Annotated in this window: 46 protein-coding genes and 6 tRNA genes (2 of these 52 cut by a window edge); 4 read left to right on the forward strand and 48 right to left on the reverse strand. The window is 58.8% G+C overall.

Going from position 1 to position 57,671, the window contains the following annotated elements; genetic code table 11:
- The 47 genes from PMW70_RS04230 to uvrA form a co-directional block, all read right to left on the reverse strand.
- Positions 1–121: the 5' end (the start) of an HD domain-containing protein gene (locus PMW70_RS04230; protein WP_271743986.1), read on the reverse strand. 461 nt of this gene lie to the left of the window's left edge; only the first 121 of its 582 coding nucleotides appear in the window; the start codon lies at positions 119–121; the stop codon falls past the left edge of the window.
- Between the two features lie 2 nt (positions 122–123).
- The gene (folE, locus tag PMW70_RS04235; protein WP_022094399.1) at positions 124–681 is read right to left on the reverse strand and encodes a GTP cyclohydrolase I FolE; all 558 of its coding nucleotides are present in this window, start codon (positions 679–681) and stop codon (positions 124–126) included.
- Between the two features lie 66 nt (positions 682–747).
- Positions 748–1,329, reverse strand: a complete 582-nt coding sequence (gene nrdG / locus PMW70_RS04240; RefSeq protein WP_117773763.1) for an anaerobic ribonucleoside-triphosphate reductase activating protein — start codon at positions 1,327–1,329, stop codon at positions 748–750.
- A gap of 426 nt (positions 1,330–1,755) precedes the next feature.
- Positions 1,756–3,978 (reverse strand): anaerobic ribonucleoside-triphosphate reductase, encoded by a 2,223-nt coding sequence (nrdD, locus tag PMW70_RS04245; protein WP_117779251.1) that lies wholly within the window; start codon positions 3,976–3,978, stop codon positions 1,756–1,758.
- 568 nt (positions 3,979–4,546) lie between these two features.
- Positions 4,547–5,014, reverse strand: a complete 468-nt coding sequence (locus PMW70_RS04250; protein WP_117583875.1) for a hypothetical protein — start codon at positions 5,012–5,014, stop codon at positions 4,547–4,549.
- A gap of 100 nt (positions 5,015–5,114) precedes the next feature.
- Complete coding sequence (locus PMW70_RS04255; RefSeq protein WP_117583874.1) at positions 5,115–6,314, reverse strand: MFS transporter; 1,200 nt, start codon at positions 6,312–6,314, stop codon at positions 5,115–5,117.
- Positions 6,315–6,388: 74 nt separating this feature from the next.
- Positions 6,389–7,501 (reverse strand): butyrate kinase, encoded by a 1,113-nt coding sequence (buk, locus tag PMW70_RS04260; protein ID WP_271743987.1) that lies wholly within the window; start codon positions 7,499–7,501, stop codon positions 6,389–6,391.
- A gap of 3 nt (positions 7,502–7,504) precedes the next feature.
- The gene (locus tag PMW70_RS04265) at positions 7,505–8,512 is read right to left on the reverse strand and encodes a phosphate acyltransferase (RefSeq protein ID WP_271743988.1); all 1,008 of its coding nucleotides are present in this window, start codon (positions 8,510–8,512) and stop codon (positions 7,505–7,507) included.
- 5 nt (positions 8,513–8,517) lie between these two features.
- Entirely contained in the window at positions 8,518–8,751 is a 234-nt protein-coding gene (locus PMW70_RS04270; protein WP_055251381.1) for an acyl carrier protein, read from the reverse strand.
- Between the two features lie 116 nt (positions 8,752–8,867).
- Entirely contained in the window at positions 8,868–9,290 is a 423-nt protein-coding gene (locus PMW70_RS04275) for a Zn-ribbon domain-containing OB-fold protein (RefSeq protein ID WP_117583871.1), read from the reverse strand.
- Between the two features lie 38 nt (positions 9,291–9,328).
- Positions 9,329–10,615: a thiolase family protein gene (locus tag PMW70_RS04280; protein WP_271743989.1), complete on the reverse strand. Its 1,287-nt coding sequence runs from the start codon at positions 10,613–10,615 to the stop codon at positions 9,329–9,331.
- A gap of 322 nt (positions 10,616–10,937) precedes the next feature.
- Complete coding sequence (locus tag PMW70_RS04285; RefSeq protein WP_117779246.1) at positions 10,938–11,555, reverse strand: TetR/AcrR family transcriptional regulator C-terminal domain-containing protein; 618 nt, start codon at positions 11,553–11,555, stop codon at positions 10,938–10,940.
- A 29-nt stretch (positions 11,556–11,584) separates the two neighbouring features.
- A complete protein-coding gene (locus tag PMW70_RS04290) occupies positions 11,585–12,073 on the reverse strand; it encodes a 4'-phosphopantetheinyl transferase family protein (RefSeq protein ID WP_271743990.1) in 489 nt (162 codons plus the stop codon).
- Positions 12,074–12,369: 296 nt separating this feature from the next.
- Positions 12,370–12,444 (reverse strand) — tRNA-Val (locus PMW70_RS04295).
- Positions 12,445–12,447: 3 nt separating this feature from the next.
- Positions 12,448–12,523, reverse strand: a tRNA-Gly gene (locus PMW70_RS04300).
- Positions 12,524–12,664: 141 nt separating this feature from the next.
- Complete coding sequence (locus PMW70_RS04305) at positions 12,665–14,398, reverse strand: glycoside hydrolase family 13 protein (protein WP_271743991.1); 1,734 nt, start codon at positions 14,396–14,398, stop codon at positions 12,665–12,667.
- Positions 14,399–14,921: 523 nt separating this feature from the next.
- Positions 14,922–14,997 (reverse strand) — tRNA-Gly (locus PMW70_RS04310).
- A 42-nt stretch (positions 14,998–15,039) separates the two neighbouring features.
- Positions 15,040–15,113, reverse strand: a tRNA-Cys gene (locus tag PMW70_RS04315).
- Positions 15,114–15,147: 34 nt separating this feature from the next.
- Positions 15,148–15,223: transfer RNA gene (locus tag PMW70_RS04320), tRNA-Gly, on the reverse strand.
- Between the two features lie 105 nt (positions 15,224–15,328).
- The gene (locus tag PMW70_RS04325; RefSeq protein ID WP_055286928.1) at positions 15,329–16,075 is read right to left on the reverse strand and encodes an anti-sigma factor antagonist; all 747 of its coding nucleotides are present in this window, start codon (positions 16,073–16,075) and stop codon (positions 15,329–15,331) included.
- 78 nt (positions 16,076–16,153) lie between these two features.
- Positions 16,154–18,499: a GAF domain-containing SpoIIE family protein phosphatase gene (locus PMW70_RS04330; RefSeq protein WP_117655656.1), complete on the reverse strand. Its 2,346-nt coding sequence runs from the start codon at positions 18,497–18,499 to the stop codon at positions 16,154–16,156.
- A 59-nt stretch (positions 18,500–18,558) separates the two neighbouring features.
- Positions 18,559–18,648 (reverse strand) — tRNA-Leu (locus PMW70_RS04335).
- 596 nt (positions 18,649–19,244) lie between these two features.
- A complete protein-coding gene (locus tag PMW70_RS04340; protein ID WP_006236139.1) occupies positions 19,245–20,273 on the reverse strand; it encodes an ABC transporter ATP-binding protein in 1,029 nt (342 codons plus the stop codon).
- Positions 20,274–21,365, reverse strand: a complete 1,092-nt coding sequence (locus PMW70_RS04345; RefSeq protein ID WP_117766059.1) for an ABC transporter ATP-binding protein — start codon at positions 21,363–21,365, stop codon at positions 20,274–20,276.
- A 2-nt stretch (positions 21,366–21,367) separates the two neighbouring features.
- Entirely contained in the window at positions 21,368–22,303 is a 936-nt protein-coding gene (locus tag PMW70_RS04350; RefSeq protein ID WP_117776113.1) for an ABC transporter permease, read from the reverse strand.
- Positions 22,304–22,317: 14 nt separating this feature from the next.
- Positions 22,318–23,355, reverse strand: coding sequence for an ABC transporter permease (locus PMW70_RS04355; RefSeq protein WP_117635931.1), 1,038 nt, complete (start codon positions 23,353–23,355; stop codon positions 22,318–22,320).
- Between the two features lie 157 nt (positions 23,356–23,512).
- Entirely contained in the window at positions 23,513–25,189 is a 1,677-nt protein-coding gene (locus PMW70_RS04360) for a peptide ABC transporter substrate-binding protein (RefSeq protein WP_117635932.1), read from the reverse strand.
- A gap of 290 nt (positions 25,190–25,479) precedes the next feature.
- Positions 25,480–25,734 carry a preprotein translocase subunit SecG gene (secG, locus tag PMW70_RS04365; RefSeq protein WP_006236144.1) on the reverse strand — a complete coding sequence of 85 codons (255 nt, stop codon included), beginning with the start codon at positions 25,732–25,734 and terminating at the stop codon, positions 25,480–25,482.
- Between the two features lie 164 nt (positions 25,735–25,898).
- The gene (gpmI, locus tag PMW70_RS04370; RefSeq protein WP_117735803.1) at positions 25,899–27,452 is read right to left on the reverse strand and encodes a 2,3-bisphosphoglycerate-independent phosphoglycerate mutase; all 1,554 of its coding nucleotides are present in this window, start codon (positions 27,450–27,452) and stop codon (positions 25,899–25,901) included.
- Between the two features lie 5 nt (positions 27,453–27,457).
- On the reverse strand, positions 27,458–28,225 hold the full coding sequence (gene tpiA, locus PMW70_RS04375) for a triose-phosphate isomerase (protein ID WP_022094882.1): 768 nt from the start codon (positions 28,223–28,225) through the stop codon (positions 27,458–27,460).
- Complete coding sequence (locus tag PMW70_RS04380) at positions 28,218–29,408, reverse strand: phosphoglycerate kinase (RefSeq protein WP_117564871.1); 1,191 nt, start codon at positions 29,406–29,408, stop codon at positions 28,218–28,220. Before PMW70_RS04380 ends, tpiA begins: the two co-directional genes overlap by 8 nt.
- A gap of 140 nt (positions 29,409–29,548) precedes the next feature.
- On the reverse strand, positions 29,549–30,574 hold the full coding sequence (gap, locus tag PMW70_RS04385) for a type I glyceraldehyde-3-phosphate dehydrogenase (RefSeq protein WP_099431436.1): 1,026 nt from the start codon (positions 30,572–30,574) through the stop codon (positions 29,549–29,551).
- Positions 30,575–30,767: 193 nt separating this feature from the next.
- Positions 30,768–31,697, reverse strand: coding sequence for a DNA-binding protein WhiA (whiA, locus tag PMW70_RS04390; protein ID WP_099431435.1), 930 nt, complete (start codon positions 31,695–31,697; stop codon positions 30,768–30,770).
- 6 nt (positions 31,698–31,703) lie between these two features.
- Entirely contained in the window at positions 31,704–32,624 is a 921-nt protein-coding gene (gene rapZ / locus PMW70_RS04395) for an RNase adapter RapZ (protein WP_022094878.1), read from the reverse strand.
- A gap of 101 nt (positions 32,625–32,725) precedes the next feature.
- The gene (locus PMW70_RS04400) at positions 32,726–33,412 is read right to left on the reverse strand and encodes an N-acetylmannosamine-6-phosphate 2-epimerase (RefSeq protein WP_271743992.1); all 687 of its coding nucleotides are present in this window, start codon (positions 33,410–33,412) and stop codon (positions 32,726–32,728) included.
- A gap of 70 nt (positions 33,413–33,482) precedes the next feature.
- Positions 33,483–34,448: an ROK family protein gene (locus PMW70_RS04405; protein ID WP_161116043.1), complete on the reverse strand. Its 966-nt coding sequence runs from the start codon at positions 34,446–34,448 to the stop codon at positions 33,483–33,485.
- A gap of 172 nt (positions 34,449–34,620) precedes the next feature.
- Entirely contained in the window at positions 34,621–35,541 is a 921-nt protein-coding gene (locus PMW70_RS04410) for a dihydrodipicolinate synthase family protein (protein WP_089573615.1), read from the reverse strand.
- 68 nt (positions 35,542–35,609) lie between these two features.
- Positions 35,610–36,461: an acetylxylan esterase gene (locus PMW70_RS04415; RefSeq protein WP_271743993.1), complete on the reverse strand. Its 852-nt coding sequence runs from the start codon at positions 36,459–36,461 to the stop codon at positions 35,610–35,612.
- The gene (locus PMW70_RS04420) at positions 36,454–37,431 is read right to left on the reverse strand and encodes an acetylxylan esterase (protein WP_117647499.1); all 978 of its coding nucleotides are present in this window, start codon (positions 37,429–37,431) and stop codon (positions 36,454–36,456) included. The genes PMW70_RS04415 and PMW70_RS04420 overlap by 8 nt, the downstream gene beginning before the upstream one ends.
- Before the next feature lie 80 nt (positions 37,432–37,511).
- Positions 37,512–38,339 carry an ABC transporter ATP-binding protein gene (locus PMW70_RS04425; RefSeq protein ID WP_089573612.1) on the reverse strand — a complete coding sequence of 276 codons (828 nt, stop codon included), beginning with the start codon at positions 38,337–38,339 and terminating at the stop codon, positions 37,512–37,514.
- Positions 38,340–40,355: a dipeptide/oligopeptide/nickel ABC transporter permease/ATP-binding protein gene (locus tag PMW70_RS04430; RefSeq protein WP_035138893.1), complete on the reverse strand. Its 2,016-nt coding sequence runs from the start codon at positions 40,353–40,355 to the stop codon at positions 38,340–38,342.
- A 3-nt stretch (positions 40,356–40,358) separates the two neighbouring features.
- On the reverse strand, positions 40,359–41,315 hold the full coding sequence (locus PMW70_RS04435) for an ABC transporter permease (protein ID WP_055251823.1): 957 nt from the start codon (positions 41,313–41,315) through the stop codon (positions 40,359–40,361).
- A 157-nt stretch (positions 41,316–41,472) separates the two neighbouring features.
- Positions 41,473–43,086, reverse strand: a complete 1,614-nt coding sequence (locus tag PMW70_RS04440; protein ID WP_117655648.1) for an ABC transporter substrate-binding protein — start codon at positions 43,084–43,086, stop codon at positions 41,473–41,475.
- A 365-nt stretch (positions 43,087–43,451) separates the two neighbouring features.
- Positions 43,452–45,392 (reverse strand): excinuclease ABC subunit UvrC, encoded by a 1,941-nt coding sequence (gene uvrC / locus PMW70_RS04445; protein ID WP_324249369.1) that lies wholly within the window; start codon positions 45,390–45,392, stop codon positions 43,452–43,454.
- Positions 45,393–45,398: 6 nt separating this feature from the next.
- Positions 45,399–46,979: a murein biosynthesis integral membrane protein MurJ gene (murJ, locus tag PMW70_RS04450; RefSeq protein ID WP_117862275.1), complete on the reverse strand. Its 1,581-nt coding sequence runs from the start codon at positions 46,977–46,979 to the stop codon at positions 45,399–45,401.
- Between the two features lie 105 nt (positions 46,980–47,084).
- Positions 47,085–47,585 (reverse strand): Cys-tRNA(Pro) deacylase, encoded by a 501-nt coding sequence (gene ybaK, locus PMW70_RS04455; protein ID WP_089573609.1) that lies wholly within the window; start codon positions 47,583–47,585, stop codon positions 47,085–47,087.
- Between the two features lie 132 nt (positions 47,586–47,717).
- Positions 47,718–50,597 (reverse strand): excinuclease ABC subunit UvrA, encoded by a 2,880-nt coding sequence (uvrA, locus tag PMW70_RS04460; RefSeq protein WP_117635941.1) that lies wholly within the window; start codon positions 50,595–50,597, stop codon positions 47,718–47,720.
- A 193-nt stretch (positions 50,598–50,790) separates the two neighbouring features.
- On the opposite strand from uvrA, the gene PMW70_RS04465 reads away from it, so the two are divergent.
- From PMW70_RS04465 to PMW70_RS04480, 4 genes are all read left to right on the forward strand, one after another.
- On the forward strand, positions 50,791–52,944 hold the full coding sequence (locus PMW70_RS04465; RefSeq protein ID WP_271743994.1) for an LTA synthase family protein: 2,154 nt from the start codon (positions 50,791–50,793) through the stop codon (positions 52,942–52,944).
- A gap of 145 nt (positions 52,945–53,089) precedes the next feature.
- Entirely contained in the window at positions 53,090–53,920 is an 831-nt protein-coding gene (locus tag PMW70_RS04470) for an Mrp/NBP35 family ATP-binding protein (RefSeq protein ID WP_022094864.1), read from the forward strand.
- Complete coding sequence (locus tag PMW70_RS04475) at positions 53,921–55,192, forward strand: NAD(P)/FAD-dependent oxidoreductase (RefSeq protein WP_271743995.1); 1,272 nt, start codon at positions 53,921–53,923, stop codon at positions 55,190–55,192.
- Positions 55,193–55,272: 80 nt separating this feature from the next.
- Positions 55,273–56,913, forward strand: coding sequence for an NAD(P)/FAD-dependent oxidoreductase (locus PMW70_RS04480; protein WP_271743996.1), 1,641 nt, complete (start codon positions 55,273–55,275; stop codon positions 56,911–56,913).
- A gap of 65 nt (positions 56,914–56,978) precedes the next feature.
- Here the strand turns inward: PMW70_RS04480 and uvrB are convergent, their stop codons facing one another.
- Positions 56,979–57,671, reverse strand: partial view of an excinuclease ABC subunit UvrB gene (gene uvrB, locus PMW70_RS04485; RefSeq protein ID WP_271743997.1) — the 3' portion only. 1,548 nt of this gene lie beyond the right edge of the window; the window shows 693 of its 2,241 coding nt (coding positions 1,549–2,241); its start codon lies beyond the right edge, outside the window — the gene reads right to left on this strand; it ends in the stop codon at positions 56,979–56,981.

Raw genomic sequence — 57,671 nt, forward strand, 5'->3', positions numbered from 1 at the left:
CGTTGGCACAAATGAAATCAATGCGAGGCATGGCACCAAAGGGGGCCAGGCCCGAAGCCATAAAGCCGCGACGCGACGTCCCCTCATCGGTCTTCGATGTAAAGTCGTTGACGACTCTCATGGTTAGCGGCCCAGCATCCTAAAGAAACGCTCCTCGAGCGCGGGATCGGTCTCAAAGACGCCGCGGCGAGCAAGCGTCACGGTCTTGGTGCCGGGCTTTTGCACGCCACGCATCGTCATGCACATATGCTCGGCCTCCATCAACACAATCGCTCCCTGGGGAGCGAGATAATCCATGAGGGCATCGGCAACCTGTGCGCACAGTTGCTCCTGCAGCTGAAGACGGCGGGCATAAACCTCAACCGTGCGGGCGAGCTTGGAAAGCCCAGCCACCCGACCGTTAGGGATATAACCAATGGCGGCCTTGCCGTAAAACGGCAGCAGATGATGTTCGCACAGCGAGTAGAACGTGATGTCGCGCTCGATAACCAAATCGTTCGAAGCGACGGCAAAGGTTTTGGACAGGTGCTCCTCGGCACTCTGGTCCATGCCGCCGGCGATCTCACCATACATACGGGCAACGCGCGCCGGGGTCTCCAGCAGGCCCTCACGAGTTGGGTCCTCGCCTATGCCCTCAAGCAACAGCTTAATGGCGGCCTCGACTTTTTCCTGATCGACCATCTGGGCCTCACTTTTCCGATTTCACGTTCACGCTATGGTACCACGCCCTCCGGCATCGACCACAAGCTACATAGTATGGGTCGAATAGACCGGATCATCACGCCAAAGTTCAACCGCATCACAAAGCGCAACGCCCTCGCGCTCAGCACGGGCGCGCGTGGCGTTCATATCGATCACGCGCTGGTTACTCGAGCCCCTAAAACGCAACGAGATATCGTACAGATCTTGAACAAACGGGCCGTCCACCAACATATCAAGACAGGTAAGGATACGGTCCGTGACCTCGGTATGGTGGCGTCCTCCCGGCATAAGCTCCTCGAGCACATCGCCGGTAAAACACCAAATGGTCTTTCCTGACCCCGCAGGATAAGCGGCACGAACACGCTCGACAAACTCAACGAGTCCCGCCTGATTCTCAGGTTCCATAGGCTCGCCGCCCAAAATCGTCAGACCATCGATAAAGGGATGGTCGAGGCTCTCGATAATCTTGTCCTCGACGGCGCGATCAAAGGGCTCGCCCGCGGCAAAGTCCCACGCGACAGAGTTAAAGCAATTCTTGCACCCACGACGGCACCCACTCACAAACAGAGAAGTACGAACGCCTTCTCCATCAGCAATGTCGAAATACTTAATGTTCGCGTAGTTCATAAGTAACCTTCCTGGGGGTCTGGAGCATATCATCCCGTCCTCAAACATTCTCGGCCTGCGGCCTGCGAAACTGCGGGCGGGACGATATGTCCCGGCCTCATGCAAAAGGCAACTCAATGAACGAAGCGAACATCGAGTATAGGGTTCGAGGTCCAATAAAAACTGGGTTGCGGCTCAACCGCCATCGCAAGTAAATCGCAGCTGCAGCTCGAATTATTTCCGCTAAGAACTTCGAGGAGTGAGCAGACCGCGTGCTGCATCTCAGCTACATCAACTTGGCCGCCCCGTAGCGAGGCCCCGGACCTTTGCTCGATATGAGTTCCGCACGAACAGGAGGCGCCAGTGGCGCCTCCGTCGTGAGCCAGGACTGTCCGAAATAGCGAGTAAAGGTCCGGGGCCTCGCTACGGGGCGGTCTGGAATGACTATTAGAGATGCAGCACGCGGTCGCGGATCTCCTCGGTTCGACCCTGGTTCCAGAACTGGGTACCGATGTAGCCGCACGTGCGACGGGCGACATTCATCTTCTCCTGGTCGCGGTTGCCGCAGCTGGGGCACTCCCACACCAGCTTGCCGTCATCCTCGACAATCTTGATCTCGCCATCGTAGCCGCACACCTGGCAGTAGTCGCTCTTGGTGTTGAGCTCGGCGTACATGATGTTGTCGTAGATGTACTGCATCACGCGGATGACAGCCTTGAGGTTGTCCTGCATGTTGGGAACCTCGACGTAGGAGATGGCACCGCCCGGCGAAAGCTGCTGGAACATGCCCTCGAACTTGAGCTTGTCGAATGCGTCGATCTCCTCGGACACGTGGACGTGGTAGCTGTTGGTGATGTAGCCCTTGTCCGTCACGCCCGGGATGATGCCAAAACGACGCTGCAGGCACTTGGCGAACTTGTAGGTCGTCGACTCAAGCGGGGTACCGTACAGCGAGAAGTCAATATCGCTTTCGGCCTTCCACTCGGCGCACTTGTCGTTCATGCGCTGCATGACGGCCATGGCAAAGGGCGTGCCCTCCTTCTCGGTGTGGCTGTGGCCCGTCATGTACTTGACGCACTCATACAGGCCGGCATACCCCAGGCTGATGGTGGAATAGCCGCCCACGAGCAGCTTATCGATCGTCTCGCCCTTCTTCAGACGCGCCAGGGCGCCGTACTGCCAAAGAATCGGCGCGGCATCCGAAAGCGTGCCCATCAGGCGCTCATGACGGCACAGCAGGGCACGATGGCACAGCTCAAGGCGCTCATCGAAGATCTTCCAGAACTTGTCCATGTCCTGATGCGAGCTCAGCGCGACATCGGGCAGGTTGATGGTCACAACACCTTGGTTGAAGCGACCATAGTACTTAGGCTTGGTCGGGTCATAGTTCAGCGCGTTGGCGACATTGTTAAAGCCGTTGCCCGAACGGTCGGGCGTCAGGAAACTACGGCAACCCATGCAGGTGTAGCAATCGCCGTTGCCGGCGGTCTCGCCCTTAGACAGCTTGAGCTCGCGCATCTTCTTCTCGGAGATGTAGTCGGGCACCATGCGCTTGGCGGTGCACTTGGCAGCCAGCTGGGTCAGGTAGAAGTACGGGGAGTTCTCGTGAACGTTATCGTCCTCGAGTACATAGATAAGCTTGGGGAATGCCGGGGTAATCCACACACCGGCTTCGTTCTTAACGCCCTCATAGCGCTGACGAAGCGTCTCCTCCACAATCATGGCAAGGTCGTGCTTCTCCTGCGCTGAGCGAGCCTCGTTGAGATACATAAAGACCGTCACAAACGGCGCCTGGCCGTTTGTGGTCATAAGGGTCACGACCTGATACTGAATCGTCTGGACGCCGCGACGGATCTCGTCACGCAGACGGTCCTCAACGACCTCACGGACCTTTTCGGCAGATGCCGAAACACCGAGCTCCTCGAGCTCGCGGGCAACCTCGCCGCGAATCTTTTGACGGCTCACCTCAACAAAGGGGGCGAGATGGGTCAGCGAAATAGACTGGCCGCCGTACTGGGAGGAAGCAACCTGGGCGATAATCTGCGTCGCGATGTTGCAGGCAGTCGAGAAGCTGTGCGGCTTCTCGATCAGCGTGCCCGAGATAACGGTGCCGTTCTGGAGCATGTCCTCCAGGTTCACCAGGTCGCAGTTATGCATGTGCTGGGCAAAGTAGTCGGAATCGTGGAAGTGGATCAGGCCCTCATTGTGGGCATCCACGATCTCCTGGGGCAGCAGCACACGCTGAGTCAGGTCCTTGGAAATCTCGCCGGCCATATAGTCACGCTGGACGGAATTGACGGTCGGGTTCTTGTTAGAGTTCTCCTGCTTGACCTCTTCGTTATTGCACTCGATCAGCGACAAAATCTTGTCGTCGGTCGTGTTCTTCTGGCGCTTCAGGCTCTGAACATAGCGATAGATGATGTAGTGGCGAGCAACCTCGTAGCAGTCGAGACGCATGATCTCGTCCTCGACCAAATCCTGGATCTCCTCGACCGAAACGGTGTGGCCCGCGTTCTCGCATGCCTCGGCGACGTTTTGTGCCGCGTAAACCACCTGGCGGTCGGTTAGACGAGAGCTCTCCTCGACCTCCAAGTTGGCGGCGCGGATGGCATTGACGATCTTATCGATGTCAAAGACAACCTCGGTGCCGCTGCGCTTGATGATCTTCATCCTCTTGCCTCTTTCGCGTCGTAGTCTCATTGCGCTTCAGAGCCAAACGATGCCCGGCAGGGCCTGTCCCTGTCTTGCGGCGCCGTCGCGCAATCTGTGTTCTCGATAAACCATAAGCCTCCATGCGGACATTCCCAGAAGCCGATCAAGCGGCTCAAGGACACGTTCAAAAGAGGCAGTTAAGGTCTTCGTTCTCTGTCCGCCATCTATCATACGACAAAGAGGCATCTATATCCTGTATTCTTTTTTTAGGTCAAACACAACATATAGTGTTTCAGCAGGTCAAAGCAATTAGTCATTTTGCAAACGCATTAAAAATGAAGGGCTCTTGGCAGAGTGCTAAAACGTTATCAGCTCGACTACCTGCACGGCAGTTTTGAAACCCCCTCAACCGCGCCGCTGACAAATCCTACCAAAACCAAGCCGCTCACGCCAAAAGAATCCAAAAGATTATGCTTGACCAACATGTTGCGGTCGAATGCCGGCGGACGGAGCGACAGGACTGTAAACGCTCGGAAGACTACAGCCCCGGCGCCCCGTCCGCCGGCATTCGATAGGCGAGGATCTATTACCTCTCTTCGCGAACCATCATGCGGCCGAGAGCCGCTGTAAAGGGATCGAGCAGCACGCCGGCGATAACCACAAAGGCCCATCCCTTTGTGACGAGGCCGGCCCAACGCGCGAAGAACGTACGGCCTTCAATCGTTCCGAATCCTCCCTGGAAGGCAATCTCGCCAAAACCGATCACCATAAAAAGGAGCGTGGCACCGATGACCGTACCGGCGATCTTGTGTGATGCACTCCCCTGCTCAAAACCAAAAAAGTCCAGGCACATACCAACCGTTTTGCCAAACAGCGGGAGTGCGCTCAGAACCTCGGCGATCACCGTGGCCACGATGAGTTGTCCCCAAAAGCCCGTGGGGCCCGTCAGATCCAAGCCAGGCGCCCCTTCAATGATGGGGAGAAACGCGCAGAGCAATAGCGGGTTAAAGAAGCCGTTGAGAATACCGATAACGCGCCTGACAGGTAACTTCATAGCCGTAAGCCTTTCAAAGTCATTGATAGAAAGAGGGCCGCCGGCATATGTCGGCGGCCCCGATAAAACATGATGTACGGCAAAGCAACTACTCGAGCGGCTACTCCGCCTCGCCGCCGGCCGCCATCTTCTCGGCCTCGGCAAGCTGGGCCGGGGTGAGCTTGCGATACTTAATGGCGCCAAAGACGACACAAGCCGCACAGACGATCATGCCGGCGATGAACTTCTGGTCAATCGTTGCACCAAACGGCGACGTCACGGCCTCAAACACAATGGGAGACAATGCCATGCCAAAGTTGATACCTGCCATGCCAATGGCGAGGTTAAACGCACGTCCCTCGGGGGCAGAGTTGCCGGCGGCAAAATTGCCCTCCAGCGGCACGTAGGTCTCCTTGCCCAGCGCAACGACAAAACCCGCAACGCACAGCACCATAAAGGCGGGCGCAACCAGCGTCAGGCCCAGGCCGACGAGCGTCACGCCCCACGCGATCGGCATAGCCAGGTTCTTAAACTTGGCAAACAGCGGACCGACCAAAAGACCAGCCGCAATACCGGCAACGGTCATAACGGTAGAGGCAAGACCGGCCTCCACGGTACCGCCAAAGCCACGGCCCACGACAAGCAGCGAGACATTGGAGCTAAAGAGCTGGAACGTAAGTACGAACACAAAGCTCATGAGCGTGATAATCGCGACCTCTTTAGGCATATTGGCAAACACGTTGACCTCGCGCTTGGGCTCAAGATGACCCTCAGGAAGGCAAACAGCCTCGATTACGATGAAAATGATCATGATGAAGTACGCCGCATAGCTGTGGAACCACTCGGCAGAACCCAAGATGCCGGAAACCATCGTCCAGATAATGCCGCCCAGTGCAACAAAAGTGGAGTAGATGCCCATGACAAACGAGCGCTGCTTTCCGCCAAAGTAATCCGCGATAAGAGCGTCCGTTGAATTCTGCACGGCACCGAGACCAAGGCCCATGACAGCAGAAGCCGCTAAGACTTGGCCGAGCGAGTCGTGGAACACCAGCACCGAGGCGCCTGCCAGCATCACGATAATGTGACCGACGAGCGTCGTCTTCTTCTTGGACACGCGAGAGGCAAGCTGTGAAGAGACGAGCATGGCGGACAACGCCATCATCAACGGGATGATGCCGATAATCATCTGAACGGCAGCGATGTTCTCGTTGGGAAACGCGGCCGCAACAGAGGCCACGATGGGAACGGGCACGAGCATGCCCATGATGCACATGGCGGCTGCGTAAATGCCCACCAGGTACTTGATCTTGGTTTTATCCATGATCCATCCTTACACTTAAAGAAAAGGGTCGGAGCGGCCAGGCATCACCAGCGGCCGCCCCAAACACAGCACTATCAGTCGTTGAATCCGGTGAACACGGGCTCTCCGCTGTACACGAGCGCTTCCTCGACACCATCGAGCACGCGGCAGGCGCCAGACGCCATCGCCTCGAGCTCAAACTCGCCGGGATAGGCCGACACGGGGGCGATCCAAGAGCAGCATTCCTCAATCGAGGCAACGAGCTCCTTGCTGTGGACCATGCCGCCTCCGAGCAAGATGCCGTCGACGTCGCCCTTCAGCACACAAGCCATCTCGCCAATCCACTTGCAGATTTGGTAAACCATCGCATCCCAGGCGCGAGCCGCGGCCTTATCGCCCGCGGCGGCGCGCTCGCACACCTCGATGGCATCGGACGTACCCAAAAGGTCAACGAAGCCACCGGTCTTCATGCAATGGGCGCGGGCAACGTCGAGACCATGCTCCGCCGTATACTTCGCGACCTCGATTGCGGGGACCGAGCCACAGCGCGTCGGCGCCATGGGGCCCTCGCCGCCGACGATGTCGTTGCCGTCGACCATCTTGCCCTTAAGATGAGCCGAGATAGAGATGCCGCCGCCAATATGGCAAACGATGAAGTTGCACTCATCATAGGGGCGACCGAGCTTTGCCGCATGGCGGATGGCGGTCTCTTTAAGATTAAGGGCGTGCAGGTGCACGTTTCGATACACGCCCTTAATGCCCGTCATACGTGCGAGGTCGCACAGCTCATCGGTATCGGGAGGATTCACCACAAAAGAGGGCTTGCCCGTCTTTGAAGCGAACTCATGGGCAATCTGGGGACCCAGCTGCGCCGGGTGCTGAATACCGTTCGCACCGACGCGGGCATGCTCGAGCATGACCTCATTGATGGCATACGTGCCGCCGGGCAGCGAAAGCAAGCCGCCGCCGCGACCGACAAATGCATCAAAGTCCTCGAGCTTCAGGCCCGCCTCACCCAGTGCTCCAAGAATCAGATCGCAGCGATACGGCATCTGAGCCGAAACCCCATCGAACTGGGCGAGGTCCTTCGCGTCGTGTGCAACGTTCTTGCTGAGCTTGCACTCGTCACCCTCAAAAACGCCCACCTTTGTGGAAGTGGAACCTGGGTTGATTACCAGGACGCGCCAGGGAGTCTTTTTATCGGACATACCCTAAGCCTCCTTAAGCGCCTGAGCGCGCACGCAGCTCATCACCACGTTGCCGACGATCTCGTCGACGGGCGCAGAGCGCGAGCAATCGCACACGATCCTTTTGAAGCCCTGAAGCATGGGGCCGTAGGCATTGGCACCGGTCAGATTCTGGATGATCTTGACGCCGATATTGCCCACGTTGATATCGGGCCAGATGACCACGTTGGCTTGACCCGCAACAGCGGACTCACGATGTACCTTCTTGGCCGCAACCTTGGGGTTAATCGCCGAATCAAACTGGAACTCACCGTCGATGGCAAGGTCGGGACGGCGATCGTTGGCAATCTCGCGAGCGCGGCGCACTTTGTCGACGAGCTCGTTATCCATCGAGCCGTCAGTCGAATGCGAAAGCAGCGCGCAACGGATATCCCATCCGGTCAGCGAGCGCACCGTTTCGCTCGACGAAATCGCGATTGAGGCAAGCTCCTCGCTCGTGGGGTCAACGCAAACGGCAGAATCGCCAAAAGCCAAAAGGCCGCCTTCGCCGCCAGTCCAGTTGGGAATATCGGCAATGCCGCAAGAGCTTACGGTATCGACGCCATCGGCAAGGCCGACGATGGTCTGACCCGCCAGGATAATATCGCCCGTGGCGTTATCAATGCCGGCGAACATTACGTCGACATCGCCGAGCACCTGCAAAATCAGGGCGCGCTCAAGCGGACGCGTCATACGGCGCGCGGCGCCCTTGGGCTTAAACTTGCAATCCGGATGCGAAAGGTAGCGCTCGCAGCAGGCGGCGTTCGCCTCCTCGTCGGTCACATCGACAATCTCGATGCCGTCAAGGGAGATGCCGCGCTCATCGGCAAGCTCCTTGAGCTTACCGCCGTCGCCGACCAGCACACATTCGGCAAGATGCTCGGCGGCGATCTTTGCGACCGCCTGCATCATGGTCTCGTTTTCGCCCTCGGGAAAAGCAACGCGCATAGGCTTGGCGGCAGCCTGCTCGCGCAGGGTCTGCATCAGGTCCATGGCAGCTACTCCATCTCTTCGGCAGTGCGCTCGATAAGCTCGCCGATGGTCTTCATGACCATGACCTCGCGAACGGGGACCTCGGCATCGAGCTCGTTCTCGATCATGGAGGTCAGGGCGATCATCTTCATCGAGCCCTTGCCCAGGGTCTCAAACGTCGTCTCGGGGGTCACATCGCCATCGTAGTTGTAAGCGGACTTGGCAAAATCGCAGATCTGCTGAGTGAGTTCTTCGTTCATGATGGTGCCTTTCTAATTAAAAAGAGGGGTAGCCACGGCGGGCTGGAGACATGGGTCCCGCCGTGGCCTAAGAGAGGAAGCGAATTGTTATAGGGGTGAAAGCCTAGTGTGAAAGCCTAGTCGTCAAGCTCAAACGTGAGCTCTTTGTAACCCGGTCGATCGATGACCTTGGCATGGACGCCAACGGTCTCGCCCGCCATGAGCTTGGCGCGGATCTCGGGGGCCTTCTTCTTGGTAATGCCGTAGATGACGTAGGTGTACTGAGAACCCTCGTCAATATCGACGGCGCCGTAGGCGTACTTGCCATACTCCTTGAGGTAGGGCTTGTCGTTCTGCGGACCAGGCAGGGTAAAATCGATCAGATGGCCGTGACCGGAAACCTGGACCCAATCGGTCTTGTGGTAGCCGCAGGCATTGCAGGCAAGGTGAGGCGGAAACTCGACGGCTCCGCACTCGGGGCACTGACGTGCCCAATAGATGCCCTCTTCAAGACCCGTGTAGAACTTCTTGACCACGGGCTCCATATCTTTGAGTTGCATGAGAATACTCCTTATGGGAAATCGAAAACCGCGGTCGCTTAGGCGACGGTACGAAGAATCTGGCAGCGCACATTCTGAGAACCGCCAAAACCGCGCAGGAAGGCCGTCTCGGGAACCTTCTTCATCTGGGTTGCACCGGCGACGCCACGCATTTGCTTAACGGCCTCGACGATATCGGCGATGTCGGATGCGCCATGAGCGTGGCCGAAGTTGCAACGGCCACCGTGCGGGTTGATGGGCTTATCACCGTCAAAAGCGGTGCGGCCATCGATCGCATACTTCCAAGCCTCGCCGCGCGGAATATAGCCGCACTCCTCGGCCGAGACGATCTCGGAAGCCAGGAAGAAGTCATTGCACATAAACAGGTCGATCTCATCGGGGCTCACGCCGGTAAGGTCGTAGACCTGCTTGGCAGCAAGCTCGGTAGCCCAGTGCTCGTTGTGAAGCAGGCCGGCTTCGACGGCAGAGGCGCCCGTGCCCAGAACCTCGATAGGTGCATACGGGACACCCATGGCTTTGGCCTTCTCCGTGGGCATCACGACAACAGCGGCGGCACCGTCGCATTTCTTCTCAAAGCCGGTAACGCGCAGGTACTGCGTAACGCGCGGGTTGTACATGCTCTTGAGATACTCGTCGGCGGTATCGAACCCAGCCGCCTTCGCATCCTCCTCGACCGTGGTCTCGTACCAGGCAAGGGGATTCAGGACGGCACCGCGGCGAAGGCTCTTGGTAAGGCCGTTCAGGGCGTCATCGATCTGATCGGCAGTAAGGTCGTACTGCATCGAATACTCGTTGATCCAGTTGTCGAACGACACGCCAAAGGCACCATCGAGCGGGCGACCATACGCGCGGTCATAGATCTTATCGAGCGAGGGAATCATGACGTCGAGCGTAAAGTCCTGGCGAATATGCGAGGGCATGTGCTCAACGGGAAGGGTCGAAGCCAAATCGCAGGCACCCGTAAGGACGACATCGTAGGCACCGGAGGCGACTGCCATCACGGCCTGCTCAAGGGCGACGTAGCCCGTGCAGCAAGCCTCGGAATGATGGACGGAACCCTTGGCACGAACGCCAAACCAATCGGCAACCTGCATGTTGGGGGTAATGCAATCACCAACGAGATAGGGATTGGCGCTGCCGTGATAGAAAAAGTCGATATCGCGGGGCTCAAGACCGGCATCGGCAATTGCCTCGAGGGCCGCATAGCCAAACGCCTCGCCCTCGCCAATACCCTGGGTCTCGGGATGCTCCTCAAAATCCTTGAACGGGGTGCAGCCTACGCCTACAATCGAGACGCTGCGCATGTTCTTTCCGAGCGTAACCACTGAATATCACATCCTAATCATGTGAAGGTGTACGAAATGATGGCGCAGTCCGGCCGCGAGCGAAGGTGAGAGAGCGCTCGCGGCTTTTCTGTGCCGTCACACGTTGAACTACTGCAGTGGTTCTTTTGAACGTAGCTTTAGAGTAAGAGTGGTTTATTTGGTGCCGTGGGACAAAATGCCGCTATGTGTCCCATCATTTGGTACGCATAGCTAAATTTCGTTCCAAATAGCAGATAAATGACTATGCTTAAAGCCGATTCATAGGGCTGGAACGCTTTGAGTTCACTGCATGCGCAACCGTTCATCCCTAAAAAACAGCCGCTCACCCGAGCGGCTTTTCAAAATCAGGGATCCGCGGATGCCAATGGCGCGATGCATCGTCGACAAAGAGCGGTGCGTAGAACATGCGATTGAGCGCGGCGGCAACGGTTCGTGCCTCAAGGTCAGGCCGGACTTCGAGCCAATACTGGATGAGGTTATGGTGGCCCGCAAGCGCAAAAGCAAGATACAGATCGAGGTCCGTCTCATCTGAAAACGTCGACCGCAAACGATCGCGAAAATAGTCATGCATGAAGATCGTTGCCTTGTGTGCAAACACGGGATCACCGTTATCGCTGTTAAGCGCCAGGACTTTCGAGCGATTGGCCTTGAGGATTTCCATGCGCTTGATCATCGTGGGCGTGGGATCAAGCTGCGCATCACCAAAACGAGCCTCAAGGGCAACGTCGTTAATGTCTTGCATGTTCTGGAGCAGCTCATCTTCAAAGCGCTTGACCACATCATCGACAGAGCGGTAACAACGATAGAAGGTTGATTTTGATGTATGGGCAAGACGGAGTACGTCGGTGACCTTAATCGATTGCACAGGCGTTGTCGCCATAAGTTCAAAGACGGCGCCTTCGATCCGCGAAGCAATATCGTTTTTAGCGTTCAGTGACATAGAAGGCCTCCCCTGTTGGCGATTGGCTACTATGCTACCCGAAAGGCATGCTCCTCAATGGCGATATGGGGCATAGAACGCGCTGCACAAGAGATGACACACTGGCCAAACACCACCGAGGAAGTAAACCATCCGCTCGGCAACCCGTCTTTGCGGGGATCGATTGAAAAGCCGGACCCCTCCGCCTTCAGGACGGCTTCGATACGCGTCCAAACCCGACACAGCCGAAAGGCGCGTTCCTGCGAATCTGCCGCAGCGTCAATCCACGCCCGTTCCCTTGAGCTCGCCATACGCTCAACCGCAATAGGTACAATCTCATCGACCGCCTCGATATCCACGCCAATAGGTCCTCCGACCGACCGAGCAACATCGGAAACAGCGAGGACGGCCACGCTTCCGCCATGTGAAATGGAAATAGAGGGGGCCTCCCCATCCGCAAGCTCGATCTTGCCGAAAGCAGAACGCGCAAGCTGGATGTCGTCGAAGACACCCAGGGCGTCGCGAAGCAGCAGACCCACGCCCGCAGCTTCCCTCCGAGACGCAATGGGGAGATCTCCATTGGAGGCACGCGAGGCATAACGTCCCGCGATTGATGCCATATCAACGGTCTCGCCGGGATCGATCGCAGAAACGTCAACGAGGTGCACGGTTATGTTCAAAATGGTCAACCCCACTCGATTGAGATGACAAGGCTAAACTGACGCTCAGAACCGCTCTTTCATGAATCGAGGTACCTTTTGCCGACGATTTGGCGACCCATTTGGCGACCAAAACAAAACAGCCCAGAGGACATAGCCTCTGGGCTGCGAACATTTGGTGGGCGTTAGAAGATTTGAACTTCTGACCTCTTCCGTGTCAGGGAAGCGCTCTCCCCCTGAGCTAAACGCCCAAATGGAGCGGACAACGGGGCTCGAACCCGCGACCCCAACCTTGGCAAGGTTGTGCTCTACCAACTGAGCCATGTCCGCTTACGAGGATTAATCTTACGTGATACCCGCATCCTATGCAAGAACTTTTTTTGAAAAGTTTTGCGACGCCCTCGCGAACCTCGCAAAGACATCAGCCACCACGGAAAGCACAGGCAAACGCAAACTCGCCGCAAGAGGCCCCTACAACTCAGCGAGCATGATCCAGGCAGAACTGTCCTGCGCGAGCTTACCGTCTACAAGCGGTGATGAGGTGAGCAGGACCCTGCCCGCCGGCAGCTCCACGGGTGCTGCACCGAAGTTCGTCACACACGCCCAGCCGTTGTCGCGGCGATAGGCGATGACGCCACCCTCAGCGCCCTCGGCACCATCCGCAAGGCCGGTGCGTCCGTCAAGATCAAGCCACTTAAGATCGTTGGCGCGCCCGCGCAGCTTGCGCCGCAGCCAGAGGGCGTCACGATAGAGCGCAAGCATCGATGTCGGGTCCGCTTCTTCCCTATCGGCAGCGTAATCGGAAAACCATGCAGGCTGCAGCAGATGGGGCGCCGCATCGGCGTCCGCCGGTGAAAACCCAAACGATCCGCCCTGCGCGGGATCGTCCGCCGCCACCCACGGCAGGGGCACACGGCAGCCGTCTCGCCCCTTCTCGCGCTTCGGTCCGTGCGTATTGGTCGCAGTAGGATCTTCGAGTGCGGCCCACGGGATATCGGCCACCTCAAAAAGGCCGAGCTCCTCACCCTGATACACGTATGCCGAGCCCGGAAGCGCCAGCTCGAGCAAAAGGGCCGCCCGCGCGCGGCGCTCGCCGAGTTCACGGTCCTCGTCATAAGACGACCCGTCGCGTAAGAGCCAGTCGAGCGCAATCTGGTGGTAGCGCGTCGCCTTGATCTGCGGCAGGGCATAGCGCGTCGCCACGCGCGGCACGTCGTGGTTGGAGAGCACCCAGGTTGAGGCGGAATCGGATTCTATAGCTGCCTTCAAGCCCTCCTCGATTGCAGCGTGCATGTCATCATAGGTCCAAGTGGCCTTGGCAAACTCAAAGTTGAATGTCTGGCCAAGCTCGCTGGGACGCGCGTAGAGATACTGGCGCTCGGGCAGCACCCACGCCTCGGCAACGGCGCTGCGTGGCGGATCATAGCGGTCGAACACGCGGCGCCACTCGCGATAGATCTCGTGGACCTCGTTGCGGTCCCACAGCGGATGGGTGCCGTCGTCAACCATGTCATCGCCCTCGGCGAGATGCCACCGGTCGAGGTCATCGCGGTCGAGATCCTTGGCGAGACCGTGCGCCACATCAATGCGAAAGCCATCGACGCCTCGATCGCTCCAAAACGCCAGGACGTCGCAAAAGAACGCATGAACCTCGGGGCACGACCAGTCAAAGTCCGGCTGCTCGGGCGTAAACATGTGCAGATACCACTGACCGTCCGCGACGCGCGTCCAGGCGGGGCCGCCAAAGTTGGCATTCCAATTGGTGGGAGGCAGCTCGCCATGCTCGCCGCGACCATCGCGGAAGATATAACGGGCGCGCTCGGGCGATCCGGGGCCGGCGGCAAGAGCGGCTTTGAACCAGGGGTGCTGGTTGGACGAATGGTTGGGCACGATGTCGACGATGACCTTGATGCCGTGCGCGTGAGCCGCAGTGATCATGTCATCGAAGTCGTCAAGCGACCCGAGACGTGGGTCGACATCGCAGTAGTCCGCCACATCATAGCCGCCATCGACGAGAGGCGATGGGTAAAACGGGCTCAGCCAGATGGCCTCGATACCCAGCCGCTCAAGATAGTCCATCTGCTGGGTAATGCCCGCGATATCGCCCAGACCCGAACCAGTCGAATCCTTAAACGAGCGCGGGTAGATTTGATAAATCGCGGCATCGGACATCCATGGGCGCGAAGAGGACTTTTCTGTAGCCATGGGGTGCGACTCCCTTGCAACGAGGTTTTGCGAGATGCCCACGATGATACGCCCAAAGCGGACATTCGCGGCAAACAACGCCACAGCCACGCCCCAAAACGCTCGCTCCCTCACGGGCTCGAGCCTCCTGGGGCGAATCAATCGATTAGTGAAAAGAACGGAAAACCCACTTCCCCGGCCACGACAGCGAGCGGGCTCCGGGTGCCCCAGGTTGCCGCGAAAGAGGAGGGAAGCGTACTCTATGTACGCGACCGACGATTGAGGGGCAAGATGGGGTGCCCGGGGCTCGCGCAGCGTCAACAAAAAACGCGGTTCGTTAGAACCGCGTAAGATAGTTGGAGCGGACAACGGGGCGTCCGCGTATCCGCTTCGCGGATCCGCACCGGCTTCGGCCGCCTGCCGGCGTCCTCGCCAGCTCGCTACAAACGCTCCGCGTTTGCTTAACGCTCGCTCCCTCTCGGGTTCGAGCCCATGCGCCGGGTACGAAAAAGCCCGGCTACCGTAGTAGTCGGGCTGTTACGTTTGGAGCGGACAACGGGGCTCGAACCCGCGACCCCAACCTTGGCAAGGTTGTGCTCTACCAACTGAGCCATGTCCGCATATTTAAAACAAAACGGGCGCCGGAGCGCCCGGATGTTGCCTGGAGGCGAAGCCCGGATTCGAACCGGGGGTAAAGGCTTTGCAGGCCTCTGCCTTACCACTTGGCCACTTCGCCGAAAAAGGACCGCCTAAACGGTCCGGAAATGCAATGGAGCGGACAACGGGGCTCGAACCCGCGACCCCAACCTTGGCAAGGTTGTGCTCTACCAACTGAGCCATGTCCGCTTGCGGGTTATTAATTTACGCGAGTTGTCCAAAAGACGCAAGTACTTTTTTCAAAAAACTTGTCTGCCGCATGTTCTTAGTAGCTAAACGCGCTAAAGCGATTGGCTAGGCACACGATTCCAGCGCTCCGCTAAACAGCTTCACCATCTGCACGCGCGTGCCGGCGCCGTCCGTACGACGAGCAACCTCCACGTTATCGACGAGCATACGCATAAGCTTGATACCACGGCCGCGCTCCTCTGATGCGACCGGTTCGCTCGTTTCATCGATAGAATAGCCGGCACCTCGATCAAGCACCTCAACCACAACGCGATCGCCATAGGCCTGAACCGTCAGGACGCACCCGATACCGCCCGCATGGTCATAGGCATTACCCAGCGCCTCCCCCGACGCCAATGCGACATCGTAGCGCTCGTCACGGCGCAACGGAAGCGATTCAAGGAGTTCGGCGATGCGATGTCGGTAGTATGGAAGATTCTCGATACCCTGACGGACCTCGACGCTCTTACTCCAGCGAGGCAGCTCCCCCACCGGAATGGCGGGAATAGACTCCCGTGCCGGCCCCGCGACATGAAGGATATCGACAAGCCGAGCAATCTCCAAAAAGCGAACAACTTCACCCGATGCATTGACGAGCGAAAGCAGGCCTTCTCGCCTCATGAGCTCACGAGCGCGCGTAAGCAGGAATGCCAAGCCCGTCGAATCGATAAAGCTAACAGCCTGACAGTTGATGACGACACGACGCACGCCGCGGCCAATCAAAGCATCCAACCGCCGACGCAGCGCAGGCACCGTGGCGATGTCGATATCGCCTGGTGGCGTCAAAACCGCTATGTCATTCCACTCATTCATACGACCATGATTCCCCAAAAAAGCCCACTCGATGCATTCGTTTCCCCAACCGTACGGATTCAGCCCGCCCAGCGTCGTCTATGAACGACCCCGTAAAAACTCAAGGGACACCAATGCAATGTCATCGTCCAGCGCCGATTCGGTAAATCGGTCAAGCTCGCCCAAGACCTTGCCGCAAATGCCCGACACGCCCTCACCCGAGACAGAGAGCAGAAGGTCGCGAAGGCGCTGCTCGCCAAAGAAAGCACCCGAGCGGTCACGCGCTTCGATTGTTCCGTCGGTGTACATAAATAGCATGTCACCAGGAGCGAACGTAAACACGCCTGTCTCGTATACCATGCTCTCAAAGGCACCGATTACCCCCGATTGGCATCCAAGCAGCTCGACCTCCCCCCCACGGGCCTCGCCGCCACCCAGCGGCATCGACTCTGGCCTGATGACCATGGTCGGAGGATGGCCCGCCGAACAATACGTTGCGCGTCCGGCTTTAAGGTCAATCTTGGCGATAAAGGCCGTCACGAACGTCTCGACCCTCGAAAAGCCCATGAGCATGCTGTTAAGGGAGCGTGCCATGCGGGCCGGTCCAGCGCCCTCCCAGGCATATGCCGTCAGGGCCGTCTTGACGAGCGCGGACATCGATGCAGCCTCAATGCCTTTGCCAGACACATCGCCCAGAATCATGACGGCGCAATCGTCGGGAAGACGGATGAGCGTATAGAAATCGCCGCCGACCAACGCCGAGTTCGTGGCCGACAGGTACACCGAATCGGCGGCGATTCCCGGAACATCCCCCAGTGAATTTCTCATGCCAATCTGGAGGGTCTGAGCGATATGGCGCTCCTCACGCTTTTGAGATTCGCCTTCATAGATCAGTTCAAAGTCATGAGCCAAGTGCACCAAGTAATCATATTCAAGGTCATCAATCGGCTCTTGGCTACCATCACGAAGCAGCAGCGCGCGCGTCGTCGGGCCCTTCGCAACAGAAGCAGGAACGATCGCGTCGTTACTGTGCTTGCCATCGCCCTCAGAGCGCGGGCGCCCCGCCTCGATGCCGGCGTCGACGTAGAGACCCTGGCAAGGCAGGCCATGCGCTCTAAGCCAGCCTCCCATAGGCATCGATTCGTCAACGCGAGTTATACGGACGTGTTTAAGGTCCTCGGCACTCGTGCCGCCCAAAACAGATGCCTCAAAGCCATCAGGGGCAGCCCCCAAACGTGCCGCTGGCGCCGTCGTGGAAAAGAAAAGCTTCTCGGGATCGTCCGGCAAAGCAACGCGACTGCCGCCTTCAAAATCTATGACGTAGGAATCCAGACTGGCGTCATACTCAATAGGGCAAAAATGGCAGTTGAGCATATTGCAGATCTCGGACGATACCGCCTGGGTAGCCGCGGCGGAATCGTCTAGAAAGGTAAACAACTCATCCCGCAAGACATTGAGCGAGCGGCCAAGCTCGGCCGTGCGACGGGAGCGAAGGCTCGATGCCATGCCGACCAGCTGGATAGACAGGTAATCGCAAATGACCTCGAGCACATTAACGTCATAGGCGAGCGGTGCCTGGGGGCGTTTCCAACCAACTTCCAGCACGCCAAGGATCTGCGTACCGTAAAAAACGGGAAGACAGATTTCACTGCGGTACGGAGGCATATCCTGCATGCGCAACAGGTGCTTAGAACGATTATCCAGGTCCATGAACATACCGGAGGCGGCCTTATCGCCCTCAAGGTCCTGTTGAATCGACAAGCGACAAGCACGCGACTCGCGAAGAACATACGTCGGAATGCCAGCGCCATACGGCAAAAACTCGGGCAGGTAGCTGTCGAGCAGCTCCTTGGAAACACCGCGAAGCTTAAAGCCGCCGCTCTCAGAAAAATAGATAGCGGCACCCGAAGCATCGAGCGTTCCTACAAGCTGGTTCAAAACGGTATCAAGCAGGCTGGGTAACTCATCGGAGCCCACAGTGCTCATAATGACCGAGAGCGTGCCAGAGAGACGCTTGTTCGCCACTCTAAGCTCCGATAACGCACGCTTGAGTTGCCGGTCGTGAGAATACTGTTCCTCGATACTGTGAAGCGCCACCAGGACACGTGGTGCGCGGCGCCCAAAGATGCGTGGAGGCGTTACGGAGCCCGCACGAACCAAGACGGGAATAAAAGAGCCGTCACTCAGTTTGAGCATCAGTTCGTTCTCGGAGCCATCAGTTTCAAATGGCAGACGATGTTCCGTCGCACGTTCAAAAGAGGACGAGTACAGGACGTCTTTAACATCTCCACCGATGACGTCGGCGCGTTCCTCGCACATCAAACCAAGTAAGCGATTATTCACATGCAGAATGGTTCCGTCGAGCTCGCAGATGATGACAGCATCGCTCGTGATCTCGACTAGTTGGGCAACGTCTGCCCACTCGTTGCGTTCAAGCGTTTCCATCGTGGACCCCACCGTCTATCGGTAACAAAAAAGCCTCCAAAGAGGCTTCTCAAATGCGATGGTGTCGGAGGCGGGACTTGAACCCGCATGACCAAAAAGCGGTCACTAGCACCTCAAGCTAGCGCGTCTGCCAATTCCGCCACTCCGACATGCTATGTTGTTGATTCGCGCTTCGTTTTGTTGGACCCGCGCGTTCAACGAGGAAGATAATAACCTATGATTCGAGAACTGTGCAAGCACTTTTTTCAAAAAAGTTTACGAATTTGTAATTGCGCAGGTAGATCCGCATGTCCGGCCCCGAATCGGTGCTGCCTCCCGGCGCGTCCTCGGGCATGAGCGATATTTTGCTGCGCACTTCGTGCTGCAAAATATCGCTCCCCCTGCGGAATGCGCCGGGAGGCAGCACCGATTCGGGGCCTACCAACACATACTCCAAGCACAGTTCTCAAACATGTTCTGGGGCTGATGCAAATTTGGTGGCTCGGCAAAGCCGAGCCCTTATATGGGGAGGCCGGAGCTAAAGCTCCGGCCTCGCTCAATTTCCTATTAGATTAAGTGAGCGATCAAGGAATCTCACCCCTCTACAGTGGTAACACAGGGCCCGTGCTGGACTTAGTTTTCAGAACATTCCGCAGACCAGGAAACCCCCTTATCCGCAGCTCCGAAGGAGCAGGCTAAGGGGGTTTCCATGGTCGAGGACGTTCTAAAAACTAAGTCCAGCACGGGCCCGGACGATAACAACCGGCTACAGGTCGATGTGCGATTCCTTGATCGGGAACGGCTCCGCGAAGTGACAGGCGCAGCAGTGGCCCGGGGCAACTTCCTTAAACTCAGGAAGCTTCTCGGAGCAGATGCCCTGCGCGATCGGGCAGCGCGTGTGGAAACGGCAGCCGGTCGGCGGATCCAGCGGCGACGGCGGGTCGCCAGCGAGGATGATGCGTTTGCGGGTCTTCTGGATATCCGGATCGGGCACCGGCACGGCAGACAGCAGCGACTGCGTGTACGGATGGTGAGGCTCGCTATAGAGCGTCTTCCAATCCGAAACCTCGACCATCTTACCCAGATACATAACGGCAACGCGATCGGAGATGTGCTGCACGACGGACAGGTCGTGGGCGATAAAGAGATACGCCGTACCAAACTTGTCCTGCAGTTCCTTAAGCAGGTTCAGAACCTGGGCCTGAATGGAAACATCCAGAGCGGATACCGGCTCGTCACAGATAATCAGCTTGGGCTTCAGCGCAAAAGCGCGGGCGATGCCGACACGCTGACGCTGGCCGCCCGAGAACTCATGCGGATAGCGGTTGATGTGCTCGGGGTTCAGACCGACGACATCCAGCAGCTCACGGACGCGCTCGATACGCTCTTCCTTGGTGCCCACACCATGAATGGTCATGGGCTCGGAGACGATCTCACCAATCGTCATACGAGGGTTGAGCGAAGCATAAGGATCCTGGAAGATAAACTGCATCTCACGACGCATGTCCTTGATCTCATGCTTGCTCATCTCGGCAACATCTTTGCCCTGGAAGAACACCTTACCTGCCGTCGGCTTGGTCAGACGCATGATGGTGCGGCCCGTGGTGGACTTACCGCAACCAGACTCGCCGACCAGGCCAAAGGTCTCGCCCGGATAAATCTCGAACGAAATGTCATTCACAGCAGAGACGACACGCTTAGAGAAGCGCTTGGCGAACATGCCGGACTCTGCGGGGAACTCCTTAGAAAGGTGCTCGACCTTCAGCAGCGGAGTGCGCTCGTTATTGTCTGCCATTTACGCCTCGCCTCCCTTCTTGGAATCTTTGCGCGTGCGGGACGTCTCGGGGGCGTTCTTGAGGAACTCGGGGTCACCGGAATAATGGCACGCAGAATAGTGACCGGACTCGGTGACAACGCGCTCGGGGCGCTGCTTGCGGCACTTGTCCGTCGCATAGGGGCAACGAGGAGAGAATACGCAGCCCTCAGGCAAGTTCATGAGCGAAGGCGGGTTGCCGTGAATCGGCGTCAGCGGCTTCTTCTCCTCGATGGCCTGCTCCGGGATGGAGCGGATAAGGCCCCAGGTGTAGGGGTGGCGGCTCTCGTAGAAGATTTCCTCGGCAGTACCGAACTCGACGGGACGGCCGGCGTACATAACCATGATTTTGTCGGCCATATCGGCGACAACGCCCAGGTCATGGGTAATCATGATAATGGCGTTGCCGTTCTTCTGCTGCATCTCCTGCATGAGCTCGATAATCTGAGCCTGAATGGTAACGTCCAGAGCCGTCGTGGGCTCGTCGGCAATCAGGATATCGGGATCGCAGGCAAGGGCCATAGCAATCATGACGCGCTGACGCATACCGCCGGAGAACTGGTGCGGATACTCATTGACGCGCTTCTCGGGCTCGGGGATACCCACGAGGTCCAAAAGCTCGGTGGCGCGCTTGAGCGCCTCCTGCTTGGAGTAGCCACGGTGCAGACGAAGGCCCTCGCCCACCTGCTTGCCGATCTTATAGACCGGGTTCAAGGAGGTCATAGGATCCTGGAAGATCATCGCGATATCGTTACCGCGAATGTGCTGCATCTCTTCCTCGGTCATCTCGAGGATAGAACGACCGCGATAGCGAACGTCGCCGCCCTCAATCTTTCCCGGAGGCATCGAGATAAGACCCATGATGGTCATGGCGGTCACGGACTTACCGGAGCCGGACTCACCGACGACACCCAGGGTCTCGCCGCGATCGAGCGTGTAGGAAACACCGTCGACAGCGCGAACGACGCCATCCTCGGTGTGGAAATACATCTTAAGGTCATCGACCTCGAGCAGATGCTGGCCCTCGGGAACCGGCTGGTCCTTCAGGTCCACATAGTTCTTATTCTTCTTCATCCTTATGCGTCCTTCATCTTGACGTCGAGGGCGTCACGCAGACCGTCACCCAGCAGGGTGAAGGCGAGCACCGTCGAGAGAATTGCCAGACCGGGCATGATCATCATCCAGGGAGCAGTCAGAAGATACTGCTGACCGTCCTGAATCATGGAGCCCCACGAAGGCGTAGGCGGAATAACGCCCATGCCGAGGAAGGACAGAGCGGACTCGGTCAAAATGGCACCACCAATGTTCATGGTCGCGTAGACCACGATGGAGGCAACGGAGTTCGGGAAGATGTGACGCACGACGATACGAGCATCGGATGCACCCATCGCGCGCGCAGCGTCAACATAGTCGTTTTCCTTGACCGTCAGGATCGCGGATCGGAAGACGCGTGCAATAGAAGGCCAGCCGAGAATACCGATGGCGATGAAAACATTCTGAAGACCACGGCCGATAACGGCGATCATGGCGACAACGAACAGCACGTACGGGAACGCCAGGAAGATATCCGCGAAGCGCATGATGATCGTATCCCAGATGCCGCCATAGAAACCGGCCAGGGCGCCCATGATCAGACCGATCACCGTGGAGATGGCGGTGGCCATAATACCGACGGAAAGCGAAACGCGCGCGCCGTAGATAACTCGGACGAGAATGTCGCGGCCAAGGGCGTCGGTACCAAACGGGTGCTCGGCACACGGAGCCAGCAGCGAAGTCTCGGCCATGGTAGTCGAGTCGGAAGCCGTCGGCGACCCGAGCCAGGGCTTAGCCCACAGGTCTGCGGTCAAGGCAACCAAAACGACGATGATAATCCAGCAGATACCGATAACGGCGAGCTTATTCTTGCGAAGACGCTTGAAAGCGTCGCCCCACAGCGTGCGGGACTTGGCGGGAGCAGATGCGGCCTTGGTGGCGGTAGCCTGCTCCTGAGACTGAGAATCAGTTTCCTGCATGAGACGTACCTCCCTTAGGCCTTATCCGACGGACCGCCGAGGCGGATACGCGGGTCGAGGAATGCATAGCTAATGTCGACGAGAAGGTTGATCACCATAACGACGACAACGATGAGCGTAACGCCGCCCATAACGATGGGCCAGTCGCGCATGCTAATGGCGCGGTAGACCTCAGAGCCGATACCGGGCCAGTTAAAGACCGTCTCGGTCAGGATGGCGCCCGAAAGCATGCCGCCGAAGTCGACACCAATATAGGTAACAACGGGGATGAGTGCATTCTTAAGCGCATGCTTGACGATGATCGCGCGATTGGAGAGACCCTTGGCCTTTGCCGTGCGGATGTAATCCTGATTCATGACGTCGAGTAGCTGCGAGCGCATGATGCGGGCAGCATAGGCGGTCGAAACCGAAGCCAGCGTAATGGTCGGAAGCACATAGTGCATCCAATCCTGATACTGAGAGCTGGAGCCGCCGGCACCCGAGATCGGCATGGAGAATGCGCCGCCGGTGGCATCCTTAAGGATGACGCCAAAGAACAGCTGCAGCAGCATACCGAGCCAGAATGCAGGAACGGCAACGAGGATCGACGTGGTCAGCGTTACCAAAATATCCCAGAAGGAATAGCGCTTTACCGCCGAAATGATACCCGCACCGATACCCATGATTGCCTCGAGCACAATGGCGCACGCGGCGAGTTTAACCGTATACGGATACTTCTGGGCAAAGATTTCCGCAACCGGCAGCTTGCGCTGATACGAATTGCCCAGATCGCCATGAAGCAGACCATTCATGTAATTCAAGTATTGGTCCACAAGCGACGTTGGAACGGGATCGCCGTTCTCGTCAAGGATCGCGTTGCCGTCCTCGTCCGCCTGGACCAGGTGATAGCGCACGCGAAGTTGAAGCTCTACCTCGGGGGACAGAGCCTTGTCTCCACCGATCAGCTTGATCGGGTCTCCCGGCACAATATTCTGGAGGGCGAACAGAATCAACGTAACGCCCAAAAATACCGGGATGAACTGAAGCACACGTTTAACGATGTACTTACCCATACCACTCCCCTATCTAGGGATTAACCTAAATGGGATGCCGATCGCCAGACCGGCATCCCAAAATTACCATCAGCCAGTTTACCCCAGGTTAGGGAGAACTGTATGTTTCCCATGAGGTCTACGTAAATACTTGACCCTCATGGAAGCTGCAAAACTCTTAGGCGAGCTCAGCGGTACCCAGATCGGCGTGCTTCTGCGGATCGACATAGAGGTACTTGACGCGATCGGAGCCGACGATGGTGTGCGTGTAGAACATCACCGGGATAACCGGGCAGTCAGCGGCGACCATAGCGTCAGCCTCCTGCATCTTGGCGATGCGCTCGTCGTCGTCAACCGTGGCACGGGCCTCATCGACCTTGGCATCGAACTCGGAGTTGTTGTAACCAGAGCGGTTGTCGCCACCGAGGGAGTCGGAGTGGAACAGCGGGTACAGGAAGTTGTCCATGATCGGGTAATCGGCGATCCAGCCCAGACGGCCGAACTGATAGTTGAAGTTCTGATACTGCTCGAGCAGGGCAGACCACTCGGGAGTATCGGAGACGGCGGTGACGCCCACCTTGGCGAGGTCGCCGATGATGGACTCCATGATCTCCTTGTGGCCACCGTCCTGGTTGTAGGACAGGGTCACATTGATGCCACGATCGCCGTTAGCGCCAGCGGGAGCGACCTTGTCGAGGTACTCGTTAGCCTTGTCGACGTCATAGGCGCAGAACTCCCATGCGCCCTCCTTGTAGCCGGCGATTCCCGGAGGAACGATGCCGTCAGCGGGGGTACGGGTGCCCTTGAAGATGGTCTTGCAGATGGCCTCACGGTTGATAGCCAAGGAGATGCCCCTGCGCAGGTCAGCGTTGTTGAACGGCTCGGCCGTGGTATTGCACGTCAGATAGTACGTGGAAGGCTCGGAGCCGAGCAGCATGCGCTCGCCGTCGCCCATGGTGTAGCCATCCTTGGACTCGCCGCGGTCCTTCTTGGCGGCGTCGATCTGAGCAACGGGAACGTCGCAGACATCGAGGTTGCCGGCCTGGAACTCCTTGTAAGCGGTCTCCACGTCCTTGATGACCTGGAAGTGGATGGCGTCGATCTTGGCCTTGTCGCCATAGTAATCGTCAAACTTCTTGAGGTTGATCTCCTGACCATCCTCCCACTTGCCGTCCATCATGAACGGGCCGTTACCGACCGGGGCAAGGTAGAAGCTCTTGACATCGGACTCGGCGCACTCGGGAACCGGGGACAGAGCCGGGTGAGAGGCGACGAACGGGAAGTCGGCGTAGGCGGAAGTCAGCTTGACGACGAGGGTCTCGTCATCCGGGCAGGTAACGCCGGACAGCTCGGTAGCATTACCGGCAAGCAGATCGTCATAGCCCTCGACCATGGAAAGGTGGTAGGAGACCTCGGAAGGACCATACTCGGTAGCGATGGCCGACTTAGTGTTGACCAGGCGCTCCCAGCCGAGCTTGAAGGACTTGGAGGTAACGTCGTCACCGTTGTGGAACTTGGCCTTCTTGATCTTGAAGGTGAACTCGGTGGCGTCGTCGTTAGCCTCAAAGGACTCGCAAGCCAGCGGAACGATCTCGCCCTTCTCGTTATCGTACTCCGTCAGAGCGTCGAAGAGCTGATACTCGACCTGAGTGCCCTGATCCTCCTGGACGTTGTAGGGGTCGATGCAGACCGGGTTGTTGATGTAGAAGTTCAGCGTCGAACCGGACTCAGAACCGGAAGCGTCGCCGCCCTTCTTGCCGCATGCGGCAAGAAAAGCCATGGAGCTCGCAGCGAGGGTGCCGCCAACAAAGGCGCGACGACCCATAACGGGCTGGTGGAACATAGAATCAGCCATGCCATCCTCCTTATGAGATAGGACAAAGTGAATTCGGCCGGGCAACGTCGAGACAGCCCAATCGAACCATTCAAACGCGGTCCGCTGTTATGGCTGGTTATGCAATGCGGGCCAACGTTTCGCAATACAATAGCGCATTTTATGCACAATTTGGCGCTGATTCCGGTTAACGGTCGAGAATTTCTTTAGTTGGGCGAAGTATGTGGGGATATTTTGACTCTGTTACAAATATGTAAACAAAAAGGGCCCCGCACATGCGGGACCCTTTACAAACGCATATACGCCGATGCTTAGTAGCCGACGATGCCCTGCGGGAAGAAGAACATGCACAGCACGACGCACACGGCAAACACGACAGCCATGATAACGGTCAGGCGGTCAAGGTTCTGCTCCATAACGCCTGTGGCAGAGCTGGAGTTATACAGCGAGCTAGCGATCATATCCGAAACGCCGGTGCCCTTACCGGAGTGCATCAGGACGAGAATCGTCAGCGCCACGGCAGAAACAGCCCAAACGACAAACAGAAGAATCTGAAACGGACCCATAGATAAGCTCCTTAATAGAACAATTCAAACTCCAGTACTGTACCACAACCTCCAACACTCCCCCACCTGCCATTTAGGGACGGGGTAGAAATGGCAGAAATACCAAAAAGGGGGTCGTCCGGTTGTGGACAACCCCCTTACTAGAAAACGGTATTTGTTTTCTATTAGGCCTCGGTGGCGAGCACGCGACCCGTCATCTCGGCGGAAGGCTCAATACCAGCCATGGTGAGCATGGTCGGAGCGATATCGGAAAGACGGCCGTCCTCGATACCGGTGAGCTGGGCCTTCTCATCAACGATGATGAACGGCACACGGTTGGTGGTGTGAGCCGTAAACGGATGCTTGGAACCGTCGGAAGCGACGTCAAACATGTGGTCGGCGTTGCCATGGTCGGCGGTAATCAGCGCAAAGCCGCCCTTGGCGAGAATCGCCGGGACAACCTTGGACAGAGCATCGTCAACAGCCTCGACGGCCTTAACGGCGGCGTCGAAGACACCGGTGTGACCAACCATGTCGCAGTTCGCGAAGTTCACGATGTAGAAATCAGCGCGATCCTCGTTGATTGCGGCGACGAGCTTCTCGGTAACCTCGGGAGCGCTCATCTCGGGCTGCAGATCGTAGGTAGCAACCTTGGGGGAAGCGACGAGCACGCGCTCCTCGCCCTCCTTGGGCTCCTCGATGCCGCCGTTGAGGAAGAACGTCACGTGGGCGTACTTCTCGGTCTCGGCGGTGTGCAGCTGCTTCAGGCCATTGGCAGCGATAACGTCGGCCAGAACGTTCTCGGGGAACGTCTTGGGGAAGGCAACCTCGACGTCAAACGTCGGATCGTACTCGGTCATCGTCACAAAGTGCGACAGCTTGATCTGCTCGCGCTCAAAGCCGTCGAACTCCTTGTCCGTGAACACGCGGGTCATCTGACGAGCGCGGTCGGGACGGAAGTTGAAGAAGATGGCCGCGTCGCCCTCGTGGATGCCCTCATTGTGGGCAGCGAAGGGCTCGACGAACTCATCGCCGCGCGGATCCTTCTCGTAGTAGGCCTTGATACCGGCCACGGGGTCGGTATCGGCATCGGACGCGTTGACCATGACATCGTAGGCACGCTGGATGCGCTCCCAACGGTTATCGCGGTCCATGGCCCAATAACGACCCGAGACGGTGGCAACGCGAGCGTCGCAACCGGTCTCCTCGGAAATCTTGGCCAAGAAAGCGCAGAACTCGCTCATGTAGCCAGCACCGGACTGCGGGTCAACGTCGCGGCCATCCATAAAGGCGTGGACGCGAACGGTCTTGACGCCATGCTGGGCAGCCATCTTGACCAGGGCCTCGACATGGTTCATGTGAGAATGAACGCCGCCGGGGCTCATAAGGCCCATGAGGTGAAGGGTCTTGCCTTCGGCCTTGACATCGTCCATAGCCTTGACGAAGACCTCGTTCTTGGCGATGGAGCCGTCCTTGATGGCATTGTTGATGCGCGAAAGCTCCTGGAAGACGATGCGGCCGGCACCGATATTGAGGTGACCCACCTCGGAGTTGCCCATCTGGCCATCGGGAAGGCCCACGTCCTCGCCCGAAGCGCCGAGCGTGGTGTGGGGGTATTTCTCGTACAGGCTATCAAGGAAGGGCGTCTTGGCAGCGGCGACGGCGTTCTCGCCATCGGCCGGAGCCAGGCCACAGCCGTCCATGATGATCAGGAGTGCAGGAAGATGACGCTGTGCCATATGTCCTACTCGCCTGCCTTGACGACCATAGAGGCGAAGTCGGCAGCCTTGAGCGAAGCGCCGCCCACGAGGGCGCCGTCAACGTCGGGCTTGGCGACGAGCTCAGCGATGTTGCCGGGCTTGGCAGAGCCACCATAGAGAACGCGGATGCCGTTAGCGAGCTCCTCGCCGAACATCTCCTTGAGGGTCTCACGGATAGCGCCGCAGACCTCCTGAGCGTCCTCGGCGGTAGCGGTCTTGCCGGTGCCGATGGCCCAGATGGGCTCGTAGGCGACGACGACCTGCTTGGGGCAGGTGATCTCAAGACCAGCAAGGCCAGCCTTGACCTGGTTCACGACGTGCTCGACATAGGTGCCAGCCTCGCGGACCTCGAGAGACTCGCCGCAGCAGAAGACGGGAACAAGACCGGCGGCAACGAGAGCCTTGGCCTTCTTGTTCTGATCCTCGTCGGTCTCGTGGAAGTAGTCGCGACGCTCGGAGTGACCGATGATGCAGTAGGTGCAGCCAGCGGACTTGAGCATGTCGCAAGAGGACTCACCGGTGAAGGCACCCTTGGCCTCCCAGTACACGTTCTGTGCACCGAGGGCGATGGGGGCAGCCTGAATGCGGTCATGAACCGTGGTGATGTCAATGGTCGGAGGGCAGACGAGCACCTCGACGCCAGCCGGAACCTCGGGCAGAGCCTGAGCCAGCTCGTCGGCGAGCTTGGCGGCCTCGGCGACGTCGTTGTTCATCTTCCAGTTACCAGCGATAAGAAGGGTGCGATTAGGCATCGAGAAGCGCCTCCACTCCGGGCAGGGCCTTACCCTCGACGAGCTCCATGGAAGCGCCACCACCGGTGGAGATCCAGCTCATCTTGTCGGCCAGGTTGAACTTGTTGACAGCCGCGACAGAGTCACCACCGCCGATGATCGAGGTGCAGTCGGCCTCGGCGACGGCCTCGGCGATAGCCTGGGTGCCGTGAGCGAAGTTATCGAACTCGAAGACGCCCATGGGGCCGTTCCAGAACACGGTCTTGGCGCCCTTGACAGCCTCGGCGTAGAGCTCCTCGGTCTTGGGGCCGATGTCCATGCCCTCACGATCGTCGGGGATAGCGTCGGAAGCGACAACCTCGGGGACAGCGTCCTCGCCAAAGTGATCGGCAACGCGGTTGTCGATGGGGAGCAGGATCTTGACGCCCTTCTCCTCGGCCTTCTTGAGCATCTCGCCGGCACGCTCGACCCAGTCCTCTTCCTTGAGGGACTGACCGACGGTCAGGCCCTGAGCCAGGAAGAAGGTGTAGGCCATGCCGCCACCGATGATCAGGGTATCAGCGGAGTCGATGAGGTGATCGAGAACGCCGATCTTGGAGGAAACCTTGGAACCGCCGACGATAGCGACGAAGGGGCGCTCGGGCTCGGCGAAGATGCCGGTCAGCGTGTCGACCTCCTTCTCGAGCAGGAAGCCGGCGACGGCAGGCAGGTAAGCGGCGGGGCCCACGACGGAACCCTGGGCGCGGTGAGCGGTGCCGAAAGCATCGAGAACGAAGACGTCACCATAGGAAGCGAGCTTCTTGGCGATCTCGGGATCGTTCTTCTTCTCACGCTTGTCGAAACGGACGTTCTCGAGAACGAGGACCTTGCCCGGCTCGACGGCGGCAACAGCCTCGGCGGCCTTCTCGCCGTAGGTGTCGGCGACAAAGGCAACATCGAGACCAGAGAGCTCAGCGAGCTTCTTGGCGACAGGCTCAAGGGAGAGCTCGGGCTGGAAGCCGGTGCCATCGGGACGGCCGAGGTGGCTCATGAGGATGACGCGAGCGTTGTGCTCAACGAGGTAGTTGATGGTGGGCAGGGCAGCCTTGATGCGGGTGGTGTCGCCAACGACGCCATCCTTGATAGGCACGTTGAAGTCAACGCGGACGAGAACGCGCTTGCCGTCGACATCGATGTCGCGGACGGTCTTCTTGGTAAAGGCCATGTTTGCTTCTACCTTTCGTACGTGTCTGCCTCCCATTACGGCAGACGATTTCCTATAAAAAGGGCGCGACCCTAGGGTGTAAGCCCTATGAGGCCGCGCCCTTCTTTAGACGCTCAACGAGCTATTCGCTAAAAGCTAAATTAAGCAACGAACTTCTCGAAGTACTTGATGGTGCGGACCATCTGAGAGGTGTAGGAGTTCTCGTTGTCGTACCAAGAGGTGACCTGAACGAGGGTCTGGCCGTTGCCGAGGTCAGAGCACATGGTCTGAGTGGCGTCGAAGATGGAGCCGTGGGTCTCGCCGATGATGTCGGTGGAGACGATGTCGTCCTCGTTGTAACCGAAGGTCTCGGAGATGGTGGAAGCGTAGGCCTTCATAGCGGCGTTGACCTCGTCGACGGTGACCTTCTTGTCAACGACAGCGTAGAGGTTGGTGATGGAGCCGGTCGGCGTCGGGACGCGCTGGGCGGCACCGATGAGCTTACCGTTGAGCTCGGGGAGAACCAGGCCGATAGCCTTGGCAGCACCGGTGGTGTTGGGGACGATGTTGACGGCGCAGGCGCGGCTACGACGCTTGTTGCCCTTGCGCTGCGGGCCGTCGAGCGGCATCTGGTCGCCGGTCCAGGCGTGAATGGTGGTCATGATGCCGGACACGATGGGAGCGAAGTCGTTCAGACCCTTGGCCATCGGGGCGAGGCAGTTGGTGGTGCAGGAAGCAGCGGAGATGATGTTGTCCTCAGCGGTCAGCGTCTCGTGGTTGACGTTGTACACGATGGTGGGCAGATCGCTGCCGGCCGGAGCGGAGATGACGACCTTCTTGGCGCCAGCGTTGATGTGGGCCTGAGCCTTAGCCTTGCTGGTGTAGAAGCCGGTGCACTCGAGAACGACGTCGACGTCGAGGTCGCCCCAAGGCAGGTTGTTGGCGTCGGCCTCCTTGTAGATCTTGATCTCCTTGCCGTCAACGGTGATGGAATCCTCGCCAGCAACGACCTCGTGATCGCGAGCGTAGTTGCCCTGCGTGGAGTCGTACTTCAGCAGGTAAGCGAGCATATCGGGAGAGGTGAGGTCGTTGATAGCGACGATCTCGGAGCCCTCATGACCGAACATCTGACGGAAAGCCAGACGACCGATGCGACCGAAGCCGTTAATAGCAACCTTTACTGCCATTGTGTCTCCTTTCGTAAGGCCCCCGCAAGCTACAGCGCCCGCCGTTGAGGCCCACAAACTAACCACTCGCCTAATATACCTTTTTTTTGACTTGAATTTCACGAGAATAGTCGAAATTGAAAATCAAATTTACGTTAAAACGTTTTAAAGAATAAAATAGCAGCTAAATCCGTATATAAGTCGATACTTTAAACTACCGGTTTGCTTCAATGAGCTTTTCAAGCCTCAAAACTCGATGGTAGAGGGCCGACTTCGACAAGGGAGGGTCAGCCATCTCCCCTAAATCACGCAGCGACAGATCGGGATAGCGCTCGCGCAGGTCGCAAAAGACCGCCAAGGCATCCGGAAGCGCATCGCGAAGGCCGCGCTGCTCGAGCTCATCGATAAGCGCAAGCTGATGTTGGGCAGCACCGGCGCTTCTGGTCTGGTTGGCGAGCTCGGCGTTCACGCGACGGTTCACATCGTTCTTAACCAACTTGACCGCGCGCGCCTCCTCAATCTCGGCAACGCTGCGCTTGGCACCAATCAGCTTTAATAGATGCTCGATTTCCTCGGCGCTCTTAATGTACACGGCATATGACCCCCGCCGTGCATTAACACGAGCATGGACCCCAATCTGCCCCAACAGGTCGCAAAGCCCCTTGGCATATTGCTCGCCCTGCACCGCGATCTCCAAATGAAAATCGCCGCGTGGATCGGCCACGAAGCCGCCCGCGATGAGCGCGCCGCGGATGTAGGCAAGCCTGCAGCAGGGACGGGCAACGATGTGTCGGGGAACACCAGCAACGAGCCCTCCCCTGCGGTCTAGAATGCCCAGCAGCACCAGAGCCTTGTCCAGGTCGGGTTGATCGGGCAGGGTAATGAGATAGTTACGGACCTTATGCAAGACCGATTTACGAACGGTGAATTCCGTTTTGAGCTTAAGAATGCGATGCGTCAGCGTGATCATCGTGCGCGCGACGGCTCCCGTCTCGGTCGCGACCGTCAAACGATACCGCCCGGAGCCGGCCAACGAAAGCGTACCGCTCACACGCGTCAGGGCGGCAAGCGTCGACAAATCGCAGTATTCACATTCGGGTTCGCAGCGCGCAAGCTCGTCACGCACCTCGGCGGTAAACGACATGCAGGCCTATGCTTTCGTGTTGGCGCGCGACAAGTCGCGATGGGAAATGCTCACGTGATACTGGGCGCCTTCCAAATAACGCGCCGTGGCCTCGGCGATGGCAACGCTGCGGTGCTGACCGCCCGTGCAACCGATGGCAATAGAAAGCTGCGGCTTGCCCTCTGCGATATAACCGGGCATGACCGTATCGAGCAGCTGCGTCCAGGCCTTCCAGAACTCCTGCGTCTTGGGATGGTCCAGAACAAAGTCGGAGACTTTCTTATCGAGACCGGTCATGGTGCGCATCTCGGGATCGTAGAACGGATTGGGCAGGAAGCGAACGTCAATCATAATGTCCGCCTCGACGGGCATACCGTGCTTAAAGCCAAACGAGAACACGTGAACGTCCATGAGCTGCTGGTCGGACAACTCGGAGAACGCCATGCGCAATTTGTTGCGCAGCGCAGAGGTGCGTAGGCGGCTCGTGTCGATAATCATATCGGCTCGATCGCGCACACCCTGCAGCTGCAGGCGCTCGCGCTGAATCGCATCGGCCGTAGTCTCCCCCGGCTTGGCAATGGGATGACGGCGGCGATTTTCGCTGTAGCGACGAATCAGTACCTCGTCAGAAGCCTCCAGGAACACGATGTCGCAGCTCATCTCACGCTCTTCGAGCGCGGCGACCGCATCGAGCAGCTCATCGAACAAGCCCTGGCTACGCAAATCGCAGGTGACGGCGAGATGCCTGCCCACGCCCGTATTAATGCCGACGAGCTCGGCAAGCTGGGCGATCAGACGCGGAGGCAGGTTATCGATGCAAAAATAGCCCATGTCCTCGAACACGTGCATGGCCTGCGTGCGGCCCGATCCGGACATTCCGGTGATGATGACGATATCGGGGATGCGCTCCGAGCGCTCCGCCGCATCCATGGCATCTCCCTTTTGCATGTGCTGCCTCCCGAAAACAAGCGCGGGACCCAGCAACCCGGATCCCGCGCGGTCAATTGCCTTTATTGAGTATACCGCCCCGAGCGGATACGAGGCCTGTCTTACGCCTCAAGCGCAGCCTTGAACCAACTTGTAATACTCGTGGGGTGCGTGATGGCGGTGCCGACGACAACGGCCCAGGCGCCAGCATCGATCGCGGCGCGAGCCTCCTCGGGCGTATGCACGCGACCCTCGCAAATGATGGGAAGGCCGGGGAATTCCTCGGTCGCCTGACGCAGGAGCGGCAGGTCGGGGCCATCGGCCATGGTGCAGTCGATGGCGGCGACACCGTGAGAGAGCGTGGTAGATACCAGGTCGAAGCCCATATCAACCGCACGGCGAATGTCCTCGATGGTGGCACAATCCGCCATCAGGAGCACACCCTCCTCGTGCAGCGGACGGAAGGTATCCTCGACCGTCTTGCCATCGGGGCGCGGACAATCGGTGGCGTCGATCGCCACGATATCGGCACCAGCAGCAACGCAGGCGCGGGCGTGACGCAGCGTCGGCGTGATGTAAACGCCCTCGTGTCCATCCTTCCATAGGCCAATAACAGGAACCTCACAGCGACCCTTAATGGCGGCAATGTCGGCAAGGCCCTGGCAGCGAATGGCGGCGGCGCCGCCGAGTTCGCAAGCGCGAGACATTTGAGCCATGGTCTCGGGCGTACGAAGCGGCTCGCCCATATACGCCTGAACGCTCACGACGAGCTTACCCTTCAGGGATTGAATCAAAGGATCGACGGTCATAAGGCTGCAACCTTTCTCAGAACAGCCTCCCGAGGCGTGTTGTCTCGGGAGGCTCCTACAGCAGATACGTTTACTTTAACGAAGCGAGAAGATGCTCGGCGGCACCGATGAGCGGAGCATCGCCCTCCAGAGACCCGATGAGAATCGGCGTGTCCTGGAGCGGATCGAGCGCCTGGCTGGCATAGCCCTCGTGCACCGAATCCTTCCACGTCTGCGAACGCCAATCGGGACCCTGATGAATTACGCCGCCCGAAAGCACGATGACCTCTGGATCCAGAATATTGGCAAGCGAGCCCAAGCTGGCGCCCAGCGCAAAGCCGGCGTCATGGATGACCTCGGTCGCCTTTGCGTCGCCAGCACGACACAGGTCGTTCACGTCGCGACCGACCGAAGGACGGCTGGGGTCAACTCGACCGAAGCGTTCGTCGTACATACGGCCAATCGAGGTGCCCGAAGCAACAGACTCAAGATGGCCGGAACGCCCGCAGGCGCAGGGAATGCCGGCGGCAGCCGAGCACTCGATGTGGCCCATATGACCGGCAGCACCATGGAAGCCCTGCATCACGCGGCCGTTCTCGACATATGCGCCACCGATGCCCGTACCGATTCCCAGGCACAAGACGGAGAACTTGCCCTTGCCGACGCCCCAGTGGGCCTCGCCCAGAGCATGAGCCTGCACGTCGCCCACAACGGCAACGGGAAGACCAAGGTCCTCGCGCAGACGCGGCCCCAACTGAACGCCGGACCAGCCGGGCATGATCTCATTGGCATAAGCAATGGCGCCCGTCTTGGGATCGACGACGCCTGCGGCACCGATACCGACACCGAGAACCTCGACATCGGGATTCGCCTCAAGAGCGGCCTTGATAGACGCCTCGATACGCTGGAAGACGGCCTCGCCGCCCTCCTGGGCCTCGGTAGGAATCTCGGCCTCAAAAACGGGATGGGGCACACTACCGTCAGCCGGGTACTCCATGATGGCAGTCGCAATTTTAGTTCCGCCGATATCGACAGAGCAGACGTACTTGTTCTCCATGTCGCTCTCCTTCGGAGATAAAAACAACTACAGGAAATGCGCCGTCAGGCTAGCCGTCACAGCGCGGTAAAGGTTTTCCAGGTGCCCGAGATCGTCGAGAAACCGTGTGGCCATTGACCTAATGGGTCATGGTCACACGGTTGAACGGCGAGGTCGGGTGCCTGGGGAAGCTTTACAGGAGACCGTTGTCCTGGAGGACCTTCCTAATCGCCTCGACGTTCTCGCCGGTCATGGCCTTCACCGGGCGCGGCATGGTCGGGCTGTCGAAAATGCCCATGAGGTTCATAGCGGTCTTGAAGGCACCGACGCCACCGGCATAGCCCTGAACGCCTGAGGTGACATCCCAGATGTGGGAGATCTCGTTAAGGCGATCCTGCTCGGCCTTGACGGTAGCCCAGTCGCCGGCCTGAGCGGCCTTCCACTGGCGCACGTAGCCCTCGGGCTCAACATTAGCGAGACCCGGGACGGAACCATCGGCGCCACCAAGGTAAGCGCCGTCGACGACAACCTCGTGACCGGTGAGGATACTCATCGGATGGCCGTTCTTCTCGTTCTCCTGAACGAGGTAGCGGAACGAGATGTCATCACCCGAGGAATCCTTGACACCAGCAAGGACGCCCTCGGCGCCGAGCTTGGCAAGGAGCTTCCAGGGGAGCTTGGTGTGAACGCACACGGGAATGTCATAGGCAAAGATGGGCAGATCGAGCTCCTCGTGCAGAATGCGGAAGTGCTCCTCGACCTCGGTCATGCCCTGCAGGGCATAGAACGGGCAGGTGGCGACGAGGGCATCGGCACCCAGCTCCTGAGCGACCTTACCGTGCTCAATCATGCGCTCGGTCTCGGTATCGATGATGCCGACCAGAACAGGCACGCGGTGATCGACGATGCGCACGGCCTCGGCGATAATCTGGCGACGGCGCTCGTCGGTGGAGAAGACGACCTCGCCCGAAGATCCCAGGAAGAACAGGCCATCGACGCCGGCATCGATCATGCGGTTGATGCTGCGCTCAAAGGAGGCAACGTCGAGCTGGTGGTCTTCGGTATCGGGAACAACGACGGGAGGGATAACGCCGGTGAATTTCTGAGTTGCCACAAGAATCTCCTTAGTTGTCTGGCGGGCGGCCCTATGCCACCCACTCTTGTTGGCAGTGTCCAGGCCGTCTAGGCCAAAGAACACGGGTAGAACGTTTGGTTAAAAAAGTCGATGACTTCGTTTTCGAACGCATTGATGCGCTCATGAGCGTATTTGGCATAGATGATATGCCTCCGGTCACACTCAAGACCGTTGAATACGGCAAACTGGCCCTTGGGATCGCTCACGACATCCATGAGCGATGTGCCCATGAGCACCGATCCACGCACCCGAGACGACAACGCCTCGAGGCCACCGGGAATTGGATTGGCAACCGCCGTGCAGGCGAGGCCCCGCTCGTCCAGAGCGGAAACCGCCAGCGCGACTCCGCCGCCAAGGCCCTCGCCCCATGCAAAGATGCGGTCGGGGTCCACGCCATCAAGATTGCGCGCCGCCTTCGCCATCGCGCAACCCCAACGGACGCGCTTGACAAAAGCAGGAGAGGCAATCCCCTGCTGCAGCTCGCTGGATCCAATCGCCTCATCGTCCAGCGCAAGCACGGCATATCCCATGGCGGCAAACCTCGTCATGTGATGCCATCCACGCACGGGTCGGTCGATGTCGTGAAACATCAGACAGAGCGGCACAAGCTCGGATGCCCGGGCGCGACCGGTAGGCTCGATCAAACGTGCGTGGACCACATCGCCACCAAGCTCAAAGGAAACCTCAGAGTAGCGGGCATACGGATTGGCGAAATCGATCGCCGTAATGGTCAGGCTTTGAATCTCAAGATCCATAGCACATGTCTCCAAATCAGAAACATCTGCCTGAACATCACCGTGCCAGTCCCGATATTCAGCGAGCCTCGACGAGACCGTTCCGGGAATCCCCACAAGGTCGGAGACAATCAGCTCATTGACATTGCTCTCGCACTTAGACATGAGCCTCCCCTCCCTTGCAGAAAAACGGAATGATCAGATCGTCAAAATCCTGAATCTCCTCGTGGCCAAAGCCTTCAAAGAACTCATGACGCTTTTCACAGGTCAGGTTGTTATAGACCGCAAACTGCGTCGCTGGCGGACAGACGGTATCGGCTGTGCCGGTGCCAAACAGCACGGGGCATTTGACCATAGGGGCAAAGTTCTTGGAATCGAAGTACGCTAGCTTGGCATAGGCTTCGTCGATACGAGTCGAGTCCTCGTCAAACCAGCGAGACCAATAGCGCAGGCCCTCGTAGGCAATGTCGTCGGCATCCAAATCCCAGACCAGGCGGAAATCCGACAGGAAGGGATAGAGGATGGCGGCGCGATTGATAAGCTCGCTGTTAAGTGCACAGGTCGCAATGCCCAAACCGCCGCCCTGCGACGCGCCGTTCACAAACACACGGGCAAGATCGATGCCCTCGAGCTCGCGAACGATGCGGCACAGGATGCGAATATCTTGGTGCAAGCGGACATAGTAGAGGTTGGCCGGATCGCCGTCGATACCGGCGACGATATGGCCCGCGACCGTTGTGCCCTCAAATCCACCAATGTCCTCGGAGGGACCTCCTTGGCCGGGGCAGTCGAGTGCGATGAGTGCCATGCCCATGCCCGCAAACGACGCCTGCTCAAACCAGCTGCGGCTTGCACCCGGATACCCATGGAACTGAAGTACCAATGGCACGGGCTCGTCCGAGACGGGTTTAAGGTACTTGGCATGCAGGCGAGCGCCACACATGCCGGTATACCAGAGGTCGAAAAGCTGGCAGGTCACGGCATCTGTGACCGATGCCGTCTCGATCGCATAGTCAAGTCCGACGGCGTCGGCCTCGGCCATGCGGTCCTTCCAAAAGAGATCGAAATCTGATGGACGGGGCATGGCGCCCCGATACCCACCAAATTGCTGTTGTAGCTCCTGAGCACTTGGCATGGCTCGTGAACCCAACCTTTCGAAATCGCAACGGAGGTGCGCCCGGCAAGGGAACCGGGCGCACGGGAGGGAAAGCGAGGCTACTCGCCGAGCTTGGGATGCAGCAACGACGGCGCAGCACCGAGCAGCATCTTGGTGTAGGGGTCCTGAGGGTGCTGGAAGACCTGCTTGGCCTCGCCCTGCTCGACGATCTTGCCGCCATTCATAACGATGATGTCGTCAGAGATATAGCGGACCGTCTGGATGTCATGGCTGATGAACACCATGGCCAGGCCGAGCTCCTTCTTAAGGTCGGTCAGCAGGTTCAGAATTTGCGCGCGAACCGAAACGTCCAGAGCCGAGGTGGGCTCGTCGGCGATGATGGCATCGGGGTTCAGCGACAGGGCACGGGCAATTGCGACGCGCTGGCGCTGGCCGCCCGAAAGCTGGCCGGGAAGAACCTCGGCGGCGGAGCTGGGCAGACCGGTGAGCTCCAAGAGCTCCTTGACGCGCTTCTCCTGCTCGGCCTCGGTACCCAGGTTGTGGACGCGCATGGGGTCGAGCAGTTGCTCGCGAACGACCATACGGGGGTTGAGTGCCGTGGCCGGGTTCTGGAACACGACCGAGATGACGCGACCCATGTGGCGACGGTCCTCGGCGGTACGTTTGGTAACGTCCTTGCCCTTAAAGTAGACCTTGCCGCTCGTGGGGGCCTGCAGGCCGCACATGACGTTGGCGGTGGTGGACTTACCGCAACCGGACTCGCCGACGATGCCGATCGTCTGACCGGGCATGAGCCTAATCGTTACACCCTGGACGGCGTGAACCAGGTTAGGGTGCAGAATCGAGCCGGTACGGGTCCTAAAGGTGACGTGGACGTCATCAAGGAAGATGATCGGCTCGACGCCGTTGACTGCGGTCTCGCTCATCTACATCACCTCCGCGTGAGGGGTCAAACCATTTGCCTTGAGCACCTCGTCGGGGAGCTCGGAATAGAAGTGCTCGGTGCCGGGCACGCGCTTGAAGACCGGACGGGTGTCCAGGCCAATACGCGGATGGCTCGAGCGGGGCGCGAAGCGATCGCCCTTGGGGAAATCGCGCGGGCTCGGAACGGCACCGGGCACCTGGTGCAGGCGGCCCGAACCGCTCTCGATGGACAGAACGGAACCCAGAAGACCGCGGGTGTACTCGTGGATCGGGTTGGTGAGCAGCTCCTTGGTGGGCGCCTGCTCGATAACCTGGCCGGCGTACATCACCGTGATGTTATGGGCGACCTCGGCGACCAGCGCCAGGTCATGCGAGACGAAGATCATGGCAAAGCCGAGCTTGGCCTGAAGGTCGTTGAGCAGCTTGATGACCTGCTTCTGGACGGTAACGTCCAGAGCGGTCGTGGGCTCGTCGCAGATGACCAGCTTGGGGTCGCGGGTAAGGGCCATAGCGATCAGGACACGCTGACGCTGGCCACCGGAAAGCTCATGCGGGTAGCTCTCGAGCGTACGCTTGGGGTCGAGGCCCACGAGCTCCAGGAGTTCCTCGGCGCTGCGGGTGCCGCCGCGCTTGGTGAGCTGCTTCATCTGGGCAGAGATGAGCATGGAGGGGTTGAGCGAGGACAGGGCGTCCTGATAGACCATAGCGATATCGGTACCGCGCAGGCCGAACCACTCCTTCTTGCTCATCTTGAGCAGGTCGCGGCCCTCCCAGAGGACCTCGCCGGAAAGGTGCTCGTCATCGTCGGTCAGGCCCATGATGGCCAGCGTGGTGATGGACTTACCGCAACCGGACTCGCCCACCAGGCCCATGGTCTGACCAGGACGGACGTCAAAGTTGACATGGTCGACGACGTTGATATCGCCGTGATGCTCAAACTGGATGCAGAAATCGCGGACCGAAAGGATCGGTTCGACAGACTCGTCGGGCACATGGCGATCGTCACGCTTGAGCTCGACATCGCGCAGGGCGCCAAGGCGAGCGGAGAGGGACTGGGCCTGCTCCTTGTAGGCGCGAACGGGGTCAGAGACCAGCAGGTCGGCCTCGCGACGCTTGGAGGAATCGGTCGGATCCAGGGCGGCGGAGGGAGCAGCGGCCATGGCGTCGGTAATGCCCTCGGAGAGGATGTTGAGTGCCAGGCAGGTGATCATGATGGCCAGGCCCGGGAACAGCGCCTGCCACCAACGGCCGGCGAGCACGCCGCCGCGGGCGTCGGCGAGGATGTTGCCCCAGGTAGCGGTGGGCTCCTGGATACCAGCGCCGATGAAGGTCAGCGAGGCCTCGAAGATGATGGCGTCGGCGACCAGGGTAACGGTGAAGACCATGATCGGGGCGATGCAGTTACGCAGAACATGCTTGATCAAAATCCACGGAGCCTTGGCGCCGGAAACGATGACCGCGCGGACATAGTCCTCGCCGTACTCGGACACGATGTTGGCGCGCACGATACGGGCAATCTGCGGAGTGTACATAAAGCCGATGGCGAAGATGATCGACGGCACGGAGTTGCCCAGGATGGAGACGAAGACGGCCGCGAGGGCGATGCCCGGGATGGACATGATGATGTCCAGGATACGCATGATCGTCTCGGAAACGGCCTTGCGCGAAACCGCCGCAAGGGCGCCCACGACCGAGCCGCAGACCAGAGCCATGGCAGTGGCGCCAAAGCCGATAATCAGCGAGTAACGACCACCGTAGAGCATGCGCGACAGAATGTCGCGACCCTTATCGTCGGTACCGAAGATAAATCCGTTGCCGGGAGCCTGGCGAGCCGTAAAAATCTCGACCGGGCTATAGGGGGCAAGAAGGGGCGCCAGAATCGCAGTCAGGGCGACCAGCACCAACACGACGGCGGCAATCTTAGAAGACAGCGTCATCTTCTTCCAGCCACCGAGCTTGAGCCCCTTGGAGGCAGCCTTCTCGAGCTGCTCGGTTTGCTTCTCTCGAATCTTTACCATAATCTACACCGTCCTGATGCGCGGGTTGATGAGCAGGTAGAGCATGTCAACCACGATGTTGATGATGATGAAGGCAAGAGCAACGACGATAACGACGCCCTGAACCAGGTTCGCCTCGTTGCCCTGAACGCCCTGAAGAATCGCGGTGCCCATGCCGGGGAGGTTGAAGATAACCTCGATGACGACGGCGCCGCCCATGAGGTAACCGATCTTAAGACCGAGGGTAGTGACCGGGGTGATCAGCGCATTGCGAAGAACGTTGATGCCGACGACGACCTTCTCGGGAACGCCGGCGCCGCGAGCCATACGGACATAATCCTTATCGAGCTCCTCGACCATGGCGGTACGCACGATACGAGTCATCTGGCCCGTCAGCGGAAATGCCAAGGCGATAGCGGGCATGATCATACGTCCCAGATAGCCAGCCGGATTCGTGGTGAAGTGAGGCAGAGCACCCGATGCCGGAAGCACCTTAAGGTAGGAAGAGAACAGCAGGATCAACAGAACGGCAAGCCAGAACGACGGGGTTGCCAAGCCGGCGATGGAAAAGACGCGGATCACTTGGTCCGGCCATTTGTCGCGATACAGTGCCGCGATGACGCCGAGTAAAAACGAAACGACCGCACCGATGGCAAGGCCGATGAAGGTCAGCTGCATCGTGACGGGCAGGGCCGTGGAGATGCGCTTGGCAACGGAGTTGCGAGCAGCACCATAGGTGCCCATGTCACCATGGATCAAATCGCCCATATAGCGCACGTAGCGCACAGGCCAGGGGTCGTCCAGACCATACTTCTCATGGTACTCGGCAACCGCCTCGGGCGAGGCACCGTCACCCAACGCCGTGTAGGCGGGGTCGGTCTTGGAGAACGACATAAGGAAGAACACCAGGACGGTGACGCCCAATGCCATGATCGGCAGCGCCACAAGACGCCTTCCAATCAAACGTAGCAAGTTGTTCACGTTCTCTCCCCTTTCTTTTGTCGGTAGGACCAACTGGTATATGAGTACGGATACTCATTACAAGACCCGAGCGACATCGAGGTCGCCCGGGTCTTTGTTTCAACTATGAGGATACGGTCCCAACGACCGACATCCTGCATACAGACTCAAGCGAGTCTTACGCCTTGACGGTCGCAACGCCCCTGAAGGACATGCTCGTCGTACCGATGCCCTTGAAGCCATCGAGGGCCTCGCCGTTGGGCGCAGTGGACGGATCGTCCCAGGAAGCGGAGACGGTCTTGACGTGGACAACGGGGTACAGAACGGCGTTGTCGGCAATGATGTCGAAGCACTCGTTCCACTTCTTCTGCTGCTCGTCGCCCTCGGCGGCAAGAGCCTCGTCCATGAGACCGTGGAGCTTCTGCCACTCAGCGGACTCCTTCCACGGGCAACGGGTCTGCATCCAGACGTTGTCGCCGTACCACCAGTTGAGCAGCAGGTCGGGGTCGGCGCCGAAGCAGGAAGGATCGCCAGGGGCAAGGAGGATATCGTAGGCCTCGCCGCCGTCGATGGCAGCGTAGGTGGCCGGCGAGGTATCGGTCTGGATGGTCACATCGAAGCCGAGAGCGTCGAGGTCATTCTTGACCTGGGCGGCCATGCCCTTAATCTGCTCGTTGTCGGTGGTGCGCAGGGTGATGGCACCCGGGGTGATGCCAGACTCCTCGATGAGCTTCTTAGCCTTCTTGGCGTCGGTCTTGTACACCGTGGAAGCCTCATGATAGTTGGTGAAGCTCTTGGGCAGGTAGCAGCTGGCAGCGGTGGCAAGGCCGGCGAAGGTGTTGCTGACCATCTTCTCGGTGTCGAGCGCATACATGACAGCCTGACGGACCTTGACGTTGTTCCAAGGCTCCTTGGCGACGTTGAACATGATGAAGCGGGTGCCGAAACCCTGAACGTTATCGATCTTGCAGCCGGCGCTCTCGAGCTGGTCGACGGCGTCAGCGGTAACGAGCTCCATAACGAGCGTGGAGCCCTCCTGCTGAGCGGTAACGCGAGCGGTGGGGTCGGTCAGGATGCTGTACTGGATCTTCTTATCCTCGGCAGCATACTCACCGTTGTACTCGGGGTTGGGAACCAGGGTGATCTCGGTATCGGAGATAGAGTCGTACATCCAGGGGCCGGAGCCGATCGGCTGCTTGGCGCGATCCTCCTCGGTCTGGGTGGCCGGGGTAACGCGGACGATGGCCAGACGATCCTTGAGCAGGGAGAAGTTGGGGACCTTGGTCTTGACCGTCACGGTGCTGGCGTCCTTGGCCTCGATGGACTCGAAGGGCTGGAAGAACGGAGCATAGGTAGCGGAAGCGGCGCAAGCGGTGTAGGAGGCAACGACATCGTCAGCGGTGACCTCGGTGCCATCGGAGAACTTGGCGCCCTTGCGGATGGTGACCTCGAAAGTGGTGTCGTCCACAGACTTGGGATCGTCGGTGGCGAGCTCTTTGAAGGTGCTGTAGTCGTGGTAATCGATGCCGTAGAGGCCCTCGACGACGTGCCAGTTAGCACCCAGGCCCACAGCGGAGCCGGTGCTGGCGGGATCGAAGCTGGACGGAGCGTAAGCGGAACCAGCGGTGATCACGCCGCCGCCACGGTTGGCGGAATCGGTGGAACCGGAAGCGGAACCCTCGTCGCTAGAGCTGCCACCGCAGCCGGTGAGACCAAGCCCTGCGACAGCAGCGACGCTGCCGGTGAGGCCGAGGAACGAACGCCTGGACATACCCTTGTTGATGATGGCCATGTCTTCTCCTATCAATAGAGAATCTTACCCGGGAGCGCCTAGACGTGCCCCCGCGCAACTTGCGGACGATATATACCTTACCTACCGACGAACCCAACTGAGGTGCCGCGCTCGGCGACCGATACATACATACGCTTGAACGGTATTTGCTACCGTTCACCGAATTCATTGACAAACGATTCGCCAGACAGTATGTATCGACGAGGTGAGATATCAGTCTTCGTCAACCCGCAGGATAGCAGGGTTGTTCACCATGGCTAGTCAAACGTTTTAGCGTTAATTAAACCCGAAATCGGCTGGTAATCGCCGTGAAATAAATGATTGAAAATCACGCAATCATGTATATCAGTTGTTTAGAGGCGTGTTTAGTTTTCGGATTGCTTTGCCGCCGCCTCGGCGCGCTCGGCATTCCATGCAACGAGCGCCTCGTGAACCGCTTTGGCGACATCGGCAGGAATGCCTCGAACTTCCGCGATCTCTTGCTCGCTCGCCGCGCGCAAACGCTTCATCGAGCCAAAATGGCGCATAAGGGCACGTTTTCTGGTGGGTCCCACGCCTGGAACGTCATCGAGTACCGAAACCGTCATGGCTTTATCGCGCAATTCGCGATGGAACGTGATGGCAAAACGGTGCGATTCATCGCGCACCTGTTTAATTAGATAGAGCGACGCGGACCCGGTCGGCAGCACGACGGGAGTCTCGTCCCAAGGCACGAAAACCTCCTCATCGGCCTTTGCCAAGCCACAAACTGGTATATCGAGCCCAAGAGCCTCAAGTTGCTTGATCGCAGCGGTCAATTGCGGCTTACCGCCATCGACAACGAGCAAATCGGGGCGCGAGCCAAAGCGCTCGTCGGCCATGCGCTCGGGAGCATAACGTCGTCCCAAAACCTCGGACATCGACACGAAGTCGTTTGCCTCGTCCAATTCGGCCTGAATTTTAAAACGACGATACTGACTCTTGTCGGCGCGCCCGTTGGTAAACACCACCATCGAGGCGACCGTAAAGGTGCCATGCAGTGTAGAGATATCGAAGCACTCGATACGCAACGGCGGCGATGGCAGCGCCAACGCACTTTCGAGCTCCAGGAGCGCTTGATTGGTGCGGTCGTCAGCGTACCCCGTTCGCATCATGTAGCGCATGAGGGCATGGCGCGCATTTTTGGATGCCATATCGAGCAGACGGTGCTTTTCGCCACGCTGCGGCCTATGGAGATGGCAGGAACGCTCACGCTTGCCCGCAAGCCACTCCCCCAGCGCTTCCGCATCCTCAAGCTCGACGGAAAGGTTGACCTCAGCTGGAATATCAGCCGTCTCGTCGTAATAGCGCTTAAGAAAGCCCGACTGGAGCTCTTCCTCGTCAACATCAAGACCCTTGTCGAGAATGAACTCGCAGGTGCGAACTGTTCGGCCCTCGCGAACGACGAAGACGCAAGCGGCGGAGATGGTCTCCTCGCGATAGAAACCGATGACATCTATATCGACACTGGAGGGAAAAACGACTTGCTGACGATCGTCCAGACCCCTGATGACCTCCAAACGACGTTTGACGCGTGCCGCGCGCTCAAAGTCGAGCGCCTCAGCGGCATCCGTCATCTCGGAGGTCAGCTCATCGACGACATCCTTGCGATGGCCCGACAAAAAGCGCTCGACACGCTTGACGTTCTTGGCATAGTCTGCCGGGGAAATCGCGCCGACACACGCACCCGGGCCACGCCCGACATGGTAGTCAAAGCAGGGGCGCCCGTTTTGCGCGCAAATCATATTGACGATGTCTTCCTCGCCCTTGTGGGACTCGACGATACGGCGACAACGACGCCACTCCGCACAGGATGCGGAGCAGATGGGGATAACCTTGCGCAGCGTATCTATCGTCTCACGTGCCGCGCGGCTATCGGTATAAGGTCCAAAATAGCGCGTTCCCGGCTTATGACGCTCACGCGTGTATTTGATAGCGGGATACAGGTCGCCCTTTGTAATGGCGATAAAGGGGTAGCTCTTGTCATCCTTGAGGTCGACGTTAAAGTACGGATGGTACTGACCAATCAAATTGCGCTCGAGCACCAACGCCTCGTGCTCGGTCTCCACCACGATATAGTCAAAGCTCGCCACCAGCTGCATCATCAGCGGGATCTTCTGGCGCTCGTCCTGCAGCGTCACGTACTGACGCATACGGGCGCGCAGGTTTTTCGCCTTGCCCACGTAGATGACATCGCCCTTGGCGTCTTTCCAAAGGTAGCAGCCGGGCTGCGTGGGAACGCGCGAAACCTGCTCGGCAAGCGTTGGAATGTTGTCGTGACCGGCCACGCGCACCTACTTGCGACGAATCAGCGCCGAGACCTCGGGCATCTTAAGGACGACGGCAAGGCCAAAGGTAACAGCAAGCGAGACGACACCCGCAACGCAAACGTAGCCAAGAGTAATCAGAATCGAGCCGCCAAGTGCCCCGACAAAGTGCTCAAGCGCCCACATGACGCCGGCGCCTGCGGCAGCACCCAGGCCACCGAGCAAAAGGCCAAAGAAACCGCCATGCAGGATAGATTTAACCTGAAGACCACGCAGACGACGACGCAGCCACCACAGCGAGCAACCGACCAAGATCACGTAGTCGACGACATACGAAAGCGCGATTGCCGGCATACCGAAGCCCAGCACAACGCCAAACAGCAGAACCGAGCCGGCCTGGCCGATGGCGGAATACAGACAATAGCGGCTATAGGGCTTCATGTCGAGCAAGGCAGAGAAGCTCTTCTGCATCAGCACGACCACGCCGTAGAGCGGCAGGGAAAGTGCCAGGTAGATAAGGAACTCCGACACCAGCGCCACACCGGACTCATCGAACTTGCCAGCGCAGTAGATCATGTTGAGCGGACGCGCGAAGACAATCAGGTACAGCGCGAATGGAATCAGGAAGAACAGCATCTGGGCGACGCCACGCGAAATGCCCGTGCGGACGCTGTCGTAATCCTTCTCCTGTGCGTCGTGAGAGAGCTCGGTATAGAGCGCCGTCGAAAGCGAGGCGGCAATCAGCGCGTAGGGCAGCGTGTACCACAGGCGCGCATAGGCGATGACGGAAGGACCAGTCTCGGGCTGGACCACCAGCGCAGCAGCGTTGGTGATAGAAGTCGAGACAAACATGCACACCGTGGCGAGCAGCGTCGGGATACCGAGCGCAATCGTCTGGCGCAGTGCGGGGTCCTTAAAGTCGATATGGATATGGGGATGCACGCCGTGCTTGCCAAGCGCGGGGATCTGACATGCCATCTGAACAAAGACACCGAGGGTCGTACCGGCCGCAATCAAGATGATGCCGGCACGTTCGCCAAACTGTGCGGACACGGGCGCAAAGCCCATAAAGCTCGCAATGACGATCACATTGTTGAGGACCGGGGCAAACGTCGACCAGAAGTAGTCGCGGTGTGCGTTGAGGACGCCCGAAAACACCGAGCCCAAACCATAAAACAGAATCTGGATGGCAAAGAAACGGAACATGAACGCAGCGGTATCCATGCTGCCGCCGTCACCCGAAAGGAACGATTGCGTCCAGATAAAGCCCGGGGCGAACACGGTCCCCAGCAACGAAATGCCACCCAGCACCAATAGCAGAATACCGAGCAGGTTGCCCACGTACTCGTTAGAGGCCTCGCGACCCCGCTCACGCCTCACGCCCATGTACACGGGCAAAAACGCCGTCACGAGCATGCCGCCCATCACGAGTTCGTAGAGCATATTGGGCAGGTTGTTGGCGACCTGATAGGAAGACGAGAGCAGCGACATGCCGATAGCGGCCGCCATTGCCCACGTGCGGATAAAACCGGTGACGCGAGACACGATGGTCAGGATGGTCATAAGCCCGGCGGAACGACCAACCGTGGAGTAGTCCGACGAGCCCATGTCGTCAGTGTCGTCTCGCGACGAAGAAGCTTCGGATGAGGGTGTCTGAGGCGCAGATTCTTTTGCAAAATGAGCTCCGCACTTCAATTCTTCCTGCGGCATCGCTCAGTCCTCTCTCGTAATCGGGGCGACCGTCGCCCCGCAAAATGCAATTAAATCATCAGGTGCAAGCTCAAGCTGATAACCACGCTTGCCTCCCGAAATAAAAATGGTATCCCAAAGGACACATGTCTCATCAATGAGCGTCCGGTAGCGTTTTTTCATACCGACCGGACTGCAGCCGCCGCGAACGTAGCCAGTCGCCGCAAGCAAATCCTTCACATGCATCATGGCCAAGGACTTCTCCCCCGCGGCACGCGCGGCGGACTTTAGATCGAGCTCGTCGGCAACAGGGATGCAGCACACGACGTGGTCGTTGGACGGCGTCACGCAGACCAAGGTCTTAAATCCTTGTCCGGGCTCCTCGCCAAGCTGCTCCGAAATCGCGACCCCCAGGCCCGCCGACTCATCACCATCGTCTTCGTACGTATGTAGAACATAGGAAATGCCGGCGCTTTCCAGCTCGCGCATCGCATTGGTTTTTGGCGTCTTTACAGCCTTTGCCATGGCATATCCTTTCCCTCGCATTCGGACGCAAGGATTAAGTATATGTCCAATTCGGCTGCATACGTCACTTCGACACAGCAAGCGCCATCGAATCACAAGGAGTCGATGGCGCCCATAAACTGAATCGCCTATTTATTGAGCATCAAGTTGAGCCTGACGCTCCCGGTCACGCCTGAGCAACGGCGCCAAAAACTTGCCCGTATAACTCTGCGGACAGTCCGCAACCTGCTCCGGTGTGCCCGAAACCACGACGGTTCCGCCGCCGTTACCGCCCTCGGGGCCCATATCGATCAGGCGGTCGGCAACCTTGATGACATCAAGGTTGTGTTCAATCACCAGCACCGTGTTGCCCGCATCGACCAAGCGCTGCAGCACATCGAGCAGCTGGCGGACGTCCTCAAAATGAAGGCCGGTCGTCGGCTCATCCAAAATATAGAACGTCTTGCCCGTCTGGCGTCGATGAAGCTCCTTGGCGAGCTTCACACGCTGCGCCTCGCCGCCCGAGAGCGTCGTAGCGGGCTGGCCCAGGCTCACGTAGCCCAAGCCTACATCGTACAGCGTCTGGAGCTTGCGCTTAATCTGCGGGATATTCCCAAAGAAGGCCAGTGCCTCGGTGACGCTCATGTCGAGCACGTCCGAGATGGTCTTACCACGGTAGGTGACCTCAAGCGTCTCGCGGTTATAGCGTTTGCCGCCGCAGACCTCACAGGGGACATAGATATCGGGAAGGAAGTGCATCTCGATCTTAATTTGTCCGTCGCCCTTGCATGCTTCGCAGCGACCGCCGCTCACGTTAAAGGAGAAACGTCCCGGCGAGTAGCCGCGCGCCTTCGACTCCGGCGTACTCGCAAACAGCGCGCGAAGATCATCCCACAGGCCAATGTACGTAGCAGGGTTGGAACGCGGCGTGCGGCCAATCGGCGACTGGTCGATATCGATAACCTTATCGATACACTCGATGCCCTCGATTTTCTTATACGGACCCACAGGGCGCGTCGAACGGTGAATGGCATTCGTAAGGGCAGGTGCGATAGTGTCGGTAACCAGGGAGCTCTTACCCGATCCCGACACGCCGGTAACGACCGTAAGCGTACCAAACTCGATCTTGGCGGTAACGTTTTTGAGGTTGTTGGCGCGGGCGCCCGTGATCTTAAGGCAGCCGCGACCGGGCTTGCGGCGCTCATCGGGAACCCGGATCATTCGTTTGCCGGTCAGATAAGCGCCCGTCATCGACTCGGGACACGCCATGATATCGGCAGGCGTTCCCGCCGCGACTACGTGTCCGCCGTTCACGCCCGCGCCGGGGCCCATGTCGATCACATAGTCGGCAGCACGAATCGTATCCTCATCATGCTCGACGACGATGACGGTATTGCCGATATCGCGTAGGCGCTCAAGCGTCTTGATCAGGCGCTCGTTATCGCGCTGATGGAGGCCAATCGATGGCTCGTCCAAAATGTACAGAACACCCATGAGGCCGGCGCCGATCTGCGTTGCCAGGCGAATGCGCTGGGCCTCGCCTCCGGAAAGCGTCGCCGAGGCACGATCGAGGGTCAGATAGTCGAGTCCGACATCGACCAGAAAACGCAGGCGCTCCAGGATTTCCTTGACGATGCGTCCGCCGATAAACTGTTGGCGCTCGGTGAGTTCCAGGCCCTCAAAAAACTCGAGCGACTCACGGCACGACAGACAACAAACCTCGTAAATGGACTTGCCGCCCACGGTGACGGCGAGCATCTCGGGGCGCAAACGAGCGCCGTGGCAGCTCGAGCACGGCTCCTCGCGGATGTACTTCTCCAAGCGCGCCTTGGTGTTCTCATTCGTCGTCTCGGTATAGCGCTCGTACAGGATATTGCGCACACCCGAGAACTTGGTGTCCCACTGGCTGCGGCGCCCATCGAGCTTTTGATAGTCGACCGAAATCTTCTGGTCGCCCATGCCGTCTAAAAACGCACGACACACCCGCGGAGGCAGATCCTCCCACGGCGTATCGACGCTCACCTTAAAGTGTTTGCAGACCGCAGCGAAAATCTGCGGATAGTAGTTAGAGTTGCCAAACAGGCTGCCAAAGACCCCGTCGGCGATCGACTTCGAGGGGTCTTCGATTAGGGCCTCGGCATCGACCGTCTTCTTAAAGCCCAGGCCATCGCACTCGGGGCACGCGCCATAGGGCGCGTTGAACGAGAAATCACGCGGCTGCAGGTCATCGATGGAGTGTCCATGCTCCGGGCACGCTAACGCCAGCGAATACTCCAGCAACTCGCCTTCGGTCCCCTCGGGAGCGTCGCGGTCGGGCAGCAAGTATACGTTCACATTGCCGTGCGCCAGCGCAGTCGCCTGTTCAACGGACTCGGCAATACGGCCCAGCGAGTTCTCGCGAATCACGATGCGGTCGACCACGACCTCGATATCGTGCTTGAATTTCTTATCCAAATCGATAGGGTCATCAAGCGAGCGAACCTCGCCGTCGACACGCACGCGGCTAAAGCCCTCGGCGCGAAGGTCCTCAAACAGCTTGGTGTACTCGCCTTTTCGCCCGCGCACCACCGGTGCCAGCACAAACGCGCGGCGGCCCTCCCCCGCCGCCAGGACCTTATCGGCGACCTGGTCGGTGGTTTGGCGCTCGATAACCCGACCGCACTCGGGGCAGTGCGGCGTACCGACGCGAGCAAACAGCAGTCGCAGGTAGTCATAAATCTCGGTTACGGTGCCAACCGTCGAGCGAGGGTTTTTAGATGTCGTCTTTTGGTCGATCGACACCGCCGGCGAAAGGCCGTCGATTGAATCCAAGTCGGGTTTGTCCATCTGGCCCAAGAACTGGCGCGCATAACTCGAAAGGCTCTCGACGTATCGACGCTGGCCCTCGGCATAGATAGTGTCGAATGCCAGCGAACTCTTGCCCGAGCCAGAAAGACCGGTAATGACCACGAGTTGGTCACGCGGAATGGAAACATCGATATCACGGAGGTTGTGCTCACGAGCGCCGCGAATAACGATAGAGGAATCAGACATGGAAGCTCCTTGCCTCCTATTGCATCGAATCATACTGCCGATGAGTTTAGCGCACTCGACGCGCACAGATGTTCGTAATACAAGATTCGCAGACCTTTAGCTTTGCGTATCGGGCGCTTTGTTTCTCGAAATGCCGTGGAAAGGTTACAGTAATCTAATACTGAACTTAATTTGCTGTACCAGAGGAACGTCCATGACCGAAGATATCCCCCTTGAAATCACTTCGAGCGACATGGCCAATCTGCCCATATTCATCGCCGTCCTTATCGTGGCCGCCGTCGTCGTGCGCGTGTATTTTTCAATCAAACGCAACGAAAAGCCACCCATTGCCCGCGTCTTTTGGTGCGCGACGCTCCTCATCCCGCTCGGCGTGGTAGCTGCATGGATTACGAATCAATCGCTCGTAAATGAGGGCAGCTCCCTATGGGTCCTTTCTTATTCGGCGCTCGGTGCTGCCGCCGTCATGCTTCTTGTCGAGCCCTTGGTTTCGGGACTTATCGACCAAACCGACCTTGCGACGGGAACGGTTGCCTGTATTTGCCGCGACATCCTTGTCATCGCCGCTGTTTCAGCGCTCTCGTTCGTTTCAATCGAAATTGCCTGCAACGAAACGTTCTATCGCATTCCCGCCAACTCATTCGGGTTTTCCGTCGGGTTGCTCGCGACGGTTCTGCTCTCCCTTTATTTGCTGGGACAGCGTCATGGAGGCGTCATGGTCCTCGTGCCCGTCGTCTGTTGCGTCCTTGGCATTGCCGAGCACTTCGTCATAACGTTTAAAGGCGAAGCCATCCTGCCAAGCGATATCTTGGCCCTTGGCACCGCAATGGAAGTGAGCGAGGGATACGAGTTTACCTTTACCGCCGGAATCGTAACCTCTCTCGCCCTGCTGGAGATTTCCCTGGGGCTTCTTTCGCTCATCCGACCGCGAAAGCTCCGTACGCCCACCCATGTCTTCCCCGCTATCGCCGCTAACCTCTGTGCTTTTCTGCTAGTGACCGTTGTGGGGCTCTCAGGCTTTTCCAACATCGACTTGGAGCAGGCGCTGGATTTTGGATTTGACCGTTGGCAGCCCATCACCACGTATGCGTCTCAGGGTTTTATCACTTCGTTCACCGAAATGGTCAACGAGTTGCCCATTGAGAAGCCCGAAGACTATACGCCCGATGAGGCGCAGAGCATCGAGCAGGAGCTCGCCGCCGTCTACGACAGCACATATGGCTCGAGCGAACAGCGCGCGGCGGCCGTTGCCCAGTTCAATGAAATCAAGCCGACGATTGTTGCCGTCATGAACGAGAGTTTTAGCGACCTTTCGTGCTTTGAGCAGCTCCAGGCGGCCGGGTACTCCGGCCCCGCATTCTACAACTCACTTCCCGACACACTTGTTCGCGGCACCATGCTCGCTTCGGTCGCCGGTGGCGGAACGGCGAACTCCGAATTCGAATTTTTGACCGGAGCGACAACGGCCTTTGTCGGATTAGGCAAGATCCCCTATCAGCTGTATCAGATGAATGGCGTAAACAGCCTGGCAAAGGACCTTAAAGAGCTTGGGTATACCACTACCGCTATGCACCCGCAAAACCCCGTCAACTACCATCGAGATAAAATCTATCAGCAGCTGGGCTTTGGAGACTTTCTTTCAATCGGCGATTTCGAAGGTGCGCCCTATTACCATGCCGGCGTATGCGACTACGCCACCTACGACAAGATACTCGACCTGCTTAGAACCGACGAAGCGCCGCAGTTCATCTTTGACGTCACGATGCAAAATCACGGCGGCTACGACTATGGCACCGTTCCCGCCGAAGAGCTGACAAACTATTGGGTCGAGGGAGCCAGCGAGGGCGCCAACAGCGCGCTCAACACCTATCTCACCTGCATCAACGCATCCGACCGGGACCTCGAGTACTTTATCAACGAGCTCCGCAACATCGGCAGACCGGTTGTTCTTGTCTTTTTTGGCGACCATCAGCCGAGCGCCGCAACGACTCTCAACGACGAGCTGTACCCTCAGGAAGATACGGCAAGCCACGCTTTCCGTATCTATCAGTCGACATATCTCGTCTGGGCTAACTATGAGATCGCCGGCAATACCGAGCTCAACGTCTACGACACCGTCGGGGCAAACGAGATTGCAGCCATTACCCTTAATAAGATCGGCGCCCCGCTCACCAATTACCAAAAGGCCCTGCTTGCGACAAGGTCAGATGTGCCCACCATCAATGTCGCCGGCCATCTCGGTGCCGACGGGCTGCGCTACGACTTGGAATCGGAAGACAGCCCCTACGCCTCGACGATCGACAAGCTGCAGCGCATGCAATACCTCGAGTTCGCCAGCAAAGTTCAGTAAGCCCGCCCATTCGCTTGGGCCCATCGTATTGCAAGCACGCTCGGCCCAAACGCATCGCAAATGACTCCCGCTCGCAAACGAGGGTACAATGACGCTCGTGTCACATCGCGGGGCCCCGGCCCCAGCATATACAAAGGAGTCATACATGGGTTGCGAACACGCACAGGCCGCCGGCGGACAAACGTCGCCGTCGCAATTTGAGGAGAACACGCTGTCCGAGGTCAAGCGCGTCATCGCCGTGCTTTCCGGCAAGGGCGGTGTCGGCAAGTCATTTGTCACCGGTGCCATCGCCACCGAGCTTGCCCGTCACGGCCACAAGGTCGGCGTCCTCGATGCCGACATCACCGGTCCCTCTATCCCCAAGATGTTCGGTATGAGTGGACGCCACGTCCATGCCCTTGGCAACCTTATGCTGCCCGAAATCTCCGAGCACGGCGTCAAGGTCATGAGCTCCAACCTGCTGCTCCAAAACGAGACCGACCCCGTCCTTTGGCGCGGTCCGGTCATCGCAGGCGCCATTAGGCAGTTCTGGAGCGAGACCTCGTGGGGCCCCATCGACTACCTACTGGTCGACATGCCTCCGGGAACAGGCGACGTTGCGCTCACCGTCTTCCAGTCGCTGCCGGTCGACGGCATCGTCATCGTCACGAGCCCGCAGGATCTGGTCTCGATGATCGTCGCCAAGGCGGTCAACATGGCCGAGAAGATGAACGTCCCCATTCTGGGCATTGTCGAGAACATGAGCTATATTGAGTGCCCTGACTGCGGCAAGAAGATCGAGGTCTTTGGCAAGAGCAAGCTCCCCGAGGTCGCAGAGCGCTATAACCTCGACATCTTGGGCCAGCTTCCCATTAATCCGGCACTCGCCGAGGCCTGCGATAAGGGCGAGGTCGAGACCGCGCTGCCCGATGGCATGTTGCCCAAGGCAGTCTCTGCCGTCGAGGCTATTACCCCGCACGAGACCGACGAGGCCTAAGTGAACGCGAGCGCCCTCTATGACGTCTTGGTAATCGGCGGCGGGGCTTCAGGCCTCGCCGCCGCCATTACGGCCGCACGCGCTGGCAAAAGCGTCTGCATCGTTGAGCGCGATGTCGCCTGCGGCCTCAAGCTCCTTGCGACCGGTAACGGCCGTTGCAACCTCTCCAACGAATCGATCGATCCTCAGCGGTATAACCACCCCGCATTCGTCGAATCCGTCATGGGCCCCCAGCCCGAACAAGAGCTTATGGGTTTCTTCTCCTCGCTGGGCATCATGACAACCTCCGAGGAAGGCCGGCTGTACCCGCGCTCCCTTCGCGCCGAATCGGTGCGCGACGCGCTTCTCAACGTTTGCGACCGCCTAGGTATCACCTTAATCTGCGGAGCCAACGTTACCACGGCGCACAAAGCTTCCGAAGGCTGGGCACTCCAAATAGACCGTCCAGCGCGGGCGCTCAAGGCAAAAAAGCACGACGACCGAAAAACGGAGCTCCGCTCGCTTCGGAAGGCGCTCGCCGATGTCCCTCGCAAGAACGAGGCCCTGCAGGCACATGCCGTAATTATCGCTACGGGCGGCAACCCCACCGGTATCGCCGATACGTTTCGCCTTCCCCTCACTTCGCTGCGCCCCATCCTCTGCCCCGTATCGGCAACGGTCGTTGGCGATCGAGCGGCACTCAAGACGTTGGATGGCCTGCGCGTCCGCGCCTGCTTGACGCTCGCCCGCAATCATAATGAGCTCTGGCACGAAGACGGTGAAGTGCTGTTTCGAACCTTCGGTATCTCGGGTGTCGCTGTCTTCAACCTCTCTCGTCGTATCCAGCACGGCGATACGATCCTGCTCGACGTTTTCCCCGACCTCTCCAAAGACGAGTTGCTCGATATGCTCAACCGGCGCGTTGAGCTGTTCGGTGACTTTTCACCCCGCGATCCCCGTTGGCTCGACGGCATGCTCGCCCCGCAACTCTCCCGCGTCGTCTGCACAGCGTTCGAGCAGTGCCATCCAGGCTCCAACGATGTCATCCATCTGGTCTCGATCCTCAAGCACTTTAAGCTGTTTGCCGAGGGGACGACCGATGAGCGCTCGGCGCAGGTCACGCGTGGTGGCGTATCTGTCGAGAGCATCTCAACACCCAGTCTACGCGCGCGCAGCGTTGTCGACGCCCCGCTTTACGTCTGCGGCGAAGCGCTCGACATCGACGCCGATTGCGGAGGCTTTAACCTTGCGTGGGCCTGGCTCTCGGGCATTCGCGCTGCAAGCAGCCTGTAGCCGCGCAGTCTATAATCAAAAACACATTCGGGCCGTCTGGGATACCGGACGGCCTCTTTCTTGCCTCTAAGGAGACCTCGATGATCGAAATCACCCAAGTCAACGCGTCGCCCGATGAAGCCGGCGATGAAAATGCCTGTCTCATTGTTGGCAAGCGAGTCGCCAAGCGCGTCCTACGTTGCAAGGACTCCGAGATCAAGTCCATCGAGCTCCACCGCAAGTCAATCGACGCTCGCAAAAAACGAGACGTCCATTTTATCCTGAGCTTTCGTGTTGAGCTGACTAGTCCCCACCTCGAGCGAGAAGCGGTCGACAGCGTTGCCGAGCGTGACCGCTCGCGCGTACGCGCGATAGAAGACGATGAGCCTTCATTCCCCTCCCCCGCCTCCGACGCGCCTCAAGAACGCCCTGTCGTTGTCGGCGCCGGATGCGCCGGCCTTTTCGCTGCGCTTACGCTCGCCGAAGCAGGTCTTAAGCCCTTGCTCATCGAGCGCGGCGACCCGGCATTTCGCCGCTCGCAGGCGATCGACCTCTTTCTAAAGGAGCGCATCCTCGACCCCGAGAGCAATATCCAGTTTGGCCTGGGCGGCGCGGGGACCTTCTCGGACGGCAAGCTCAATACGGGAACCAAAAATCCCGCCCATCGCCTTATCCTCGAAACCTTCGTCGAGGCGGGTGCGCCCCGCGATATTCTGTGGGATGCCAAGCCGCACATTGGCTCCGACATCCTTCCCACGGTCGTCACCGCTATATCCCAGCGCATCGAGCAGCTCGGAGGTGTCGTCCGTTATCGAACGAAGCTCGTCGACATTCGCATCGACGCGTCTGGCGCCATCACCGGTATTGATGTCCAATCGTCCCAAGACACCGCTTGCGAGCCAATCGAGACAAAGCACCTCATCCTCGCCTGCGGGCATTCTGCTCGCGATATTTTTGAGCTCCTTAAGGACCACAACGTGGTCCTCGCACAAAAGACCTTTGCCATGGGCGTTCGCATCGAGCATCCGCAGCGCGACATCGACCGAGCCCAATTCGGAGCCTCGGCGGGACATCCTGCCCTCGGAGCAGCCCCCTACAAGCTCGTCGCCCATCTTCCCAACGGCCGCAGCGTGTTCTCGTTTTGCATGTGTCCCGGCGGGCAGGTTGTCGCCGCCTCTTCCGAGCAGGGCCACTTGTGCGTCAACGGCGCCAGTCTCAATGCCCGCGACGGACGCAACGCAAATGCCGCCCTGCTCGTTAACGTCACGCCTGAGGACCTTCCCAACGATGACCCACTCGCCGGCATCGAGCTCCAGCGCGCCTGCGAGGCGGCCGCCTACCGCCTGGGCGGTTCCAACTGGAACGCACCGGCACAGCTCGTCGGAGATTTCCTCGCAGGACGCGCCAGCAAGGCGCCCGGAAAGGTAAAGCCCACCTATCCGCTCGGTGTGACCTGGACGGCAATTGACGAAGCCCTGCCGCAGCATATCGTCGAGTCGCTCCGCCTAGGACTTCCCCTACTTGGAAAAAAGCTACGAGGCTACGACCGCTCCGATGCTGTCCTTACCGGCGTGGAGACTCGCTCGAGCTCACCGGTCACCGTCACCCGAGACCGAACATGCCATGCCGTGTCGACCCCGGGCCTCTACCCTTGCGGTGAGGGAGCTGGATATGCCGGCGGCATCATGAGCGCCGCCACCGACGGCATCCGTTGTGCCGAAGCCCTGATCGCAGACCTCTAACGCACGAATTCCAGCGCGCAAAAGACGCATGCCCCGAGCTCCGCAGGGAACTCGGGGCATGTTCGCTATTTCTTAAACCGTGCACCCTGGCGTTTTCTGCCCGATGCGAACGTGGAACCCTTGCGAGCCTGCGAACGTAAGCGCTCGATCGTCTCGTCCTCAGACGCACCCTCGAGCATCGCCCGAATCTGAACGACGGCATCGCGCAGGCGCGCCGCCTCCTCAAAGTCCATGGCGGCAGAAGCGTTACGCATATCCTCTTCCATGGTTTCGACGATCCGCACGAGCTCGTCATGCGGCAGTTCTTCCAACTGCTCCGCAAGTGTCTGCTCGGGCGCCACCGTTTCCGGCACGCCACCCTCGCCCGACTCATCGGGCGTATAGAATGCGCCATGGCCAAGAGAGTCGCCCTTCGAGCGTCCCTTGGAACCCACGGTTTTTTCGGCCTCGGCAATAAAACTTGAGATGTCGTTGATGGCCTTGCGCACCGTCTTGGGCACAATGCCATGCTCTTCGTTATATGCCATCTGAATCTCGCGACGGCGCTGCGTCTCCTCGATGGCCTCTTTCATCGAATCGGTCACAACGTCTGCATACATGATGACTTCGCCATCGGCGTTACGGGCCGCGCGGCCAATCGTCTGAATCAGCGAACGGCGGTTGCGCAAGAAGCCTTCCTTATCGGCATCGAGAATTGCCACCAGTGAGACCTCGGGAAGATCCAAGCCCTCGCGAAGCAGGTTGATGCCAACGAGAAC

It is taken from the genome of Collinsella aerofaciens, from assembly GCF_028209625.1.
GTDB classification, from domain to species: Bacteria; Actinomycetota; Coriobacteriia; order Coriobacteriales; family Coriobacteriaceae; genus Collinsella; species Collinsella aerofaciens_AM.

What these genes read in the sequence shown, in the direction of transcription:
- folE (WP_022094399.1), bottom strand. Translation starts at nt 681, where the DNA reads ATGGTCGATCAGGAAAAAGTCGAGGCCGCCATTAAGCTGTTGCTTGAG.
- nrdG (WP_117773763.1), bottom strand. Translation starts at nt 1,329, where the DNA reads ATGAACTACGCGAACATTAAGTATTTCGACATTGCTGATGGAGAAGGC.
- nrdD (WP_117779251.1), bottom strand. Translation starts at nt 3,978, where the DNA reads ATGAAGATCATCAAGCGCAGCGGCACCGAGGTTGTCTTTGACATCGAT.
- PMW70_RS04250 (WP_117583875.1), bottom strand. Translation starts at nt 5,014, where the DNA reads ATGAAGTTACCTGTCAGGCGCGTTATCGGTATTCTCAACGGCTTCTTT.
- PMW70_RS04255 (WP_117583874.1), bottom strand. Translation starts at nt 6,314, where the DNA reads ATGGATAAAACCAAGATCAAGTACCTGGTGGGCATTTACGCAGCCGCC.
- buk (WP_271743987.1), bottom strand. Translation starts at nt 7,501, where the DNA reads ATGTCCGATAAAAAGACTCCCTGGCGCGTCCTGGTAATCAACCCAGGT.
- PMW70_RS04265 (WP_271743988.1), bottom strand. Translation starts at nt 8,512, where the DNA reads ATGGACCTGATGCAGACCCTGCGCGAGCAGGCTGCCGCCAAGCCTATG.
- PMW70_RS04270 (WP_055251381.1), bottom strand. Translation starts at nt 8,751, where the DNA reads ATGAACGAAGAACTCACTCAGCAGATCTGCGATTTTGCCAAGTCCGCT.
- PMW70_RS04275 (WP_117583871.1), bottom strand. Translation starts at nt 9,290, where the DNA reads ATGCAACTCAAAGATATGGAGCCCGTGGTCAAGAAGTTCTACACGGGT.
- PMW70_RS04285 (WP_117779246.1), bottom strand. Translation starts at nt 11,555, where the DNA reads ATGTCACTGAACGCTAAAAACGATATTGCTTCGCGGATCGAAGGCGCC.
- PMW70_RS04305 (WP_271743991.1), bottom strand. Translation starts at nt 14,398, where the DNA reads ATGGCTACAGAAAAGTCCTCTTCGCGCCCATGGATGTCCGATGCCGCG.
- PMW70_RS04325 (WP_055286928.1), bottom strand. Translation starts at nt 16,075, where the DNA reads ATGAATGAGTGGAATGACATAGCGGTTTTGACGCCACCAGGCGATATC.
- PMW70_RS04330 (WP_117655656.1), bottom strand. Translation starts at nt 18,499, where the DNA reads ATGGAAACGCTTGAACGCAACGAGTGGGCAGACGTTGCCCAACTAGTC.
- PMW70_RS04340 (WP_006236139.1), bottom strand. Translation starts at nt 20,273, where the DNA reads ATGGCAGACAATAACGAGCGCACTCCGCTGCTGAAGGTCGAGCACCTT.
- PMW70_RS04345 (WP_117766059.1), bottom strand. Translation starts at nt 21,365, where the DNA reads ATGAAGAAGAATAAGAACTATGTGGACCTGAAGGACCAGCCGGTTCCC.
- PMW70_RS04350 (WP_117776113.1), bottom strand. Translation starts at nt 22,303, where the DNA reads ATGCAGGAAACTGATTCTCAGTCTCAGGAGCAGGCTACCGCCACCAAG.
- PMW70_RS04355 (WP_117635931.1), bottom strand. Translation starts at nt 23,355, where the DNA reads ATGGGTAAGTACATCGTTAAACGTGTGCTTCAGTTCATCCCGGTATTT.
- PMW70_RS04360 (WP_117635932.1), bottom strand. Translation starts at nt 25,189, where the DNA reads ATGGCTGATTCTATGTTCCACCAGCCCGTTATGGGTCGTCGCGCCTTT.
- secG (WP_006236144.1), bottom strand. Translation starts at nt 25,734, where the DNA reads ATGGGTCCGTTTCAGATTCTTCTGTTTGTCGTTTGGGCTGTTTCTGCC.
- gpmI (WP_117735803.1), bottom strand. Translation starts at nt 27,452, where the DNA reads ATGGCACAGCGTCATCTTCCTGCACTCCTGATCATCATGGACGGCTGT.
- tpiA (WP_022094882.1), bottom strand. Translation starts at nt 28,225, where the DNA reads ATGCCTAATCGCACCCTTCTTATCGCTGGTAACTGGAAGATGAACAAC.
- PMW70_RS04380 (WP_117564871.1), bottom strand. Translation starts at nt 29,408, where the DNA reads ATGGCCTTTACCAAGAAGACCGTCCGCGACATCGATGTCGACGGCAAG.
- gap (WP_099431436.1), bottom strand. Translation starts at nt 30,574, where the DNA reads ATGGCAGTAAAGGTTGCTATTAACGGCTTCGGTCGCATCGGTCGTCTG.
- whiA (WP_099431435.1), bottom strand. Translation starts at nt 31,697, where the DNA reads ATGTCGTTTACCGCCGAGGTGCGTGACGAGCTTGCGCGCTGCGAACCC.
- rapZ (WP_022094878.1), bottom strand. Translation starts at nt 32,624, where the DNA reads ATGCAAAAGGGAGATGCCATGGATGCGGCGGAGCGCTCGGAGCGCATC.
- PMW70_RS04400 (WP_271743992.1), bottom strand. Translation starts at nt 33,412, where the DNA reads ATGACCGTCGATCCTTTGATTCAATCCCTGAAGGGTAAGCTCGTCGTG.
- PMW70_RS04405 (WP_161116043.1), bottom strand. Translation starts at nt 34,448, where the DNA reads ATGGAGAACAAGTACGTCTGCTCTGTCGATATCGGCGGAACTAAAATT.
- PMW70_RS04415 (WP_271743993.1), bottom strand. Translation starts at nt 36,461, where the DNA reads ATGTCTAAGTGCGAGAGCAATGTCAATGAGCTGATTGTCTCCGACCTT.
- PMW70_RS04420 (WP_117647499.1), bottom strand. Translation starts at nt 37,431, where the DNA reads ATGCCAAGTGCTCAGGAGCTACAACAGCAATTTGGTGGGTATCGGGGC.
- PMW70_RS04425 (WP_089573612.1), bottom strand. Translation starts at nt 38,339, where the DNA reads ATGAGCGAGACCGCAGTCAACGGCGTCGAGCCGATCATCTTCCTTGAT.
- PMW70_RS04430 (WP_035138893.1), bottom strand. Translation starts at nt 40,355, where the DNA reads ATGGTAAAGATTCGAGAGAAGCAAACCGAGCAGCTCGAGAAGGCTGCC.
- PMW70_RS04440 (WP_117655648.1), bottom strand. Translation starts at nt 43,086, where the DNA reads ATGGCCATCATCAACAAGGGTATGTCCAGGCGTTCGTTCCTCGGCCTC.
- murJ (WP_117862275.1), bottom strand. Translation starts at nt 46,979, where the DNA reads ATGGGCTCGTCGGACTACTCCACGGTTGGTCGTTCCGCCGGGCTTATG.
- ybaK (WP_089573609.1), bottom strand. Translation starts at nt 47,585, where the DNA reads ATGGCAAAGGCTGTAAAGACGCCAAAAACCAATGCGATGCGCGAGCTG.
- uvrA (WP_117635941.1), bottom strand. Translation starts at nt 50,597, where the DNA reads ATGTCTGATTCCTCTATCGTTATTCGCGGCGCTCGTGAGCACAACCTC.
- PMW70_RS04465 (WP_271743994.1), top strand. Translation starts at nt 50,791, where the DNA reads ATGACCGAAGATATCCCCCTTGAAATCACTTCGAGCGACATGGCCAAT.
- PMW70_RS04470 (WP_022094864.1), top strand. Translation starts at nt 53,090, where the DNA reads ATGGGTTGCGAACACGCACAGGCCGCCGGCGGACAAACGTCGCCGTCG.
- PMW70_RS04480 (WP_271743996.1), top strand. Translation starts at nt 55,273, where the DNA reads ATGATCGAAATCACCCAAGTCAACGCGTCGCCCGATGAAGCCGGCGAT.